A 57,671-nucleotide genomic window follows, 5' to 3' on the forward strand; every position below is an offset into this window, starting at 1 on the left:
TTGAAGCGATGACTCGCTCAATTGAAGGTACTGCTCGTTCCATGGGCCTGGTAGTAGAGGACTAAGAAATGGCTAAGCTGACCAAGCGCATGAGCGTGATCCGCGACAAAGTTGATGCAACTAAACAGTATGACATCAACGAAGCTGTTGCTCTGCTGAAAGAACTGGCTACTGCCAAGTTCGTTGAAAGCGTTGACGTAGCGGTAAACCTGGGCATTGATGCTCGTAAATCTGACCAGAACGTTCGCGGTGCAACTGTACTGCCACACGGTACTGGCCGTTCCGTTCGCGTTGCCGTATTTGCCCAGGGCGCAAACGCTGAAGCTGCTAAAGCAGCCGGCGCTGAGCTGGTAGGTATGGAAGATCTGGCTGACCAGATCAAGAAAGGCGAAATGAACTTCGACGTTGTTATTGCATCTCCAGATGCAATGCGCGTTGTTGGCCAGCTGGGTCAGGTTCTGGGCCCACGCGGTCTGATGCCAAACCCGAAAGTGGGTACTGTAACCCCTAACGTTGCTGAAGCGGTTAAGAACGCTAAAGCGGGTCAGGTTCGTTACCGTAACGACAAAAACGGTATCATCCATACCACCATTGGTAAGGTTGACTTCGATACCGATAAGCTGAAAGAAAACCTGGAATCCCTGCTGGTTGCGCTGAAAAAAGCAAAACCTTCTCAGGCGAAAGGCGTTTTCATCAAGAAAGTTAGCATCTCCACCACTATGGGTGCAGGTGTTGCAGTTGATCAGGCTGGCCTGAACGCTGCTGCTAACTAATCAGCTTTACGCGGGCGAAATTTTCATCTAGAATCTTACGCCCGTTGTTCTGTAAATATACAGAACCCGAATTTTTAGGTTGGAGCCAGGCCTATCCTGGCCTCCGTCCAAGACCGCAGGTGTTTCGTAAGAAACTTAATCTCCTGCGTAGACGGTGACAGAGCCAAAAGAATATTTTTATAGTCTTTGCTGGATTCTGCTCACCGTGTTTTAGCGCCTGTCCGTGGTAACGCGGTTCAGGTGAAGTGAGTTCCGGGGAAATCCATCCCCGGCCAAAAATCCAGGAGCACAAGCTAATGGCCTTAAATCTTCAAGACAAACAAGCGATTGTTGCTGAAGTCAGCGAAGTAGCCAAAGGCGCGCTGTCTGCGGTAGTTGCGGATTCTCGTGGCGTTACCGTAGACAAAATGACCGAACTGCGTAAAGCAGGACGTGCAGCTGGCGTATACATGCGTGTTGTTCGTAACACCCTGCTGCGCCGCGTCGTTGAAGGTACTCAGTTTGAGTGCCTGAAAGACACGTTCACCGGTCCTACCTTGATTGCATACTCTATGGAACACCCGGGCGCTGCTGCTCGTCTGTTCAAAGAGTTCGCGAAAGCGAATGCAAAATTTGAGGTTAAAGCTGCGGCCTTTGAAGGCGAGCTGATCAGTGCGGCTCAGATCGACCGCCTGGCAACTCTGCCAACTTACGATGAAGCAATCGCACGCCTGATGGCAACCATGAAAGAAGCCTCTGCTGGCAAACTGGTTCGCACTCTGGCTGCTGTACGCGATCAGAAAGAAGCAACTGCTGCTTAATAGCTGCACTGCTCTTCTTATCCGTATATTTGCTAACGTACAAAAAATTACTTTCTGAATTTAGGAACACGAAATGTCAATCACTAAAGACCAAATCATTGAAGGCGTTGCAGCTCTGTCTGTAATGGAAATCGTTGAACTGATCTCCGCTATGGAAGAGAAATTCGGCGTGTCAGCTGCTGCTGCTGTTGCAGGTCCTGCTGCTGCTGCTGAAGCTGTAGAAGAAAAAACTGAGTTCGACGTTGTACTGAAAGCTATCGGCGCTAACAAAGTTGCCGTGATCAAAGCAGTACGTGGCGCAACTGGTCTGGGCCTGAAAGAAGCCAAAGACCTGGTTGAGTCTGCACCTGCTGCCCTGAAAGAAGGCATCAGCAAAGACGACGCTGAAGCTCTGAAGAAAGCACTGGAAGAAGCTGGCGCAGAAGTTGAAGTTAAGTAAGCCAACCTTTCAGGTTGCAGCTTGATTAATCCTTCGGGGTGATTCAGGCTGATGGCTGGTGACTTTTTGGTCACCAGCCTTTTTGCGCTCTACAGCGTCAATGACATTTCACACTGTTTAGTCATTGATTAGCTTAATATCTTTCTCTATCGACGACTTAATATACTGCCACCCTGCATGGGCTCCCTGTCCAGAACGGCAATGAAATGATTTGAGCGTGATAGAAAGAGGTATTACAGAAGGCGATCTGCTTTCTGCACAATACAAAACAGCGTTGCATGAACTGTCCCCCCTGGACGGACAGAGAGGTTCTACTTTTCAGCGAGCTGAGGAACCCTATGGTTTACTCCTATACCGAGAAAAAACGCATTCGTAAGGATTTTGGAAAACGTCCACAAGTTCTGGACATTCCATATCTCCTTTCTATCCAGCTTGACTCGTTCCAGAAGTTCATCGAGCAAGATCCGGAAGGTCAATATGGTCTGGAAGCAGCATTCCGTTCCGTATTCCCGATCCAAAGCTATAGCGGTAATTCTGAGCTGCAGTACGTCAGCTACCGTTTAGGCGAACCAGTATTTGATGTTAAAGAGTGTCAGATTCGTGGCGTCACGTACTCTGCACCTCTGCGCGTAAAACTGCGCCTGGTGATCTACGAGCGCGAAGCGCCGGAAGGCACCGTTAAAGACATCAAAGAACAAGAAGTGTACATGGGTGAAATTCCACTCATGACAGATAACGGTACCTTTGTCATCAACGGTACAGAACGCGTTATCGTTTCTCAGCTGCATCGTAGTCCTGGTGTCTTCTTCGACAGCGATAAGGGTAAAACCCACTCGTCGGGTAAAGTGCTGTATAACGCACGTATCATCCCTTACCGTGGTTCATGGCTCGACTTCGAGTTTGACCCGAAAGACAACCTGTTTGTCCGTATTGACCGTCGCCGTAAACTGCCTGCGACCATCATTCTGCGCGCGCTGAATTACACCACTGAGCAGATCCTTGATCTGTTCTTCGAAAAAGTGGTTTATGAAATTCGCGACAACAAGCTGCAGATGGAGCTGGTTCCAGAGCGCCTGCGCGGTGAAACTGCGTCCTTCGACATCGAGTCGAACGGCACTGTTTACGTCGAAAAAGGTCGTCGCATTACTGCGCGTCATATTCGTCAGCTGGAAAAAGATAACATCCAGCACATCGAAGTTCCGGTTGAATACATCGCGGGTAAAGTCGTCGCTAAAGATTACATCGACGAAAGCACCGGCGAGCTGCTGATCGCGGCGAACATGGAGCTGTCGCTGGATCTGCTGGCTAAACTGAGCCAGTCCGGTCACAAGCGCATTGAAACTCTGTTCACCAACGATCTGGATCACGGCGCCTACATGTCTGAGACTGTACGCGTCGACCCAACCAGCGATCGCCTGAGCGCGCTGGTTGAGATCTACCGCATGATGCGTCCTGGTGAGCCACCAACGCGTGAAGCGGCAGAAAACCTGTTCGAGAACCTGTTCTTCTCTGAAGACCGCTACGATCTGTCCGCGGTTGGCCGTATGAAGTTCAACCGTTCTCTGCTGCGTGACGAGATCGAAGGTTCCGGTATCCTGAGCAAAGACGACATCATTCAGGTGATGAAGAAGCTCATCGGTATCCGTAACGGTATTGGCGAAGTGGATGATATCGACCACCTCGGCAACCGTCGTATCCGTTCCGTCGGCGAAATGGCAGAAAACCAGTTCCGTGTTGGCCTCGTGCGCGTAGAGCGTGCAGTGAAAGAGCGTCTGTCCCTGGGCGATCTGGATACCCTGATGCCACAGGACATGATCAACGCCAAGCCAATTTCTGCGGCAGTGAAAGAGTTCTTCGGCTCCAGCCAGCTGTCACAGTTTATGGACCAGAACAACCCGCTGTCTGAGATCACGCACAAGCGTCGTATCTCTGCACTCGGCCCGGGCGGTCTGACGCGTGAGCGTGCAGGCTTCGAAGTTCGAGACGTACACCCGACTCACTACGGTCGCGTATGTCCAATCGAAACGCCGGAAGGTCCAAACATCGGTCTGATCAACTCCCTCTCTGTGTACGCACAGACGAATGAGTACGGTTTCCTTGAAACCCCATATCGTCGCGTGCGCGAAGGTGTGGTGACCGACGAAATTCATTACCTCTCTGCTATTGAAGAGGGTAACTACGTTATCGCTCAGGCTAACACCAACCTCGACGACGAAGGTCACTTCGTGGACGATCTGGTGACTTGCCGTAGCAAAGGCGAATCAAGTCTGTTCAGCCGCGATCAGGTTGACTACATGGACGTTTCCACCCAGCAGGTGGTTTCCGTCGGTGCGTCACTGATCCCGTTCCTGGAACACGATGACGCCAACCGCGCATTGATGGGTGCAAACATGCAACGTCAGGCGGTTCCAACTCTGCGTGCTGATAAGCCGCTGGTTGGTACCGGTATGGAACGCGCGGTAGCGGTTGACTCCGGTGTAACCGCCGTAGCGAAACGTGGTGGTACCGTTCAGTACGTGGATGCATCCCGTATCGTTATCAAAGTTAACGAAGACGAAATGTACCCGGGCGAAGCCGGTATCGACATTTACAACCTGACCAAATACACCCGTTCTAACCAGAACACCTGCATCAACCAGATGCCTTGCGTGAACCTGGGTGAGCCAATTGAACGTGGTGATGTGCTGGCTGATGGTCCTTCAACCGACCTCGGCGAACTGGCACTCGGTCAGAACATGCGCGTCGCGTTCATGCCGTGGAACGGCTACAACTTCGAAGACTCCATCCTGGTCTCCGAGCGCGTGGTACAGGAAGATCGCTTCACAACAATCCACATCCAGGAACTGGCATGTGTGTCTCGTGACACCAAGCTGGGGCCGGAAGAGATCACTGCCGACATTCCTAACGTCGGTGAAGCTGCGCTCTCCAAACTGGATGAATCCGGTATCGTGTATATCGGTGCGGAAGTGACCGGTGGTGACATTCTGGTTGGTAAGGTAACGCCGAAAGGTGAAACCCAGCTGACGCCAGAAGAGAAACTGCTGCGTGCCATCTTCGGTGAGAAAGCGTCTGACGTTAAAGACTCTTCTCTGCGCGTACCAAACGGCGTGTCTGGTACCATTATCGACGTTCAGGTCTTCACCCGCGATGGCGTGGAAAAAGACAAACGTGCGCTGGAAATCGAAGAGATGCAGCTGAAGCAGGCGAAGAAAGACCTGTCTGAAGAGTTGCAGATCCTCGAAGCTGGCCTGTTCAGCCGCATCAAATACCTGCTGGTTGCTGGCGGTATTGAAGTGGACAAACTGGACAAGCTGCCACGCGACCGCTGGCTGGAACTTGGCCTGACCGACGAAGAGAAACAGAACCAGCTGGAACAGCTGGCTGAGCAGTACGATGAGCTGAAGCACGAGTTTGAGAAGAAACTTGAAGCGAAGCGCCGCAAAATCACTCAGGGCGATGACCTGGCACCGGGCGTGCTGAAAATCGTTAAAGTGTATCTGGCCGTTAAACGTCAGATCCAGCCTGGTGACAAGATGGCAGGTCGTCACGGGAACAAAGGTGTTATCTCCAAGATCAACCCGATCGAAGATATGCCATACGATGAGAACGGTACGCCGGTCGATATCGTACTGAACCCGCTGGGCGTACCATCACGTATGAACATCGGTCAGATTCTTGAAACCCACCTGGGTATGGCTGCGAAGGGCATTGGCGAGAAGATCAACGCTATGCTTAAGAAGCAGGAAGAAGTGTCCAAGCTGCGTGAGTTCATTCAGCGTGCTTACGATCTGGGTAGCGATCTGCGCCAGAAAGTTGACCTGAACACCTTCACCGACGACGAAGTGCTGCGTCTGGCAGAGAACCTGAAAAAAGGTATGCCAATCGCAACGCCAGTGTTTGACGGCGCGAAAGAGAGCGAAATCAAAGAGCTGTTACAGCTCGGCGGTCTGCCTTCTTCTGGTCAGATTACCCTGTTCGATGGTCGTACCGGTGAGCAGTTCGAACGTCAGGTTACCGTTGGCTACATGTACATGCTGAAACTCAACCACCTGGTTGATGACAAGATGCATGCGCGTTCTACCGGCTCTTACAGCCTTGTTACTCAGCAGCCGCTGGGTGGTAAAGCTCAGTTCGGTGGTCAGCGCTTCGGTGAGATGGAAGTGTGGGCACTGGAAGCATACGGTGCCGCGTATACCCTGCAGGAAATGCTGACCGTGAAGTCTGATGACGTCAACGGCCGTACCAAGATGTATAAAAACATCGTTGACGGCAATCATCAGATGGAACCGGGCATGCCGGAATCCTTCAACGTACTGTTGAAAGAGATCCGCTCGCTGGGTATCAACATCGAGCTGGAAGACGAGTAAGCACTCGAATTTGTACTGGTTACAGGGCGCCCGGGTCACTCCAGGCGTCCCTGAGAAGTCTCACTCCGACGGGAGCTAATCCGTGAAAGACTTACTTAAGTTTCTGAAAGCGCAAACTAAGACCGAAGAGTTTGATGCGATCAAGATCGCTCTGGCATCGCCAGATATGATCCGTTCATGGTCTTTTGGTGAAGTTAAAAAGCCGGAAACCATTAACTACCGTACGTTCAAGCCTGAACGTGACGGTCTTTTCTGTGCGCGTATTTTCGGGCCAGTAAAAGACTATGAGTGCCTGTGCGGTAAGTACAAGCGCTTGAAACACCGTGGTGTAATCTGTGAGAAGTGTGGCGTTGAAGTTACACAGACCAAGGTTCGCCGTGAGCGCATGGGCCACATTGAGCTGGCTTCACCGACTGCGCACATCTGGTTCCTGAAATCGCTGCCTTCGCGCATCGGTTTGCTGCTGGATATGCCACTGCGTGATATCGAACGTGTTCTGTACTTCGAATCTTATGTGGTTATCGAAGGCGGCATGACCAACCTCGAAAAGCGCCAGATTCTGACTGAAGAGCAGTATCTCGACGCGCTGGAAGAGTTTGGTGACGAATTCGACGCTAAAATGGGTGCGGAAGCGATCCAGGCTCTGTTGAAAAACATGGACCTGGAGCAAGAGTGCGAGCAGCTGCGTGAAGAGCTGAACGAAACTAACTCCGAAACCAAGCGTAAAAAACTGACCAAGCGTATCAAGCTGCTGGAAGCGTTCGTTCAGTCTGGTAACAAGCCAGAGTGGATGATCCTGACCGTGCTGCCTGTACTGCCACCGGACCTGCGTCCGCTGGTGCCGCTGGACGGCGGTCGTTTCGCAACGTCAGATCTGAACGATCTGTATCGTCGCGTAATCAACCGTAACAACCGTCTGAAACGCCTGCTGGATCTGGCTGCGCCAGATATCATCGTACGTAACGAAAAACGTATGCTGCAGGAAGCGGTCGATGCGCTGCTGGATAACGGCCGTCGCGGTCGTGCGATCACCGGTTCTAACAAGCGTCCTCTGAAATCTTTGGCCGATATGATCAAAGGTAAGCAGGGTCGTTTCCGTCAGAACTTGCTGGGTAAACGTGTCGACTACTCTGGTCGTTCGGTTATCACCGTAGGTCCATACCTGCGTCTGCATCAGTGTGGTCTGCCGAAGAAAATGGCACTGGAGCTGTTCAAACCGTTCATCTACGGCAAGCTGGAGCTGCGTGGTCTTGCTACCACCATCAAAGCTGCTAAGAAAATGGTTGAGCGTGAAGAGTCTGTCGTCTGGGATATCCTGGATGAAGTGATCCGCGAACACCCGGTTCTGCTGAACCGTGCACCCACTCTGCACCGTCTGGGCATCCAGGCGTTTGAGCCAGTACTGATCGAAGGTAAAGCTATCCAGCTGCACCCGCTGGTCTGTGCGGCATACAACGCCGACTTCGATGGTGACCAGATGGCAGTACACGTTCCGCTGACGCTGGAAGCTCAGCTGGAAGCGCGTGCGCTGATGATGTCTACCAACAACATCCTGTCACCTGCGAACGGCGAGCCAATCATCGTTCCTTCTCAGGACGTTGTACTGGGTCTGTACTACATGACCCGCGACTGTGTTAACGCCAAAGGCGAAGGCATGGTGCTGACTGGCCCGAAAGAAGCTGAGCGTGTTTACCGCGCCGGCCACGCGTCTCTGCACGCTCGCGTTAAGGTGCGTATCACCGAGCACGAGAAAAACGAGCAGGGTGCATGGGTTGCTAAAACCAGCATCATCGACACCACCATTGGCCGCGCCATCCTGTGGATGATCGTACCTAAAGGTCTACCTTACTCCATCGTCAACCAGGCGCTGGGTAAGAAAGCTATCTCCAAGATGCTGAACACCTGTTACCGCATCCTGGGCCTGAAGCCGACCGTTATCTTTGCTGACCAGACCATGTACACCGGTTTTGCCTATGCGGCACGCTCGGGTGCGTCTGTTGGTATCGACGACATGGTGATCCCAGAGAAGAAAGTGGAAATCATCACCGAAGCGGAAGCCGAAGTGGCAGAGATCCAGCAGCAGTTCCAGTCTGGTCTGGTTACCGCTGGCGAGCGCTACAACAAAGTGATCGATATCTGGGCTGCGGCCAACGAACGCGTTGCGAAAGCGATGATGGAAAACCTCTCTACCGAACTGGTGATCAACCGCGACGGTGTGGAAGAGCGTCAGGTTTCCTTCAACAGCATCTTTATGATGGCCGACTCCGGTGCGCGTGGTTCTGCAGCACAGATTCGTCAGCTGGCCGGTATGCGTGGTCTGATGGCTAAGCCAGATGGCTCCATCATCGAAACGCCAATCACCGCGAACTTCCGTGAAGGTCTGAACGTACTCCAGTACTTCATCTCTACACACGGTGCTCGTAAGGGTCTGGCGGATACCGCACTGAAAACAGCTAACTCCGGTTATCTGACTCGTCGTCTGGTAGACGTCGCGCAGGATCTGGTCGTGACTGAAGATGACTGTGGTACGCACGAAGGCATCATGATGACCCCGGTCATCGAAGGTGGCGACGTGAAAGAGCCGCTGCGTGAGCGCGTTCTGGGTCGTGTGACCGCAGAAGACGTTCTCAAGCCGGGTACTGCTGACATCCTGCTGCCACGCAACACGCTGCTGCACGAACAGCAGTGTGACCTGTTGGAAGAGCACTCTGTTGACAGCCTGAAAGTCCGCTCCGTAGTAAGTTGCGAAACTGACTTCGGCGTGTGTGCACACTGCTACGGTCGCGACCTGGCACGTGGTCACATCATCAACAAAGGTGAGGCCATCGGCGTTATCGCGGCACAGTCCATCGGTGAGCCGGGTACACAGCTGACGATGCGTACGTTCCACATCGGTGGTGCGGCATCTCGTGCGGCTGCTGAATCCAGCATTCAGGTGAAGAACAAAGGTACGTTGAAGCTGATCAACGCCAAGTCGGTTACCAACTCCGCTGGCAAGCTGGTCGTTACCTCGCGTAACACCGAGCTGAAGATGATCGACGAATTTGGTCGTACCAAAGAGAGCTATAAAGTTCCTTACGGTTCTACCATGGCGAAAGGCGACGGCGAGCAGGTTGCAGCGGGCGAAACCGTAGCAAACTGGGATCCGCACACCATGCCGGTAATCACCGAAGTGAGCGGTTTCATTCGCTTCACTGACATGATTGATGGCCAGACCATTACCCGCCAGACGGATGACCTGACCGGTCTCTCCTCTCTGGTTATCCTCGACAGTGCGGAACGTACTGCGGGTGGTAAAGATCTGCGTCCAGCCCTGAAAATCGTTGATGCTAACGGTAACGACGTAATGATCCCAGGCTCCGATATGCCTGCTCAGTACTTCCTGCCGGGTAAAGCGATTGTGCAGCTGGAAGATGGCATCAAGATCAGTTCTGGTGACACCCTGGCGCGTGTACCGCAGGAATCTGGCGGTACCAAGGACATCACCGGTGGTCTGCCACGCGTTGCTGACCTGTTCGAAGCCCGTCGTCCGAAAGAGCCGGCAATCCTGGCTGAGATCAGCGGCATCATCTCCTTCGGTAAAGAGACCAAAGGCAAGCGTCGTCTGGTGATCACACCAATCGACGGTAGCGATCACTACGAAGAGATGATTCCGAAATGGCGTCAGCTGAACGTGTTCGAAGGTGAACGCGTAGAGCGCGGTGATGTTGTTTCCGATGGCCCAGAGTCTCCACATGACATCCTGCGTCTGCGCGGCGTGCATGCGGTGACCCGTTACATCACTAACGAAGTGCAGGAAGTTTACCGTCTGCAGGGCGTTAAGATTAACGATAAGCACATCGAAGTCATCGTGCGTCAGATGCTGCGTAAAGCTACCATCGCCAGCGCTGGAGGTACTGACTTCCTCGACGGTGAGCAGGTTGAGTTCTCACGCGTTAAGATCGCTAACCGCGATCTGGAAGCTAACGGCAAAATCTCTGCAACATTTGCACGAGACCTGCTGGGTATCACCAAAGCTTCCCTGGCTACCGAGTCGTTCATCTCTGCGGCATCGTTCCAGGAAACCACGCGCGTACTGACCGAAGCAGCCGTTGCGGGCAAACGCGACGAACTGCGCGGCCTGAAAGAGAACGTTATCGTTGGCCGTCTGATCCCAGCCGGTACCGGTTACGCTTATCACCAGGACCGTATGCGTCGTAAAGCAGCGGGCGAGGCACCCATCGTGCCAGTCGTCACTGCTGACGAAGCGTCGGCCAGCCTGGCTGAACTGCTTAACGCAGGCAACCTGGGCGGTAACGACGAGTAATCGTCAATCGCTTATGGCATAGTAAAACCCCGCTCCGGCGGGGTTTTTTTTGGCCTAAGGAAAAGTGACAGGGAGAAATGATGCAAAGCAAAAGGGGTTTCGTGGCGCTGGCGCTGCTGGTATTTAGCGCGGGGATTCAGGCACAAGAGTGGGTGAATGCGCCGGTACAAAAGGTGTTTAAAAACTGGCAGGTGACCTGCAACAATCTTAACGACTGCGACGTGCGCAATATGGACGAGGGCCTGCGCATCATTATCACGCGCGAGGCGGGCGTCAACGGTAAAGCCTCTCTGGCTTTCCAGGCTTTTGGCGAGCAAAAACCCGAAGGGATCTGGCTGGACGGCAAGCCCTGGCACTCCGATATTCCCATCACGGCGGCGGGTGAAAACGGCGATTTTGGCGGCGGCGGGACCGACAAACTGAGTGACATTCAGCAGTGGGTGCAGGCCAGTAAAAACGCGCTGGAAGTCTCTGTAACCGCTGATTCTGAACAGGGTGCGGCTTCACTGAGCGGATTAAACGCCGCGCTGCTGCTGGTGGACGACCGCCAGGGCCGGCTCAATAATCAGACCGCCTTACTGAAGGTCGGCAACAATGAGCCGGATTTAGTGCCGGCGCGCCCCGATGGCCCGGCATTGAATTTTTCGCCGCCAGCAGTGATGCCGTTAACCAATGAGGCCGCGCTGATTGATGGTGCTATCGCCGCGAACGGCAAGCTGTTGGCAGACCAGTACTGCGATCAGGATCAAGAGACGCGCGCACGCAGTCATGCGCAGCCGCTTAACGATCGTCAGGCGCTGGTTTTGGTCAACTGCGGCCTGGGCGCCTATCAATCTTCCAGCCTGCTGTTCATCAGCGCGCGCGCTAACCCGCAGGATGCAAAACAGCTGACCCTGCCGTTACCGCTCAAAGATGAGCAGGGTCAAGCGCAGATAGAGAGTATGTTTACTGAAGCAGATTATGACCCTAAAACCGGTGAGCTGTTCTTCTCCGGTCGTGGTCGTGGTATCGCTGACTGTGGTGAAAGTGGCGGCTGGAAATATGACGGCAAAACCTTCCATCTGACCCACTATAATAGCCAGCCCAGCTGTAACGGCGGAGAGCCGGGTGACTGGCCGTCGGTCTGGAGCAGCGCCGCGGCGAAATAAGTGCCCGGCAGTTTGTAGGAAATTTCACATATTTAGCCGCGAATTGGTGAGCTGCTGGCGTGGCTGCTATCTTCAGCGGGAATCTCACTATAAGGAAATCCTATGAAAGTCATGAAAGCTGTTTTGCTGGCAAGCCTTGCCGCCTGTTCATTACCGGCATTAGCCGCAGGTGAAGGCGTAAAGAATCCGCTGAGCGTGCACGTACTGAATTTGCAGACCGGCGTGCCGACGGCTGGCGTCACGGTTGAGCTGGAGCAGCAGCAGCAGCAGGGGTGGGTCAAACTGGCGTCTGGCGTAACCGATAAGAATGGCCGTATTGCTGCGCTTTACCCGGAAGGAAAAAGCATGGCAGAGGGTGATTACAAAGTGGTATTCAAAACCGGTGACTACTATAAGCAGCACAGTCAGCCCACCTTCTTCCCGGAGATCCCGGTGATCTTCCACGTGGAGAAAAGCGGTGAGCACTATCATATCCCGCTGCTGCTCAGTCAGTATGGCTACTCGACTTATCGCGGCAATTAAATAAAAAAAGGGCAACGGAGCCAGGACTGCTCCGTTGCCCGGGGTGCGAACGTTCACCCAAGCCACATCACTATAAACGTCGGACATCCTCGCAGGTCAGCCCGATATCTTTCAGCTGCGCAGCGCTCAGCCTTGATAAAATCTGTCGGGTGCAGGCGCGCAGTCGGCGTGCCTGCCAGCGTCGATAAGGCACAATAAAGATCGCTTTAATCAGTGCCCAGCTAAAAGGTTTCACTGCTCTGTTTGCTTCAAACTCCATTATTGCCTCCTCATCAATCCCGTTGTCTGACTGCTATTTTGTCTGTAATGTGATTCAGGATACAGATGCAAAAAACACATTTAATTGACATACAGAATGGGCGGAACTGGCTCTGAATGGTGATTTTCGCCGCCATCTGTACTGGTTTCTGGCAAAGTGATGGGCGAGGTAGGATACGATGACGCGTTATCAACATCTGGCAGAACTGCTGGCCCAGCGTATTGAGCAGGGGTTGTATCAGTCGGGGGAGAGGCTGCCGTCGGTGCGGGCGCTAAGTGCCGAACACGGCGTCAGTATCAGCACCGTGCAGCAGGCTTACTACCTGCTGGAAGAAAAGCAGCTGATTACCCCGCAGCCGCGTTCCGGCTACTTCGTCACGCCGCGTAAGGCAGCACCGCCGTTGCCACCCATTACCCGTCCGGTACAGCGCCCGGTAGAGATTACCCAGTGGGATACCGTGATGGAGCTGCTTAATGCGCGGCTGGATAATGACGTTCTACAGTTAGGCAGCGGCACGCCAAATATCGACCCGCCAACGCTGAAGCCCCTGTGGAAAATCATCAGCCGCCTTGGGCAGCAGCAGGATCCGCGGCTGCTGAACTATGACAACCTGTATGGCGTGGCCGAGCTGCGTGAACAGATCGCCCGCCTGATGATTGACAGTGGCTGTCAGCTGGTGGCCGATGACGTGATTATCACCACCGGCTGTCATGAAGCACTGTCGGTTTCAATCCGTGCCATCTGTCAGGCTGGCGATATTGTTGCCGTTGAATCTCCGGCGTTTCACGGCACCATGCAAACTCTGCGCGGTTTCGGGATCCGCGCCATTGAGATCCCCACCGATTCCGTCAGCGGTATCAGCCTTGAAGCGCTGGAACTGGCCTTCGAGCAGTGGCCGATCAAAGCGGTAGTGGTGGTACCCAACTGCAATAATCCGCTGGGTTTTGTCATGCCAACCGCGCGTAAACAGGCGCTGCTGTCGCTGGCGCAGCGCTTCGATATCGCGATCATCGAAGATGATGTGTATGGCGAACTGGCGTTTGACTATCCCCGGCCAATGACCATCAAGTCGCTGGATACAGATGGCCGCGTGCTGCTGTGCAGCTCCTTTTCAAAAACGCTGGCACCCGGACTGCGGGTCGGCTGGGTCGTACCGGGGCGCTATTTCGACCGCGTACTGCATATGAAATATATCAGCACCGGCTCGACCGCCACCCAGACGCAGATGGCAGTGGCGGCATTTATTCGTCAGGGCCATTACCAGCCGCATCTGCGGCGGATGCGCAGTTTTTATCAGCGTAACCTGGAGACGTTTACCCGCCGGGTGCGGCACCATTTTCCCTGCGGGATCTGCGTGACGCGCCCGCAGGGCGGTTTTCTTATCTGGGTAGAGCTGCCGGAACCCTTTGATGCCTGGCAACTCAATCAGGATCTGCGCGCTTCCGGCGTTCAGGTCGCGATTGGTTCACTGTTCTCGGCCTCCGGTAAATATCGAAACTGCCTGCGCCTCAGCTATGCCCAGGCTTTCAGTGAACAGATTGAAAAAGCGCTGGAGATACTCGGCGCAGCGGTTGAGCGGGCGATGCTAAGCTGCCTGCCGGCGATGGAGGTGAAGGAAGAGGGCAGGGTCAGCGAGAAGGAACACAGCTGACCCTGGCGGGCGGCGTGAAGGCTGCCCACGCCGCCACTATAGCGTCCATCGCTCGGGTTAAAAGGCCGTGAATTCAAGGTTGCGTAACGTCTTCACGGCTTTTCAACGCGGTTGCAGCGGGCGACATTTTATTGCGTGGCGCGCCCCAAATATCCATCCCAGTCTTTCCAGACCGGCTGTAGCCCGGCACGCACCAGCGCTTCGGCCACCTGCTGCGCAGTGCGCGCATCATGCGGGGCGAACTGCTCCAGCTCCGGTCGGTTATCGGCGTAGCCGCCCGGTTGCGTTTTTGAAAAGGCGCTGACGCTGTTGATCGCCAGCGGCACCACGCTGTCGCGAAACTGCGGGGATTCCCGCGTCGACAGCGAAAGCTCCACCTCCGGTGCGAACAGGCGGAACGCGCAAATCACCTGCACCAGCTGCGCTTCATCCATCATCGACGCCGGTTCAATGCCGCCCGCGCACGGGCGCAGCCGCGGGAAGGAGATAGAGTAGCGCGTCTGCCAGTAGTGCTGCTGTAGCCACAGCAGATGCTCCGCCAGCATAAAGCAGTCGGTGCGCCAGCTGTCCGACAGCCCAATCAGCGCGCCGAGGCCGATCTTGTCGATCCCCGCCCTGCCTAAACGATCCTGAGTCTCCAGCCGGTAGAAAAAGTCCTGTTTGTTACCCTTAAGATGATGCTGACTATAAACCGCCGGGTGGTAGGTTTCCTGATATACCAGTACCCCGTCAAGGCCCAGCGTTTTCAGCTCGGCATAGTCAGGCTCGTCCAGCGGTTGCACCTCCATCATCAGTGAACTGAAGCGCTGACGAATGGCGGGAAAGTGCTGGCGGAAATAGTCCATGCCGACTTTGGTCTGATGCTCGCCGGTGACCAGCAGCAGGTGATCGAAGCCCATGGCGCGGATCGCCTCGCACTCGCGGGCGATCTCTTCCCCGTTCAGCGTCTTGCGCTTGATGCGGTTGCTCATCGAGAAGCCGCAGTAGGTGCAGTCATTGGCGCACAGATTAGAGAGATAGAGCGGAACATAGAAGCTGACGGTGTTGCCAAAACGCTGGCGCGTCAGGCGCTGGGCCTTCTGCGCCATCGGCTCAATATAGGCGGCAGCAGCGGGGGAGAGCAGCGCCATCAGGTCTTCGCGGTTCATTTTGGCCGCGTTCAGAGCGCGTTCGACATCGGCGGCTTTTTTGCCGTTGATGCGCATGCGGATATCGTCCCAGTCGAGGGTTTCCCACTGCGATATAAAACTTTTCATGCGCCTGCTCCGGCTGAGAGAAACGCGGTCAGCGGGCTGCTGGCCACCGCCTGCGCCGCGATGCCGCCCAGGCCACTGCGCCGCGCCAGATCACCGGCTTCTACCGCCAGCTTAAAGGCGCGCGCCATCTGCACCGGATCTTGTGCGACCGCAATGGCGGTATTCACCAGCACGGCATCCGCCCCCAGTTCCAGCGCTTCGCTGGCGTGGCTCGGCGCGCCAATTCCGGCATCAATCACCACTGGCACACTGGCCTGTTCAATGATGATGGCCAGGAAATCACGGCTTTTCAGCCCCATATTGCTACCAATCGGCGCGCCGAGCGGCATCACTGCCGCACAGCCCACCTCTTCGAGCCGCTTGCAGAGTACCGGGTCGGCACCGCAGTAGGGCAGCACCACAAAACCCTCTTTAACCAGCTGTTCCGCGGCCTTTAGCGTTTCAATCGGGTCCGGCAGCAGGTAGCGCACGTCGGGGTGGATCTCGAGCTTCAGCCAGTGTGTGCCCAGCGCCTCACGCGCCAGGCGGGCGGCAAAAATGGCCTCTTCAGCGGTTTTTGCCCCGGAGGTGTTCGGTAAAAGCTGCACACCGAGCTGCTGCAACGGCAGCAGAATGCCGTCATCGCCGCCGCGCAGGTCTATCCGCTTCATTGCCATCGTAACCAGCTGCGAGCCGGAAGCGCGGATCGCTTCCAGCATCAGCGCCGGGCTGGCAAACTTTCCGGTGCCGGTGAACAGGCGTGATGAGAACGTTTTATCTGCGATCTGTAACATATTAACCTCCGGCGATGGCCTGAAAAATAACCAGTTCATCGCCCTCCTGTAAGCGGACGAGCGGCCAGCGTTCGCGTGGCACGATAGCCTGATTCAGCGCCAGCGCGGTGCCGGGCTGGTGGCGCTGCAGCTGTTGCAGCAGGTCGTTCAGCGTTTCATCGCCACCCAGCGTCACGCTTTCATCATTGACAATCACCTTCATGCTGCGACCCCGCATACCGGGCAGCCAGAGCTGCGCGTCAGTGAGAGGGTGCGCCAGGTCTGCTGGCGGCCATCAAACAGGCGCAGCTTGCCGTCGAGCGGTGAGGCTTCCCCGGCCAGCATCTTCAGGGCTTCCAGCGCCTGTAGCGTGCCGATGGTGCCAACCACCGGGCCAAGCACCCCAGCGGTGCGGCAGTTGCGCTGCGGTTCGCTGTCATCCGGCCACAGGCAGCGGTAGCAACCGTGGGCAAACGGCGGCGTCAGGACCAGCAGTTGACCGCCAAAGCCAACCGCGCTGCCGCTGATCAGCGGCGTATTGCTGGCAATACAGGCGGCATTCACCGCATGGCGGGTTGGCATGTTGTCGCTGCAGTCGAGCACCAGATCAACGCTGCTCATTAGCGCCGCCAGCGAGTCGGCATCCAGCCGCTGGCTGAGGGCAATCGCCTCTATCTGCGGATTCAGCGCCAGCAGGTGATTTTTCGCCAGCTCCGCCTTTGGCTGCCCGGTTTCGCTGCTGCGGTAGAGGATCTGGCGCTGCAGGTTACTTATGTGCAGCTGGTCATCATCGGCCAGTAGCAGCTTGCCGACGCCTGCTGCCGCCAGATAGAGTGCGGCGGGAGCACCCAGCCCGCCGAGACCGACAATCAGCACGCTGGCTGCCTGGAGCTTCTCTTGGGCATCCAGCCCAAACTCTTCCAGCAGCAGCTGGCGGCTATAGCGCAAAAAATCCTGGTCGCTAAGCATGAGGCGCCCCCTCAGGTTCCGCGAGGTCGAGCAGCTGGCGCGTGGCGTCACGCCAGTCGGCGGCCTGGGTGATTGCGCTAACGACGGCAATACTGCCGACGCCGGTCGCCAGCACCTGAGGCGCACGCGCCAGGCTGATCCCGCCGATCGCCACCGTGGAAATACCGCGCAGCCGCTGAATATGGCGCGTCAGCTCTTCCAGCCCCTGCGGATTGGACGGCATCTCCTTGGTCTGCGTTGGGAAGACGTGGCCCAGCGCGATATAGGAAGGGCGCTCGGCCAGCGCCCGATCCAGCTCGCTATCATCGTGGGTGGAGAGGCCCAGCCGCAGCCCTGCAGCATGAATGGCATCCAGGTCGGCGACATCAAGATCTTCCTGCCCGAGGTGCACGCCATACGCCTGATATTTGATCGCCAGCCGCCAGTAATCGTTAATAAACAGCCGCGCCTGGTAGCGCTTGCCGAGGGCGATCGCTTCGGCAATCTGCTGTTCTACGGCTTCATCCGCACGGTCTTTAATGCGCAGCTGGATAGTGCGAACGCCCGCCTCCAGCAGGCGCGCAATCCATTCCACGGTATCGACAACCGGGTAAAGGCCCAGGCGGGCTGCGGTTGCGGGAAAGGCTTCACGGCTCATATTTTTTCCTCTGATTTCAGGGCATCGGCGCGGTGGTACAGCTCAGCGCCACGGTGGCGAAACTCTTCTGACATCTGCGCCATACCGACTTCGATCGGCTGCGCTTCAGCCTGCTGGCGTGCGGCGTATTCGCGTACTTCTTGGGTGATTTTCATCGAACAGAATTTTGGCCCGCACATTGAGCAGAAGTGTGCGACCTTACCGGATTCCTGCGGCAGGGTTTCATCGTGGTAGCTGCGTGCGGTATGCGGATCGAGCGCGAGGTTAAACTGATCTTCCCAGCGGAATTCGAAGCGCGCTTTGGACATGGCGTTATCGCGGATCTGCGCGCCGGGATGGCCCTTAGCGAGATCGGCGGCGTGCGCGGCGATTTTGTAGGTGATTAACCCCTGTTTGACATCTTCCTTGTTTGGCAGGCCGAGGTGCTCTTTTGGCGTGACGTAGCAGAGCATCGCGCAGCCAAACCAGCCGATCATCGCGGCACCAATGCCGGAGGTGAAGTGGTCATAACCGGGGGCAATATCGGTGGTCAGCGGGCCGAGCGTGTAGAACGGCGCTTCGTGGCAGTGCTCCAGCTGTTCGATCATATTGACGCGGATCATCTGCATCGGGACATGACCTGGCCCTTCGATCATCACCTGTACGTCATACTCCCAGGCAATTTTGGTCAGTTCCCCGAGCGTGCGCAGCTCTGCAAACTGTGCTTCATCGTTGGCATCCTGAATTGAGCCGGGGCGCAGACCATCCCCGAGCGACAGCGAGACATCGTAGGCCGCGCAGATCTCGCAGATTTCACGAAAATGCTGATACAGAAAACTTTCCTGATGATGTGACAGGCACCACTTCGCCATAATCGAACCGCCGCGTGACACAATGCCGGTCAGGCGTTTGGCGGTCATTGGAACGTAGCGCAGCAGCACGCCAGCATGAATGGTGAAGTAGTCGACGCCCTGTTCCGCCTGCTCCAGCAGGGTATCGCGGAAAATTTCCCAGTTGAGATCTTCCGCCACGCCGTTAACTTTCTCCAGCGCCTGATAGATGGGGACGGTACCAATCGGCAGCGGGCTGTTACGCAGGATCCACTCGCGGGTCTCGTGAATGTAGCGCCCGGTGGAGAGGTCCATCACCGTATCTGCCCCCCAGCGCGCCGACCACACCAGTTTTTCTACCTCCTCTTCGATAGAGGAGCTGAGCGCCGAGTTGCCGATATTGGCGTTAATTTTCACCAGGAAATTGCGCCCGATAATCATCGGCTCCGATTCCGGATGGTTAATATTCGCCGGGATGATTGCCCGACCGCTGGCCACCTCCTGGCGCACAAATTCGGCGCTGATATCCTGCGGCAGCTGCGCGCCAAAGCTGTGACCCGGATGCTGTTGGCGCAGCACCTCGCTACGAATGCGCTCGCGGCCCATGTTTTCACGGATGGCGATAAACTCCATTTCCGGGGTAATGATCCCCCGCCGTGCATAGTGCATCTGCGTGACGCAGCGCCCCTTTAGCGCCCGACGCGGGCGTGGAAGGTGATCAAACCGCAGGTGATCCAGCCCCTCATCGGCCAGGCGCTGCTGGGTCCAGGCGGAGCTAAGCTCTGTGACCTCCTGAGAATCGCCACGCTCGGCAATCCAGTTCAGGCGCAGCTTGCTGAGCCCGGCACGCACATCCACCGTAGCCTGCGGGTCGCCGTATGGCCCGGCGGTGTCGTAGACCGGAATCGGCTCGTTGGCTTCGAGTTCAGGGTTATCCTTACTGCCGCCTGACACTGTCGGGCTGAGCTGGATCGCGCGCATCGGCACGCGGATATCGGCACGGGAGCCGGTCAGATAAATACGTTCAGAGTTAGGGAAAGCAGTGCCCTGCAGCGAGTCAATAAACTGCTGTGCGGCGGCGCGTTGTTCACGACGATGGGTTTTTTTAGTAGCAATAGACATAGCAAGTTCCTGTTTCATCGGGAAGTTTGCTTGCCTGGAGGCGGGAGTAATAAGAACGATACGGAAATACGCATCCGTAGCGTAATAACAGATTTACTCTTGTTCCCTTCGCAGGTACTAACCTGATCAGGTTCCGCGGATCCCGAATTAACGGTCTCAGCCCCGTAGGGCACTCCGACAAGATATCGATTGGTTTTCTGGTTACTACGCCAGAATTACCAATCTCGAATTGACAATACGCAGGGGCGAGGCATGCCTCGCCCTAACCCCTCAAGCATAAAGGGGCTTTTTGCAAACTACAAGAGGATCACATTCTGATAACGTTTCAGGCAGGGCGTGCAAGGGAAGATTGATTGGCAGCAGGTTGAATATCAGAGCCTTTTTCTAAAGCCAGTTTGATGAATTTATCCTCCAGCGTAAATCGCGCCTCCAGGGCTTCACCAACGGTAGAGAGGGCTTGCTGAAATTCCAGGCAGTTATCATGGTCGATAGCCGTTTCCAGATACGAGTCATAAACCTTCATGATCTGTTCGGTATTCGCCTGGAGTGATGGGTAGATCAGCGCGGCTTTTGCCAGCTGCTCGGTCCCATCCATCTCTTGAATAAAACGTTCATAAACGGTGAAATGCCCGGTGGAGAGGTAATCCACAAGGTTCTGGCAAAAGGTATCCAGCGCATTTTCATCAAGCGTAGTCATCGATTCCTTGTTAGGCTTGATGCCAACCATCTGGTAATACGCGACCAGCAACTGCTTACGCGCGTGCAGACAAAAATCGACCAGTTCACTGCAACCGCCGACGCGCGCGGTGAGATTTTCTAACTGGTTAAGCATGTTCAACTCCGTGAGTGTTATTTTTAACGTCTGACCTCAATCCAGTTTAAAACTGAGGATGATGAAAAATTTATGGAACGTGAAATTTTAAGCGTAGACGCTGGCTGGTGGATTGTCAGCCAGGAACACAAAATTTGGTTACCAAAAGGCGAATTACCGTACGGTGGGGCCGTTGAACGGGACCTTGTGGGATCGACAGGATCGATAATTGGTGAGTGGCAGGGTGAACCGGTATGGCTGATCCGTGCCACCCGACCGCAGGAGATGGGATCGTTACGTCAGCTGCTGGAGCAGGAGAGTGGCCTGTTCCAACTCGTCGGGCGCGGTATTCAGCTGGCGGAGTTTTACCGCTCGCACCGCTGGTGCGGCTACTGCGGCCATGAAATGCACCACAGCAAAACAGAGTGGGCCTGCCTGTGCAGCCACTGTCGCCAACGCTACTATCCGCAGATTGCGCCGTGCATCATCGTGGCAATCCGCCGTGGCGAAGAGATCCTGCTGGCGCAACATACCCGCCATCGTAACGGCATCTATACCGTGCTGGCCGGATTTGTCGAAGTGGGGGAAACCCTGGAGCAGACCGTGGCGCGTGAAGTGATGGAAGAGAGCGGGATCAAAGTGAAAAACCTGCGCTATGTCTCCTCCCAGCCCTGGCCGTTCCCGCAGTCGCTGATGATGGCGTTTATGGCCGACTACGACAGCGGGGAGATAGTCATCGACCCGAAAGAGCTGCTCGACGCGGGCTGGTATCGCTTTGATGCGCTGCCACAGCTGCCGCCGGCAGGTACCGTGGCACGCCGCCTGATCGAAGATACCGTCGCCCTGTGCCGGGCAGAAGCAGAATCCTGATCGCCCCGTTGCTTTATTTCTGCAATAAATTCAAATATTATCGGGCTCAAGGATGAGCCTGCAAATAAATAAGAAAAATCTATAATTAAAAGCGGTTAAACAATACCGCCTCACGTTATTGGAGTTTTTTATTTTTGTTGGTTTATTTTTTCCAGAAAGGACGTGAATTGTGACGCGGCGATTATTCCGCTGAAGATTAACACGTGCCGGGAGCATAAGGATGATGTGTGGGAAAACAGACTGTATTATCAGGTCAGACATGAAAAAAAATTGGCCGCTGTGGGGGATTTGGATCTTCTGGGGATGTGCGATCGTCGCCTTTGCGCTGTCTCAGAAAAGAATCATGTACCTCCTGGCTATCGCCGCAGGACTCTGTATTTTATTTTTATTTATCTTATCTTTGCACAAAAAAAGGATGGTTGCTCACGTGCTTAATTTCTCCAAAAAAGACCGCGATGCAGGCGTAGGTAAAAATGCTCCTGCCCTGAATACTGAACCCGCCAAAGCCGCTACTAGTGAACGTCATGACGACCTGATGATTAAAGAAACGACTATTTCACTCGGCTCGGTATTGCGGGGGGAAATAACCAATGAAAATAATATTACGGTTAATGGTACGGTCGAAGGAAACATTACCAGCCAGAAAATCACGCAGATTGGTAAAGAGGGAAGCGTTGTCGGCACGGTGAAATCCGCAAAGCTCGTCATTAACGGTTTACTTAAGGGGAGCTGCCACGCGGGAAGCGTCACTATTATGTCCCGTGGCCGGGTAGAGGGGGAGATCTACACGAACGAGCTGGCTATTGAAAAAGGGGGGGCCTTTATTGGTATGTCTCATCAGGTTGAAGATGAGATGGCACTAGCCAATAAGAGAGAGAAAAGGCCGACTGAGGCCAGCCATAAAGCCCCTGCTGCGCTGGCTGCCGTTGAAGATAATCCTCTGAGCTCCCAGGCGTTAACCCTCACAAAGTAAGCTCGACCCTTTGGCTGCACCAGGATTGCACGACTACAGTAGGGGGGAGGCTCTCTTTGCGGTGCATTTTACTGCGCAGCCTCACGGTCAATTCCAGTAAATGTTACACTACAGGCATGACTGGAGAGAGAGCCTTAAGATGAGCGAATTGAAGAACGATCGTTACCTGCGCGCCCTGCTGCGCCAGCCGGTTGATGTGACCCCGGTGTGGATGATGCGCCAGGCCGGCCGTTATTTGCCGGAATATAAAGCCACGCGTGCCGTGGCCGGTGACTTTATGTCGCTGTGCAAAAATGCCGAACTGGCCTGCGAAGTCACGCTGCAGCCCCTGCGCCGCTACGCGCTGGATGCGGCGATCCTGTTCTCCGATATCCTGACGATCCCCGATGCGATGGGCCTGGGGCTGTATTTCGAAGCGGGCGAAGGTCCACGCTTCTCTAACCCGATTACCTGCCGTGCCGACGTAGAAAAGCTGCCCATTCCCGATCCTGAGCAGGAGCTGGGTTACGTAATGAACGCGGTGCGCACCATTCGTAAAAACCTCAACGGCGAAGTGCCGCTGATCGGTTTCTCCGGTAGCCCGTGGACGCTGGCGACCTATATGGTTGAAGGCGGCAGTAGTAAGGCTTTCACCAAGCTGAAAAAGATGATGTACGCCGAACCCGAAACCCTGCATCTGATGCTGGATAAGCTGGCGGACAGCGTCACCCAGTATCTCAATGCGCAGATCCGTGCCGGTGCACAGTCGGTGATGATTTTTGACACCTGGGGCGGCGTGCTGACCGGGCGCGATTATCTGGAGTTCTCACTTCACTACATGCACAAAATCGTCGATGGTCTGCTGCACGAGAACGAAGGCCGGCGCGTGCCGGTAACGCTGTTCACCAAAGGGGGGGGACAGTGGCTGGAAGCCATGGCAGCGACAGGGTGTGATGCGCTGGGTCTTGACTGGACCACCGACATTGCCGATGCACGTCGCCGCGTAGGCCATAAAGTGGCGCTGCAGGGCAATATGGACCCCTCCATGCTTTACGCATCGCCAGCACGTATCGAACAGGAAGTGGCGGGTATTCTTGAAGGCTTTGGCGAGGGTACCGGCCATGTCTTCAATCTGGGCCACGGCATTCATCAGGATGTTCCACCCGAAAACGCAGGTGTGTTTGTTGAAGCGGTGCATAAGCTTTCGCGCCCTTACCACCTCGGGTAAATCAGCCAGGGGGAGGAACTATGGATATCGCAGCACTACGTGACCAGCAGCAGCAATGCGCCGCTGAGGTGATTGTCCGGGATGATTTTGACGTGATGCCGCCGCGCCTGATTGGCGGGGCAGATGTCGGATTTGAACAGGGCGGTGAAGTGACGCGTGCCGCGCTGACGATCCTCGAATATCCCTCAATGCAGGTCATTGAGCATCGGGTGGCGCGTATTGCCACTACCATGCCCTATATTCCCGGCTTCCTCTCCTTCCGTGAAATGCCCGCACTACAGGCCGCCTGGCAGCTGCTGGAGCACCATCCTGACCTGCTGCTGGTGGACGGTCACGGCATTGCCCATCCGCGCCGCCTCGGCGTTGCCAGCCATTTTGGCCTGCTGGTGGATGTCCCCACCATCGGCGTGGCGAAAAAGCGCCTGTGCGGGAAGTTTACACCGCCCGGTGCTGCGCCAGGCAGCGTGGAACCCCTGATTGATAAAGAGCAGCAGCTTGGCTGGGTGCTGCGCAGTAAGCTGCGCTGTAATCCGCTGTTTATCTCTCCCGCGCATCGCGTCAGTCAGGCCACTGCGCTGCAGTGGGTGCAGAACTGCCTGCGCGGTTATCGCCTGCCGGAACCCACGCGCTGGGCGGACGCTATCGCCTCCCGGCGCCCGGCATTCAGCAAACTCTCCGCAGATTAGCATTCGTGCTGCCCAGTGGCTTTTCAGGTACACTGCGGCAAGCGCATTAATTCTGAGATCCCGATATGTTACGTAACCCGATTCATCTGCGGCTGGAAAAACTCGAAAGCTGGCAGCACGTTACTTTTATGGCCTGCCTGTGCGAACGTATGGCGCCCAACTACCGCGAGTTTTGTCAGCAAACCGGCTTTGGTGATGGCCAGCTCTATCGTCGTATTCTTGATCTGCTGTGGGAAACCCTGGTGGTAAAAGACGCCAAGGTTAACTTCGACAGCCAGCTGGAAAAACTGGAAGAGGCGATCCCCTCTGCCGATGATTACGATCTGTACGGTGTTTACCCGGCAATCGATGCCTGCGTGGCGCTGAGCGAACTGCTGCATTCTCGCCTCAGTGGTGAAACCTTCACCCACGCAGTTGCGGTCAGCGAGACCTCCATCACTACCGTCGCAATGCTGGAAATGACCCAGGCCGGCCGTGAAATGACCGAAGAAGAGCTAAAAGAGAATCCCGCCGTCGAAGAGGAATGGGACATCCAGTGGGAGATATTCCGCCTGCTCGCCGCCTGTGAGGAGCGGGACCTGGAACTGATAAAAGGACTGCGATCTGACCTGCGCGAATCCGGAATCAGTAATATCGGTATAAATTTTCAGCAGTAAGGCGACAAAACGTGACCTCAGGCCCGATTTGTCGCGCCTTTGGGCTTCACATTCGCCCCCAGTCTGGTCTACATTTGGGGGGCTGAAAAATGTGGCTATCGGTGCGTGTATGCAGGAGAGTGCCAGAATCTGGTTTTTCCCTCGCACTCGGTGCTTAGCAAGCGATAAATACACTGTAAGGATAACTTATGAACAAGACTCAACTGATTGATGTAATTGCGGACAAAGCGGACCTGTCTAAGACCCAGGCTAAAGCTGCTCTGGAATCCACCCTGGCTGCGATTACTGAGTCTCTGAAAGAAGGTGATGCTGTACAACTGGTTGGTTTTGGTACCTTTAAAGTTAACCACCGTGCTGAGCGTACTGGCCGCAACCCGCAGACTGGCAAAGAGATCAAAATTGCTGCTGCAAACGTACCGGCATTTGTATCTGGTAAAGCACTGAAAGACGCTGTTAAGTAATCGTCTAACGGTGAAGAGTTTAAACAGGGGGGCGGATTCGCCCCTTTTGTTTATCCTCATTTCAGCCTTCACTGTGTTTTCCCCTGCTGAAGCCTCTTTGCTGGCGCCAGGGTTGTGATACTCTTTTCGTCATGAAACTCTCCCTTTGCAAACGCACCCTCTCTTTCGCCATGCTGCTGCTGTTAGCAGGCTGCAGTTCGCACTCCGATCTTCCCGACTTTACCGCCAGCGGCTATCTTGCCGATCGCGGTGCGGTGCGCATCTGGCGTAAAAATCACGACCAGCAGGTCGCCCATCTGATGACGGTGTATACGCCCTTCAGTGGTGGGGCGGTGGAAACCAGCGACTACCTGTGGCAGCAGGGCAAGCTTGTCTCGGTGGAGCGCCACATCATTGGCGCAGCACCGGATGACGTGATGTTGCGCTTTGATCTTGAAGGCAGGCTGAGCTTTATGCAGCGCCAGCTCTCCGGGCGGCGTGAGGCGCTCTCCGCTGATGCGGTGGCGCTGTATCAGTTTGATGCCCAGCGGATGCTGAAAGTCAGCGATGACCTGCTGGCAGGGCGCGTGCTGCTGCGTCAGGGCAGCTGGCAGCCGGATGGTACGATTAAGACCTGCCAGGGCGCGCAGGCTCGCCCTGAGTTTACCCGTATTGAGCTGGGTTATATCGCCCGCCAGCAGCGTGACAAACCCGGAGCGGTGAGCGTAGCCTGGCTGGAAGCACCGGGCGGCACGCAGCTGTTGCAGGTCGCCAGCGATGACTTCTGCAGCAGTGAGCCGAAGGATGAGAGTTTTTAAGCATGAAAAAGGGGCGGATTAACCCTCCGCCCCTCAGGCTACCTGGCAGCAGGCGACAGCTTATCGCCCGCTGTTACTATTTACGATTAATCGCGCGATAGCCGATATCTTTACGGTAGAAGCTGCCATTCCAGGAGATTGGCTGCGCCAGCTGATAAGCACGCTTCTGTGCAGCGGCCACATCTTCACCCAGGGCGGTCACGCACAGCACGCGCCCACCGTTGGTCACCACCAGGTCGTCCTGCAGCGTTGTCCCGGCGTGGAACACCTTGCCATCCGCTACTTCTTCCAGCGGCAGACCGTGGATCTGCTCACCGTTGACGTAATCGCCTGGATACCCGCCAGCCGCCAGTACCACACCCAGTGAAGGGCGTGGATCCCAGACGGAGTCTTTCTCGTTCAGCTTGCCGTCAACGGCAGCCAGGCAGAGATCGACCAGATCCGACTGCAGGCGCAGCATGATCGGCTGCGTTTCTGGATCGCCAAAGCGGCAGTTAAACTCGATGACCTTCGGCTGGCCGCTCTTGTCGATCATCAGACCGGCGTACAAGAATCCGGTGTAGACGTTGCCTTCGCCCGCCATGCCGCGCACGGTTGGCCAGATCACTTCGTCCATCACCTTCTGGTGGATCTCGTCGGTTACCACCGGAGCCGGGGAGTAAGCTCCCATGCCGCCAGTGTTCGGGCCGGTATCACCATCGCCAACGCGTTTGTGATCCTGGCTGGTGGCCATCGGTAAGACGTTCTCACCATCAACCATTACGATAAAGCTGGCTTCTTCGCCATCGAGGAACTCTTCCACCACGATGCGGTGACCTGCGTCGCCAAAGGCGTTACCAGCCAGCATATCCTGAATGGCGTCTTCCGCTTCCTGCAGCGTCATCGCGACGATCACGCCTTTACCTGCCGCCAGCCCGTCGGCCTTAATGACGATCGGCGCGCCTTTCTCGCGCACGTAAGCCAGTGCAGGCTCAACGTCCGTGAAGTTCTGGTATTCGGCCGTCGGGATCTTGTGGCGTGCGAGGAAGTCTTTGGTGAACGCCTTCGAGCCTTCCAGCTGCGCAGCGGCCTGAGTGGGTCCAAAGATCTTGAGACCCGCAGCGCGGAAAGCATCAACGACGCCAATCACCAGCGGCGCTTCCGGGCCAACGATGGTCAGGTCGATTTTCTCTTTCTGCGCAAAGCTCAGCAGGCCCTGAATATCGGTTGGGCTGATAGCCACGTTCTGCAACGCGGGTTCCAGCGCAGTACCGGCATTGCCCGGCGCTACAAACACGGTCTCAGCCAGCGGGGACTGAGCGGCTTTCCAGGCCAGCGCGTGTTCACGGCCGCCATTACCAATCACTAAAATTTTCATCTGAGGCTCCGTAATTAATGGCGGAAGTGGCGCATGTCGGTGAAGATCATTGCGATGCCGTGCTCATCCGCGGCGGCAATCACTTCATCATCACGGATCGAACCACCCGGCTGGATCACACAGGTAATACCCACGGCCGCAGCGGCATCAATACCGTCGCGGAACGGGAAGAAAGCGTCTGACGCCATCGCAGAACCTTTCACTTCCAGGCCTTCATCGGCGGCTTTAATGCCGGCGATTTTCGCGGAGTAAACGCGGCTCATCTGACCGGCACCAATACCAATTGTCACATTGTCGCGTGCGTAGACGATGGCATTCGACTTCACGAACTTCGCCACTTTCCAGCAGAACAGCGCATCACGCAGCTCCTGCTCGGACGGCTGACGTTTGCTGACCACGCGCAGCTGGCTCTCATTCACCATGCCGAGGTCACGATCCTGCACCAGCAGGCCACCGTTAACGCGTTTGAAATCGAGCGCGCTCTGGCGCTGCTGCCACTGACCACAGGTCAGCACGCGCACGTTCTGTTTGGCAGCGGTCACTTTCAACGCTGCTTCAGTGGCCGCAGGCGCGATGATCACTTCCACGAACTGGCGGCTGATGATCGCCTGCGCGGTGGCTTCGTCCAGCTCGCGGTTAAAGGCAATGATGCCGCCGAAAGCAGAGGTCGGGTCGGTTTTGTACGCGCGCTCGTAAGCATCGAGAATGGAAGCGCCAACGGCGACACCGCACGGGTTAGCGTGCTTGACGATCACGCAGGCTGGCTGGTCGAACTCTTTCACGCACTCCAGCGCCGCATCAGTATCGGCAATGTTGTTGTAAGAGAGCGCTTTGCCCTGCACCTGCTGTGCCGTTGCCACCGAAGCTTCAGCAACATTCTCTTCTATATAGAAGGCAGCATCCTGATGGCTGTTCTCGCCGTAGCGCATATCCTGCTTCTTGATGAAGTTCAGGTTGAGGGTACGTGGGAAGCGGCCGGATGGCGCGGTAGTTTCGCCGTGGTAAGCCGGCACCAGGCTACCGAAGTAGTTGGCAATCATGCTGTCGTAGGCGGCAGTGTGTTCGAAGGCTTTAATCGCCAGGTCGAAGCGGGTTTCAAGCGTCAGCGAGTTGTCGTTGGCATCCAGCTCCGCAATGATGGCCTGGTAGTCACTGCTCTTCACCACGATCGCCACGTCTTTGTGGTTCTTCGCCGCAGAGCGCACCATGGTCGGGCCGCCGATATCAATGTTCTCAACGGCGTCTGCCAGCGAGCAGCCTTCCCGCGCCACGGTCTGGGCAAACGGATAGAGGTTAACGACAACAATATCAATAGGGGAGATGCCGTGCTCAGCCATGATGGCATCATCCTGGTCGCGGCGCCCCAGGATGCCACCATGCACTTTCGGGTGCAGCGTTTTGACGCGTCCATCCATCATTTCCGGGAAACCGGTGTAGTCAGACACTTCAGTGACGGGCAGGCCAGCCTCTGCCAGCAGGCGTGCAGTACCGCCAGTGGACAGCAGCTCGACGCCACGTTGGGAAAGCGCCTGAGCGAATTCGAGGATACCGGCTTTATCAGACACGCTGAGCAGCGCGCGGCGTAGAGGACGACGTTGTTGCATGAGGTTTATCCCTTGGGCTTTGGATCGCATATAAAGAGCGTTATATGAGGCTTAGCGATCTCTTTCTATATATAGAAGAGAAATAAGTCTCAGGTAACGCCCCTGAGGGGGCTTCCGTTTGCGCGGGGCATTGTAGCGAAAACGATTGCGCGATGCTCGTCAAAATTACGCTGTTGCGACGAATGTGGATAAGTTTGTGTATAAGCAGGTATAAAGCAGGCTTTTGCTGGGGATTGCAGCAAACAGTCAAATTATCGCAAATTAGCCCTTGTCACTCGTCAGGATCTCCCTATAATGCGCAACCACTGAGACGGCACAACGGCTTACCGGCCAGCGGCTCAGGAGGTTCAGGAAGTATCTGAACCGCCGGAAAAACTTCTCAAAAAGAAGTTGACTCCGAAGGAGGAAAGCGTAATATACGCCACCTCGCGACAGGAAGCCTCGGCACTGCTCGCAACGCTCTTTAACAATTTATCAGACAATCTGTGTGGGCACTCGCAGGATTGATATCAACGTCTCCGGACGTAAAAAATATCAAGCCTCACGAGTGAACACATAATGAAATTCATTATGACGTTTTACAGATGAGCACCGCTGAACTTGTTTCAGCAAATCGAACTTTTAATTGAAGAGTTTGATCATGGCTCAGATTGAACGCTGGCGGCAGGCCTAACACATGCAAGTCGAACGGTAGCACAGAGAGCTTGCTCTTGGGTGACGAGTGGCGGACGGGTGAGTAATGTCTGGGAAACTGCCCGATGGAGGGGGATAACTACTGGAAACGGTAGCTAATACCGCATAACGTCTTCGGACCAAAGTGGGGGACCTTCGGGCCTCACACCATCGGATGTGCCCAGATGGGATTAGCTAGTAGGTGGGGTAACGGCTCACCTAGGCGACGATCCCTAGCTGGTCTGAGAGGATGACCAGCCACACTGGAACTGAGACACGGTCCAGACTCCTACGGGAGGCAGCAGTGGGGAATATTGCACAATGGGCGCAAGCCTGATGCAGCCATGCCGCGTGTATGAAGAAGGCCTTCGGGTTGTAAAGTACTTTCAGTGGGGAGGAAGGCGATGAAGTTAATAGCTTCGTCGATTGACGTTACCCGCAGAAGAAGCACCGGCTAACTCCGTGCCAGCAGCCGCGGTAATACGGAGGGTGCAAGCGTTAATCGGAATTACTGGGCGTAAAGCGCACGCAGGCGGTCTGTCAAGTCGGATGTGAAATCCCCGGGCTCAACCTGGGAACTGCATTCGAAACTGGCAGGCTAGAGTCTTGTAGAGGGGGGTAGAATTCCAGGTGTAGCGGTGAAATGCGTAGAGATCTGGAGGAATACCGGTGGCGAAGGCGGCCCCCTGGACAAAGACTGACGCTCAGGTGCGAAAGCGTGGGGAGCAAACAGGATTAGATACCCTGGTAGTCCACGCCGTAAACGATGTCGACTTGGAGGTTGTGCCCTTGAGGCGTGGCTTCCGGAGCTAACGCGTTAAGTCGACCGCCTGGGGAGTACGGCCGCAAGGTTAAAACTCAAATGAATTGACGGGGGCCCGCACAAGCGGTGGAGCATGTGGTTTAATTCGATGCAACGCGAAGAACCTTACCTGGCCTTGACATCCACGGAATTTGGCAGAGATGCCTTAGTGCCTTCGGGAACCGTGAGACAGGTGCTGCATGGCTGTCGTCAGCTCGTGTTGTGAAATGTTGGGTTAAGTCCCGCAACGAGCGCAACCCTTATCCTTTGTTGCCAGCGAGTAATGTCGGGAACTCAAAGGAGACTGCCGGTGATAAACCGGAGGAAGGTGGGGATGACGTCAAGTCATCATGGCCCTTACGGCCAGGGCTACACACGTGCTACAATGGCGCATACAAAGAGAAGCGACCTCGCGAGAGCAAGCGGACCTCATAAAGTGCGTCGTAGTCCGGATCGGAGTCTGCAACTCGACTCCGTGAAGTCGGAATCGCTAGTAATCGTAGATCAGAATGCTACGGTGAATACGTTCCCGGGCCTTGTACACACCGCCCGTCACACCATGGGAGTGGGTTGCAAAAGAAGTAGGTAGCTTAACCTTCGGGAGGGCGCTTACCACTTTGTGATTCATGACTGGGGTGAAGTCGTAACAAGGTAACCGTAGGGGAACCTGCGGTTGGATCACCTCCTTACCTGAAGATACCTTCCCGCGTAGTGCTCACACAGATTGTCTGATGAACGTAACGAGCAAAATGTAGTATCAGAGTCCCCATCGTCTAGAGGCCCAGGACACTGCCCTTTCACGGCTGTAACAGGGGTTCGAATCCCCTTGGGGACGCCATACCGGTAACGAAGTGAAAGTCGTTATCACCGTATCTCAAAACTGACTTTTTGGAGTCACGTTTGAGATATTTGCTCTTTAACAATCCGGAACAAGCTGAAAATTGAAACGACGCGTCGTATTCATTCTCCGTAATAAGAATGAAGTTAACGATGCGTTCGAGTCTCTCAAATGCTCACGACAGCATGCTGTCCTTCGGGACGCTTGTGGGTTGTGAGGTTAAGCGACTAAGCGTACACGGTGGATGCCTAGGCAGTCAGAGGCGATGAAGGGCGTGCTAATCTGCGATAAGCGTCGGTAAGGTGATATGAACCGCAACAACCGACGATACCCGAATGGGGAAACCCAGTGTGATACGTCACACTATCATGTCATGAATACATAGTGGCATGAGGCGAACCGGGGGAACTGAAACATCTAAGTACCCCGAGGAAAAGAAATCAACCGAGATTCCCCCAGTAGCGGCGAGCGAACGGGGAACAGCCCAGAACCTGAATCAGCTTGTGCATTAGTGGAAGCGTCTGGAAAGTCGCAGGGTACAGGGTGATACTCCCGTACACAAAAATGCACTTGCTGTGAGTTCGATGAGTAGGGCGGGACACGTGACATCCTGTCTGAATATGGGGGGACCATCCTCCAAGGCTAAATACTCCTGACTGACCGATAGTGAACCAGTACCGTGAGGGAAAGGCGAAAAGAACCCCGGCGAGGGGAGTGAAACAGAACCTGAAACCGTGTACGTACAAGCAGTGGGAGCACCTTCGTGGTGTGACTGCGTACCTTTTGTATAATGGGTCAGCGACTTATATTCTGTAGCAAGGTTAACCGTATAGGGGAGCCGCAGGGAAACCGAGTCTTAACTGGGCGTTAAGTTGCAGGGTATAGACCCGAAACCCGGTGATCTAGCCATGGGCAGGTTGAAGGTTGGGTAACACTAACTGGAGGACCGAACCGACTAATGTTGAAAAATTAGCGGATGACTTGTGGCTGGGGGTGAAAGGCCAATCAAACCGGGAGATAGCTGGTTCTCCCCGAAAGCTATTTAGGTAGCGCCTCGTGAACTCATCTTCGGGGGTAGAGCACTGTTTCGGCTAGGGGGCCATCCCGGCTTACCAACCCGATGCAAACTGCGAATACCGAAGAATGTTATCACGGGAGACACACGGCGGGTGCTAACGTCCGTCGTGAAGAGGGAAACAACCCAGACCGCCAGCTAAGGTCCCAAAGTCATGGTTAAGTGGGAAACGATGTGGGAAGGCACAGACAGCCAGGATGTTGGCTTAGAAGCAGCCATCATTTAAAGAAAGCGTAATAGCTCACTGGTCGAGTCGGCCTGCGCGGAAGATGTAACGGGGCTAAACCATGCACCGAAGCTGCGGCAGCGATACGCAAGTATTGTTGGGTAGGGGAGCGTTCTGTAAGCCGTTGAAGGTGTGCTGTGAGGCATGCTGGAGGTATCAGAAGTGCGAATGCTGACATAAGTAACGATAAAGCGGGTGAAAAGCCCGCTCGCCGGAAGACCAAGGGTTCCTGTCCAACGTTAATCGGGGCAGGGTGAGTCGACCCCTAAGGCGAGGCCGAAAGGCGTAGTCGATGGGAAACGGGTTAATATTCCCGTACTCGGTGTTACTGCGAAGGGGGGACGGAGAAGGCTATGTTAGCCGGGCGACGGTTGTCCCGGTTTAAGCGTGTAGGCTTGAGTTCCAGGCAAATCCGGAACTCTTTAAGGCTGAGGCGTGACGACGAGGCACTACGGTGCTGAAGTAACAAATGCCCTGCTTCCAGGAAAAGCCTCTAAGCATCAGGTAACATCGAATCGTACCCCAAACCGACACAGGTGGTCAGGTAGAGAATACCAAGGCGCTTGAGAGAACTCGGGTGAAGGAACTAGGCAAAATGGTGCCGTAACTTCGGGAGAAGGCACGCTGTCGGTAGGTGAAACCCCTCGCGGGTGGAGCTGAAGGCAGTCGAAGATACCAGCTGGCTGCAACTGTTTATTAAAAACACAGCACTGTGCAAACACGAAAGTGGACGTATACGGTGTGACGCCTGCCCGGTGCCGGAAGGTTAATTGATGGGGTTATCCGTAAGGAGAAGCTCTTGATCGAAGCCCCGGTAAACGGCGGCCGTAACTATAACGGTCCTAAGGTAGCGAAATTCCTTGTCGGGTAAGTTCCGACCTGCACGAATGGCGTAATGATGGCCAGGCTGTCTCCACCCGAGACTCAGTGAAATTGAACTCGCTGTGAAGATGCAGTGTACCCGCGGCAAGACGGAAAGACCCCGTGAACCTTTACTACAGCTTGACACTGAACATTGAGCCTTGATGTGTAGGATAGGTGGGAGGCTTTGAAGCGTGGACGCCAGTCTGCGTGGAGCCAACCTTGAAATACCACCCTTTAACGTTTGATGTTCTAACCTGGCGCCGTGATCCGGCGTGGGGACAGTGTCTGGTGGGTAGTTTGACTGGGGCGGTCTCCTCCTAAAGAGTAACGGAGGAGCACGAAGGTTAGCTAATCACGGTCGGACATCGTGAGGTTAGTGCAATGGCATAAGCTAGCTTGACTGCGAGAGTGACGGCTCGAGCAGGTGCGAAAGCAGGTCATAGTGATCCGGTGGTTCTGAATGGAAGGGCCATCGCTCAACGGATAAAAGGTACTCCGGGGATAACAGGCTGATACCGCCCAAGAGTTCATATCGACGGCGGTGTTTGGCACCTCGATGTCGGCTCATCACATCCTGGGGCTGAAGTAGGTCCCAAGGGTACGGCTGTTCGCCGTTTAAAGTGGTACGCGAGCTGGGTTTAGAACGTCGTGAGACAGTTCGGTCCCTATCTGCCGTGGGCGCTGGAGAATTGAGAGGGGTTGCTCCTAGTACGAGAGGACCGGAGTGAACGCACCACTGGTGTTCGGGTTGTCATGCCAATGGCATTGCCCGGTAGCTAAGTGCGGAAAAGATAAGCGCTGAAAGCATCTAAGCGCGAAACTTGCCTCGAGATGAATTCTCCCTGGGTCCTTGAGACCCCTGAAGGGACGTTGAAGACTACGACGTTGATAGGCCGGGTGTGTAAGCGCAGCGATGCGTTGAGCTAACCGGTACTAATGACCCGTGAGGCTTAACCTTACAACGCCAGAAGCGTTCTGGTGTGCGTTATGAGAGACGCAAAAGAGATTTTCAGCCTGTGACCGGATAACAATTTAGCGGGAACGAAAGATTTTGTGCTGAAGCAAGGCGGCAAGCGAAGGAAAGGAGGGAGCATACTGAAGTATGTGACTGACTTTACGAGCGCGGCCAACGCAGCAGCAGTGCAAAATATTCGTTTCGTGCACCAAGATTTGCCTGGCGGCTTTAGCGCGGTGGTCCCACCTGACCCCATGCCGAACTCAGAAGTGAAACGCCGTAGCGCCGATGGTAGTGTGGGGCCTCCCCATGCGAGAGTAGGGAACTGCCAGGCATCAAATAAAGCAATAACCCCGACCGAAAGGCCGGGGTTTTTTGCGTTTAAAGGGCCGTTAAGCACGCCAGATCCCAAAGGCCAATCGTTGATCGACACGTGCTGCCTACTTACTGCGTAAGATCTTCACCAATCCATACATAATGATCAGATAACCCAGGCTCTGAGTGGGCTCTTCAGCAGTATTTTTCAGTGCTTCGCTATAATGAATATTCGCAATTCCCTTCCAGAGATAGCGGTTGCCAAACAGTCTGGACCACACCAGTACTAAAATAAGACCACAAATCAAGTAGTTATAATCGCCGAATCTGTGCAACTCCACAAGATTTCTCAAAGCCTTCCTGATGCCTTGCTGAGCCGCCTGCCACAGATAACTCACTGATATTGCGATAGCCAGCCACGACCAGTGAAGCGCTCCGTTAAATAAATCGCGAATATTTTCCCGGTTCTCACGGATAAACATCGCAGCAAAAAGCCCTATAATCAGTAAGATCCCACCGGACAGGTCTCTGTTATTATCTTTGATTTTATACAGCAGGATTATATTAATAATCAGAAAGACAGAGTGCGAGATGGCGGTTATTGAATGCTTATTAACCTCATTTTTGAAAATATAATTATCAGCCATTACAATCAGATATGGCACGCACATCACCATCGCCAGCGCGAGGTATTCCTTTATTTTTTGCATATCCGTGAACACATTATCTGTTTAGAAATGTGTAATCTAACAAAGCCAGGCAGCTCCCGACTTCCCTATTTTAGCTATTATTGACGCACACTGCGGGAACAACACTTTTAGTCCCCAAAGCCAGGCGTGATGAAACATTTTCAACTATTCGATGAATACTCGACATTCGCGGCAGAGCGCGTTATCTTTGGCTGTCTGGATGTCTAAACGTATAAACGTATGTAGTGAGGAAGCAGGTTATGCCGATCAGGGTACCCGATGAATTACCAGCCGTGAATTTTCTGCGCAACGAGAACGTCTTTGTCATGACGTCCACGCGTGCCAGCACGCAGATGATCCGCCCGCTAAAAGTGCTGGTACTGAATCTGATGCCGAAGAAGATCGAAACCGAGAACCAGTTTCTGCGCCTGCTCTCCAACTCTCCCCTGCAAATTGATGTGCAGCTGCTGCGCATCGACAGCCGGGAATCACGTAATACCCCTTCGGAGCATCTGAACAATTTCTACTGTAATTTCGAAGATATTCAGCATGATAACTACGATGGATTGATCGTCACCGGCGCGCCGCTGGGACTGGTCGACTTTAATGATGTGGCTTACTGGCCCCAGATCCAGCAGGTGCTGCACTGGGCGAAAGAACACGTCACTTCCACACTGTTCGTCTGTTGGGCGGTACAGGCTGCGTTAAACATTCTGTATGGCATCCCCAAGCAGACGCGGGAAAACAAGCTTTCAGGTGTGTTTGAGCATCAGATCCTGCATCCGCATGCGCTGCTCACGCGGGGCTTTGACGATACCTTCCTTGCGCCGCACTCACGCTATGCTGATTTCCCGGTGCAGCTACTGCGAGACTACACCGATCTGGAGATCTTCGCGGAATCGGAGCAGACCGGAGCCTATCTGTTTGCCAGCAAGGATAAGCGCCTGGCATTTGTCACCGGCCACCCCGAGTACGATGCCCTGACGCTTTCCGGCGAATATCATCGCGACTACGACGCTGGCCTGCAGCCGGAAGTACCTTTCAACTACTTCCCCCATGACAACCCTGAGCTACCGCCGCGTGCCAGCTGGCGTAGCCATGGCAACCTGCTGTTCTCCAACTGGCTCAACTACTACGTTTACCAGATTACGCCATTCGACCTGCGCCATATGAACCCGACACTCGAATAGTCGCGCTGAACGTAGAAAGCAAAGGGTGGATCCTCGATCCACCCTTTGGCATTTCTACAGCTGTAAGCTCCTCCCCATCAAGCTTAATCCTGTCACCCGATCTTCCTCACATTACCGATGAAAACACCTTCCTGTTATTGCGATCTTTAATCTCTCTTTAAATCATCATGTTGAGATGATTTTTTAATTAAAATGGAAATAGTTTTTGATTTTAAATTTTAACTGATTATATTTTGATCCTGTAGCTTAAAGATTGTTCAGCGGCAGCACGCCGGATCTCTCAGCCGCCCACCGGTCGATGACAGGAGAAAAAGATGACACAGCAGGTAATCAGCAGCGAACTGACCTTTCAGCACGCGTTTGGTCAGGCAGAACAACAGATCCTTACCGATTCCGCCGTCGATTTTCTGGCTGAACTGGTGGCACGCTTTACGCCGCGACGTAATGCACTACTGGCCGATCGCCAACGGGTGCAGCGTAAAATCGATGGCGGAGTACTGCCGGGTTTTATTTCGGAAACTAATTCCATTAAAGATAAAGCGTGGAAGATCCGCGGTATCCCAGCCGATTTACAGAACCGCCGGGTAGAGATCACCGGCCCGGTTGAACGCAAGATGGTGATCAATGCGCTCAACGCCAACGTGAATGTCTTTATGGCGGATTTTGAGGATTCGCTGGCGCCCAGCTGGGAGAAGGTGATTGCCGGACAGATCAATCTACGCGATGCGGTAAACGGCACGATCAGCTACCGCAATGAAGCCGGGAAGATCTACCAGCTGAAGCCCGATCCCGCGGTATTGATCTGCCGCGTGCGCGGTCTGCACCTGCCGGAAAAACACGTTACCTGGCGTGATGAGGCGATCCCGGGCAGCCTGTTTGATTTCGCGCTCTACTTCTTCCACAACGTCGACACGCTGCTGGCAAAGGGCAGTGGCCCCTATTTCTACCTGCCAAAAACCCAGTCTTACCACGAAGCGGCCTGGTGGAGTGACGTATTCAGCTACGCCGAAGATCGTTTCGATCTGCCACGCGGTACCATCAAAGCCACGCTGCTTATTGAAACGCTGCCAGCGGTATTCCAGATGGACGAGATCCTCTATCACCTGCGCGATCATATCGTCGGGCTAAACTGCGGCCGCTGGGATTACATCTTCAGCTACATCAAAACGCTGAAGAACTACCCGGATCGCGTCCTGCCGGATCGCCAGTCGCTCACGATGGATCAGGGGTTTCTCGATGCTTACTCACGACTGTTGATCAAAACCTGCCACCGGCGCGGCGCGTTTGCGATGGGTGGCATGGCGGCCTTTATCCCCAGCAAAGATGCCGAACGCAATCAGTGGGTGCTGGATAAAGTTCAGGCTGATAAGCAGCGTGAAGCCACCAATGGGCATGACGGCACCTGGATTGCACATCCAGGCCTGGCCGACGCCGTGATGGAGATTTTCAATCAGGTACTGGGCGACCGCCCAAACCAGCTACAGGTAATGCGCGTGCAGGATGCCCCCGTTACCGCTGAGCAGCTGCTGGCCCCCTGCGACGGAGCGCGCACCGCGGCGGGCATGCGCGCCAATATTCGCGTGGCGGTGCAGTACATCGAAGCCTGGATTAGCGGCAACGGCTGCGTGCCAATTTACGGTCTGATGGAGGATGCTGCCACCGCTGAGATCTCGCGTACCTCTATCTGGCAGTGGATCCACCATCGCAAAACCCTGCAAAGCGGAGAAGTGGTGACCGAAGCGCTGTTCCGCCAGATGCTGACTGAAGAGATGCAGGTTATTCGCCAGGAGCTGGGCGACACGCGCTATGACAACGGGCGCTTCAATGAAGCCGCCGCGCTGATGGAGCGCATTACCACCGAACCCGAACTGGTGGAGTTTCTGACTCTGCCCGGCTACCGCTTACTCCCCTGAACCCTGACAAGGAGCACCACAATGACTTCTCGTATCCAACAGATTCAGCAGATAGAACAAACCTGGCGTGAAGCTCGCTGGGACGGCATTACCCGCCCCTACAGCGCGGCGGAAGTGGTTAAGCTGCGCGGCTCGGTCAACCCGGTCTGTACCCTGGCCGAAAACGGTGCGCACCGGCTCTGGAAACTGCTTAACGGCGGAGCGAAGAAAGGTTACGTCAACAGCCTGGGCGCCCTGACCGGTGGGCAGGCGCTGCAGCAGGCGAAAGCGGGGATTGAGGCTATTTACTTATCCGGCTGGCAGGTCGCGGCCGATGCTAATCTCGCAGCCAGCATGTACCCGGACCAGTCGCTGTACCCGGCCAACTCGGTGCCGTCGGTGGTGGAACGGATCAACAACACGTTCCAGCGTGCCGATCAGATCCAGTGGTCGAGCGAGATTGAGCCGGGCGACCCGCGCCATGTTGACTACTTCCTGCCGATTGTCGCGGATGCCGAAGCCGGATTTGGCGGCGTGCTGAATGCATTTGAACTGATGAAGTCGATGATCCAGGCTGGAGCCGCCGGCGTACATTTTGAGGACCAGCTGGCCTCGGTGAAGAAGTGCGGCCATATGGGTGGCAAAGTGCTGGTGCCAACCCAGGAAGCGATTCAGAAACTGGTGGCGGCGCGGCTGGCGGCGGATGTGATGGGTGTGCCAACGGTGCTGATTGCGCGTACCGATGCCGACGCAGCGGACCTGATCACCTCCGACTGCGACGAATATGACCGCGAATTTATCAGCGGTGAGCGCACCCCGGAGGGTTTTTTCCGCACCCATGCCGGAGTCGAACAGGCGATCAGCCGCGGGCTGGCTTACGCACCTTACGCCGACGTGATCTGGTGTGAAACCTCGAAGCCGGACCTGGAGCAGGCGCGCCGTTTCGCCGACGCGATACACGCCCGCTTCCCCGGCAAGCTGCTGGCATACAACTGTTCACCGTCATTTAACTGGAAAAAGAATCTCGACGACGACACCATCGCCCGCTTCCAGCAGGCACTGTCTGAAATGGGCTACAAATATCAGTTCATCACCCTGGCAGGGATCCACAGCATGTGGTTCAACATGTTCGACCTCGCGCAGGCGTATGCGCAGGGGGAGGGGATGCGCCACTACGTAGAGAAAGTGCAGCAGCCGGAGTTTGCCGCCATCAAGCAGGGTTACACCTTCTCTTCGCATCAGCAGGAGGTCGGCACCGGCTACTTTGACCATGTCACCACCATTATTCAGGGTGGGGTGTCATCCGTCACGGCATTGACCGGATCGACGGAAGAAGATCAGTTTTAACCCCGCAGGATCGGGCATGCCCGACCCCTACACCGAACGCTCGAGCTTAGCATCGTAGGGGACGGGCATGCCCGTCCCTTCCTGAAACCCGCGCCGGAGGCACACCATGGCCACACTCGAAACCCTGATTGCCCGCACCATCCTGCAGGGATTTGACGCGCAGTATGGTCGCTTTCTTGAGGTTACCGCCGGGGCGCAGCAGCGCTTTGAACAGGCCGACTGGCTGGCGGTGCAGCAGGCGATGAAAGCGCGTATTCACCTCTACGACCATCACGTCGGCCTGGTGGTGGAACAGCTGCGCTGCATCACCGCCTCACAGGCCGACGACCGCGATTTTCTCCAGCGGGTGAAAGCGATCTACACCGACCTGCTGCCGGACTATCCGCGCTTTGAGATTGCCGAAAGCTTTTTTAACTCCGTCTACTGTCGGCTGTTCAGCCACCAGGCATTGACGCCGGAGCGGCTATTTATCTTCAGCTCGCAGCCCGAACGGCGCTTTCGTACCATTCCGCGGCCGCTGGCCAGGGAGTTTAGCGCTACGGCCGGCTGGCCGCCGCTGCTGAGCCGTCTGCTGCACGACCTGCCGCTGCGCCTGCCCTGGCAGGATCTGGCGCGCGATATTGGCTTTATCACGGCGCATCTGCACGAACAGTTCAGTGCGGAGGCGCTACAGCAGGCAACGCTACAGGTGGCTAACGAACTGTTTTATCGCAACAAAGCGGCCTGGCTGGTGGCTAAACTGCGCACTCCTTGCGGCATCTGCGCCTTTCTGCTGCCAATCCACCGCAGCGATGAGGGCGAGCTGTTTATCGATACCTGCCTGACCAGCAACCGTGAGGCGAGTATCGTGTTTGGCTTCGCCCGATCCTATTTTATGGTTTATGCCCCACTGCCGGCGGCGCTGGTCGAATGGCTGCGCGAGATCCTACCCGGCAAAACCACCGCCGAGCTGTATATGGCGATTGGCTGCCAGAAGCATGGCAAGACTGAGAGCTATCGCGAATACCTCAGCTATATGACGCAAACCCGCGAACAGTTTGTTATCGCGCCCGGCGTACCGGGCCTGGTGATGCTGGTATTTACCCTGCCGGGCTTCGATCGGGTATTTAAGGTGATCAAAGACCGCTTTGCGCCGCAGAAAGAGGTCACGCCGGAACGGGTGCGCGCGTGCTACCAGCTGGTCAAGGAGCATGACCGCGTGGGCAGAATGGCCGACACCCAGGAGTTTGAAAACTTCGCGATCGAGCAGCAGCGACTTAGCCCACAGCTGCTGGCACTGCTGCAGCGCGAGGTGCCGGAGAAACTTCACTATCAGGGCGAGCAGCTGGTCATCAGCCATCTGTATATGGAGCGCCGCATGACGCCGCTCAATATGTGGCTGGAGCAGGCTAATCCACAGCAGCGGCGCGAGGCAATCGAGGAGTACGGCAACGCGGTAAAGCAGCTGGCGGCGGCCAACATCTTCCCCGGCGATATGCTGTATAAAAATTTCGGTATCACCCGTCACGGGCGCGTGGTGTTCTATGACTACGATGAAATCAGCTACATGACCGAAGTGAATTTTCGCGACATCCCGCCGCCGTGCTACCCGGAGGATGAGCTGAGCCACGAGCCGTGGTACAGCGTGTCGCCGGAAGATGTGTTCCCGGAGGAGTTTCGTCACTATCTGTGTGCCGACCCGGCAATCGGCAGACTGTTCGATGAGATGCACAGTGAACTGTTTCGCGCCGGGTACTGGCGCGAGCTGCAGCAGCGCATCCGCAATGGCCATATCGAAGATGTGTTTGCTTATCGTCGGCGTCAGCGCTTTTGCCAGCGCTATACCCTTCATACTCTTTGATGCCGCTCCCATTATTTTGGCTATAAATGAGGTTAGCGCCCACCGCCATATTCGCGGGTGATCTCTTTGGCGGCTTTGATCGCCAGCGCACCCAGCTCGGTCACGCGGTCATCGGTAATACGCGAGATTGGGCCGGAGATGGAGATTGCCGCAAACGGTTCGTGGTGCTCATCATAAATGCAGGCGGCCACGCAGCGCAGCCCCAGCGCATGCTCCTCATCGTCGAACGAATAGCCGGTTTTGCGCACCAGCGCGAGATTATCCTTCAGGCTCTGCGGCGACATCAAGGTTTTCGGCGTGTAATAGTGCAGCCCCTTGCGATGCAGCAGTTCCGTTACCTGCTTGTCGTTCAGATTGGCCAGAAACGCTTTACCGGCGCCGGAGGCGTGCATCGGTAGCTTGCCGCCGATCGGTGCCGACATACGCATCAGCTGGGTACACTGCACCTGGTCGATAATCACCGCCTGATGATCGCTGAGGTCCAGTACCGCCAGATTCACCGTCTCTCCCGACTCTTCCATCAGCGAACGCAACATCGGATGCACCAGCGCCAGCAGGTTGCGGCTCTGCAGGAAGCTGCTGCCGATGACAAACGCGTGCGCGCCAATGGTCCATAGCCCTAAGTCGCCCACCTGACGCACAAATCCCTGCTGCTGCATGGTCGTCAACAGACGATGGGTGGTGGAGTTGGGTAAGCCGGCCTGCTGCGCCAGTTCGGTCAGCGCCACGCTGCCGTGCGATTCGGCAATGAATTCCAGCAGTTTAAGGCCGCGGGTTAATGACTGGACCTGCCCGGCAGGTGCGGCGGGAGTAGCTGCGGCAGCGCGGGGTTTCTTTCCGCGTTTTGCCGCGACGGGGGTGGCCATACCTGACTCCTTAGTTATCCTGGTTATGGAAATCATTTTCGTTGCATACCCGTCATACTTCAAGCTGCTTCTGCGTTGGCTGCACTCTCTCACCCGAATCACTTACTACAGTAAGCTCATCGGGATTAATGAGCCTCGTCCCTGAGGCTCAGCCTGCGGCCAGCGCGAGCGCTGTTCAAATCAGTTCCCGACTGATTTGTCCCTCGCTTGCCGCCTTGATTCAGCTCGAATTATTTAGGGTAATTACCCGTCATACTTCCAGCTTTTTCTGGCTTTTAGGCTGGCTGAAAATCTCTCACCCTGCATAACTTTTACCCGCGCAAAAGTTGTGCCAGTATGACGTGCTGGCGTTGATGCCTGCGAGTGAAGTGGAAGGGGAAGTGCTGTGAGTAACCGGATTGAAGCGCTGCATCAGCAGCTGAAAAAACGCATCATGCTGCTTGATGGCGGCATGGGCACCATGATCCAGAGCTACAGGCTGGAAGAAGAAGATTATCGCGGTGCGCGTTTTGCCGACTGGCCGAGCGATCTCAAGGGCAACAACGACCTGCTGGTGCTCACCCAGCCTGATATTATCAGCGAGATCCACAACGGCTATCTGGCTGCCGGTGCGGATATTCTCGAAACCAACACCTTCAACTCCACCACCATCGCGATGGCCGACTACCATATGGAGTCGCTATCGGCAGAAATTAACTACGCCGCCGCAAAGCTGGCGCGCGCCTGCGCCGATGAGTGGAGCGCAAAAACGCCGGATCGCCCGCGTTATGTCGCCGGTGTGTTAGGGCCTACCAACCGTACCTGCTCCATTTCCCCTGATGTTAACGATCCAGCCTTCCGTAACGTCACCTTTAATCAGCTGGTGGAAGCCTATCGCGAATCGACGCGCGCGCTGGTGGAAGGCGGTTGCGATATCATCATGATCGAAACGGTGTTCGATACCCTGAACGCCAAAGCGGCGATCTTCGCCGTCAAAGAGGAGTTCGAAGCCCTCGGCATCGCGCTGCCACTGATGATCTCCGGCACCATCACCGATGCCTCCGGCCGCACGCTCTCCGGCCAGACCACCGAAGCCTTCTATCACTCGCTGCGCCACGCCGAGCCGCTCTCGTTTGGCCTTAACTGTGCGCTTGGCCCGGATGAACTGCGCCAGTATGTGGCCGAGCTGTCGCGCATCGCCGAAAGCTATGTTACCGCTCATCCGAATGCCGGATTGCCGAATGCCTTCGGTGAGTACGATCTCGATGCCGACATTATGGCCGAACAGATTGGTGAGTGGGCGCGCTCCGGCTTCCTCAATATCGTCGGCGGCTGCTGCGGCACCACCCCGGAACACATTGCGGCGATGGCAAAAGCTATCGACGGCGTCGCCCCGCGCCAGCTGCCGCAACTGCCTGTTGCCTGCCGCCTCTCCGGGCTGGAGCCGCTGACCATCAGCGCGGAAAGCCTGTTTGTGAACGTCGGCGAGCGTACCAACGTCACCGGGTCGGCGAAGTTTAAGCGCCTGATTAAAGAAGAAAAGTATAACGAAGCGCTGGAAGTGGCGTTGCAGCAGGTGCAGAGCGGCGCACAGATTATCGATATCAATATGGATGAAGGGATGCTCGACGCCGAAGCGGCGATGGTGCGTTTCCTCAACCTGATCGCCGGCGAGCCGGATATCGCCCGCGTGCCGATTATGATCGACTCCTCCAAGTGGGAGGTGATTGAAAAAGGCCTGCAGTGCATTCAGGGCAAAGGGATTGTGAACTCCATCTCGATGAAAGAGGGAGTCGATCAGTTCCTGCGTCATGCCCGCCTGGTGCGGCGCTACGGCGCGGCGATGGTGGTGATGGCCTTCGACGAGGTGGGCCAGGCAGACACCCGCGCGCGTAAAATCGAGATCTGTCGCCGCGCTTATCAGCTGCTGACGGAAGACGTGGGCTTCCCGCCGGAAGATATCATCTTTGACCCAAATATCTTCGCCGTTGCCACCGGGATCGAAGAACATAACAACTACGCGATGGACTTTATCGGCGCCTGTGAAGACATCAAGCGCGAACTGCCGCATGCGATGATCTCCGGCGGCGTCTCCAACGTGTCGTTCTCGTTCCGCGGCAACGACCCGGTGCGCGAGGCGATCCACGCGGTGTTCCTCTATCACGCCATCCGCAACGGCATGGATATGGGCATCGTCAATGCCGGGCAGCTGGCAATCTATGACGATTTGCCAGACGATCTGCGTGAAGCGGTGGAGGACGTTATCCAGAACCGCCGCGACGACGGCACCGAGCGTCTGCTCGACCTCGCCGAGAAATATCGCGGCAGCAAAGCGGAAGATGACAGCACTAAACCGCAGGCGGAGTGGCGCAGTTGGGAAGTGGCGAAGCGCCTCGAATATTCGCTGGTGAAGGGTATTACCGAATTTATTGAGGAAGATACTGAAGCCGCACGTCAGTTGGCCGCTCGCCCGATTGAGGTGATTGAAGGGCCGCTGATGTCCGGCATGAATGTGGTCGGCGACCTGTTCGGCGAGGGCAAAATGTTCCTGCCGCAGGTGGTGAAATCTGCCCGCGTAATGAAGCAGGCGGTGGCCTACCTTGAACCCTATATCGAAGCCAGCAAAGAGAAGGGCAGCACCAACGGCAAAATCGTGCTGGCGACGGTGAAGGGCGACGTGCACGACATCGGCAAGAATATCGTCGGGGTGGTGTTGCAGTGTAATAACTACGAAATTATCGATCTTGGCGTGATGGTGCCGAGCGACAAAATTCTGAAAACCGCCCGCGAGCACAACGCCGATATCATCGGGCTGTCCGGGCTGATTACCCCGTCGCTGGATGAGATGGTCAACGTGGCAAAAGAGATGGAACGCCAGGGCTTTACCCTGCCGCTGTTGATCGGCGGCGCGACCACCTCAAAAGCGCACACGGCGGTGAAAATCGAGCAGAACTACAGCGGGCCAACGGTCTATGTGCAGAATGCTTCGCGCACCGTCGGCGTGGTGTCAGCGCTGCTGTCGGCGACGCAGCGCGATGAGTTTGTGGCGCGCACGCGCAAAGAGTATGACACGGTGCGTATTCAGCATGCGCGTAAGAAGCCGCGCACGCCGCCGGTGACGTTGCAGGCTGCGCGCGACAATGATTTTACCTTCGACTGGCAAAGTTATACACCCCCGCCAGCACACAGGCTGGGTGTAAGCGAAGTAAGCGCTAACATCGAAGTGCTGCGTAACTACATCGACTGGACGCCATTCTTTATGACCTGGTCTCTGGCGGGCAAATATCCGCGCATTCTGGAAGATGAGGTGGTCGGCGAAGAGGCAAAACGCCTGTTCGCCGATGCCAATGCGATGCTCGACCAGCTCAGTCGCGATGGCGCGCTCAATCCGCGCGGCGTAGTGGGGATTTTCCCGGCTAACCGCGTGGGTGACGACATTGAAATCTACACTGATGAATCGCGTTCGCATATTTTGAAAGTGAGTCATCACTTACGCCAACAGACAGAAAAGACGGGGTTTGCTAACTACTGCCTCGCTGATTTCGTCGCACCGAAGTCCAGTGGTAAGGCCGACTACCTCGGCGCCTTTGCCGTGACCGGCGGGCTGGAAGAGGATGCACTGGCGGAAGCCTGGGATGCTCAGCATGACGACTACAATAAGATCATGGTGAAGGCGCTGGCCGACCGCCTGGCGGAAGGCTTTGCCGAATACCTGCATGAGCGGGTGCGTAAGGTCATCTGGGGCTTTGCCGCCACTGAAAACCTCAGCAACGAAGAGCTGATCCGCGAAAACTATCAGGGCATCCGCCCGGCCCCGGGCTACCCCGCCTGCCCGGAGCACACCGAGAAAGCCACCATCTGGCAGCTGCTCGACGTGGAAACTCACACCGGCATGCAGCTCACCGAGTCATTCGCCATGTGGCCAGGTGCGGCGGTCTCCGGCTGGATATTCAGCCACCCGGAGAGTAAATATTTCGCCGTGGCCCAGCTGCAGCGCGACCAGATTGAAGACTACGCCAAACGCAAAGGCATGCCGGTCAGCGAAGTTGAACGCTGGCTGGCCCCGAACCTGGGATATGACGCGGATTGATTTTTGCTGGGGCGAATTATTCGCCACAAATGATCCTTCTGATATTTTCTACTGGCGGGCGAAGTAGATGATGCTGAAGCTTTCGTACGTAATCTGGCGCGGAAAATGCCACTGTATGGGGACCAACTGATGACTATTGCTGAGCAGCTTGAACAGAAAGGCCTTGAGCAAGGTCTTAAAAAAGGTCTTGAGCAAGGTCTTGAGACGGGACGACAGGAAGGAAAGCGTGAGGTCGCACGCAATCTGATCCTGAAAGGCATGGAGATGCAATTAGTCAAAGAGCTGACTGGCCTCTCTGACCACGACCTGGCTCAGATCAGCCACTAAACAGCCTTGACTGATGAACCGTCATTCACGCCGCTGACGGTTCATCGCGCTTTGTCTGTCATGGCAAAGACGCTATTCCACCTCGTTAAAAGCCTGCTCCACCTCCACCGCAATATACAGCGCGTCATACCGCCAGTACTCGCAGTCGCAGTCGATAATCCGGTCGTGCTGGTCGCGGTTAACGCGAGTGATAAACAGCGCCGGGCTGCCGGCGGCGACTTTCAGCGCCGGGGCGGCGAAGGCTGGCAGCGGGGCGGGCAGCATGGTGAAGCCGACGCGGCCATAGCTGATGCCATACTCCTCCTGATAGAGCTGGGTCAGCGAACGCGTCAGGTCAAAGCTCAGCAGCTGAGGAAAATAGCGCGGGTTCAGATAGTGTTCGACATACAGCACCGCCCGGCCATCAATGCGCCGCAGGCGACGAATGCGCACCACCTCCTCCCCCTGCTGCATCTCTAAACGCGTGGCTATCGTCGCGCTGACCGCCACGCTTTGCGCATCCAGCACTTCAGTGGCGGCGACGCGCCCCTGGCGTTCGGCCATCGCATGAAAGTGGCTGCGCAGCAGCGGGTCGTAGGCGAGGCGTGGCGGAGCGATAAACCAGCCGCGCCGCAGCTCGCGATAAATCATCCCCTCGGCTTCCAGCTGCCCCAGCGCCTCACGCAGCGTGATGCGCGTTGTGGCGAACTGCTCGCTCAGCACGCGTTCGGCAGGCAGACGCCGACTGGCGGCATACTCCCCCTGACGAATTCTCGCCGCCAGTGCCCTGCTGATTACATCCACCGTTAATGATTTGGTCATCGTTAAGCCTCAAATTGGTGCGAAACTGCACAATAATCGCACGGCCGGGGGCGCAAACCTGCGGACACAGCCTGGCAGGAGAGGGTGGACTAGTCCACAGCCGACGGGCGCTGTCATAAAACATTCATCCCACCAGGCTAGATTGGCTCGCATCTTGCTGGACTAGTCCAGAAGGCCACCCCCATTATTCGGAGCATCAACCATGAAATCTTTGTTCGCATCCGTATTAGCCAGTGCCATCGTCCTGTCATTACCGGCCAGCAGCTGGGCTGCCGATACCGCCGCGCTGGAAAAAGCCGCACAGGCGGAAGGCCAGGTTAACAGCGTTGGCATGCCTGACAGCTGGGCTAACTGGAAAGGCACCTGGGAAGATATCAGCAGCAAATATGGTATCAAGCACAGTGATACGGATATGTCCTCCGCTCAGGAGATTGCCAAGTTCGCCGCGGAGAAAAATAACGCGAGTGCGGATATCGGCGATGTCGGTGCGGCTTTCGGGCCGGTTGCCGTGCAGAAAGGGGTGACGCAGCCCTACAAACCCACCACCTGGGATCAGATCCCGGACTGGGCGAAAGACAAAGATGGCCACTGGGCGCTGGCCTATACCGGCACCATCGCCTTTATCATCAATAAAGACCAGGTCAAAGATATCCCCCACAGCTGGGCCGACCTGAAGAAAGGCAAATATGTGGTGACCATCGGCGACGTCGGCATTGCGGCACAGGCGGCCAACGGCGTGCTGGCTGCCAGCTACGCGATGGGCGGCAACGAGAAGAACCTGAAACCCGCGCTGGATTTCTTTAGCGAGCTGGCAAAAGAGGGGCGGCTTGGCGTAACCGATCCGGTGATTGCCAACATCGAGAAGGGGGAGATTCAGGTCGCCGTGGTGTGGGACTTCAACGGTCTGAACTACCGCGACCAGATTGACCCGAAACGCTTTGAAGTGGTGATCCCGTCCGATGGCTCTATCACCTCCGGCTACACCACCATCATCAACAAATATGCCAAACACCCGAACGCCGCCAAACTGGCGCGTGAATATATCTTCTCCGACGCCGGGCAGATTAACCTCGCACGCGGCTATGCTCGCCCAATTCGCGCAGAACACCTGAAACTGCCAGCGGACGTGCAGGCCAAAATGCTGCCGGATGCGGAATACAAAAATGCGCATCCTATCGCCGATACCGCCGCGTGGGATAAAGCGGCAAAACAGCTGCCGCGACTGTGGCAGGAAAGCGTCATCATCAACATGAAGCAATAGGGCAACGCGATGAAAACGATTCTGGTGGTGCTGGACGGCCTGAACTTTCAGGTGGCGCAACACGCGATGGGCTATTTGCAGGCGGAGTGCGCTCAGGGCCACGGGCAGCGCTACCGGATGACCTGCGAGCTGCCTTCGCTCTCGCGCCCGCTGTATGAGTGCATCCTCACCGGCATCACGCCGGTGAACAGCGGCATTATTCACAACGGCGTCAGCCGCCTCAGCAATCAGCGCAGCGTGTTTCACTATGCGCGGGCGGCGGGGCTGACCACGGCTGCAGCGGCCTATCACTGGGTCAGCGAGCTGTATAACCGCACGCCGTTTTCTGCGGCGCGCGACCGTCACACTGAAGCGCCCGAGCTGCCGATCCAGTTCGGGCACTTCTACTCTGATGATGGCTACCCGGACTCGCATCTGTTTGAAGATGCCGAGAGCCTGCGGCTGCGCTATCAGCCGGACTTTTTGCTGATCCACCCGATGAATATCGACGATGCCGGGCACCAGCACGGCTTCTCCTCTGCGCAATACCGCAACCGGGCGCGCATGGCCGACGGCTATCTGTCGCACTGGATGCCGGCCTGGCTGCAGCAGGGTTATCAGGTGATTGTCACCGCCGATCACGGTATGAACGACGATCGCAGCCATGGCGGAATATTGCCGGAAGAGACTCACGTCCCGCTGTTTGTCTTCGGCAGCGCGTTTTCGATGAATGCGGACGCCGTGCCGCAGCAAACCGAACTGTGCGGCACAATTTGCCAGATCCTCGGCGTTGAGCACGATAAACCCTACTGCGCCGCCCTGCTGGAACCCACGCTATGAGAGGGAAATGGCTCGCGCTGCTGTGCCTGCTGCCGTTTGCGCTATTCTTTATCGCCTTTCAAATTGCGCCGCTGGTGTGGATCGCCATCAACAGCTTCTACAGCGATATCAACGAGGCCTGGGGATGGGCCAACTACAGCGATATCCTCACCTCGCCGTTTTACCAGCAGGCGATCCGTTTCTCGCTCACTATCTCGTTGTGGTCGAGCGCGTTCGGCCTGGGGATCGCGCTGCTCGGCGGCTACTCGTTGCACCAGCTCGGCGGCGGCAGGCTGCACCGTTTTCTGATGTCATTTACCAATATGACCAGCAACTTTGCCGGCGTGCCGCTGGCGTTTGCCTTCGTGATCCTGCTGGGGCTAAACGGCTGCCTGACGCTACTAATGGGTAAATACGACATCATGCAGGGCTTCAAGCTCTACTCCAGCGACGGGCTGATTGTGGTGTATACCTGGTTCCAGATCCCGCTTGGCATTCTGCTGCTTTACCCGGCGTTCGACAGCCTGAAGAGGGACTGGCAGGAGTCGGCGGCGCTGCTCGGCGCCAGCCGCGCGCGCTACTGGTGGCATATTGGCCTGCCGATCCTGACGCCCGCGCTGATCGGCACCTTTGTTATTCTGCTGGCCAACGCGCTGGGCGCTTACGCCACAATCTACGCGTTGACCACCGGCAACTTTAACGTCATTCCGGTGCGGATTGCCGCGCTGGTTTCCGGCGACATTTCGCTCGACCCCAACCTCGGCAGCGCGCTGGCGATGCTGCTGGTGGTGCTGATGTCGCTGATCACCGTGATCCACCAGTGGCTGGTGCGTAAGAGCTACCAGAACGTCCGGCAGGGGAGCTGACTATGTCGCGCAGTGAATACCTATATCATCGGGTGGTGGTCTGGCTGGTATTTGCCATTCTGGCCCTGCCGCTGCTGGCGACGTTGCTGTATGCGCTGGCAACCCGCTGGGGCGCAACCATTGTGCCTGATGGCTTTACCTTAAAGTGGCTGATCCAGCTGTGGAGCGACCCGCGCTTTCTGACGGCGCTCTGGCATTCGCTACTGATCTGCTTCGGCTCGCTGCTGTTCTCGCTGCTGCTGGTGCTGCCGACGATGTTTGTGATTGCTTACTACTTTCCAAAACTCGATGCGGTGATGAACATCCTGATCCTGCTGCCGTTCGCCATTCCACCGGTGGTCTCTTCGGTCGGGCTGCTGCAGCTCTACTCCGCGCCGCCGCTGATGCTAACCGGTACGCCGTGGATCCTGCTGGGCTGCTACTTCACCATCGCGCTGCCGTTTATCTACCGCGCCATCGCCAACAATATGCAGGCGATCAACCTGCGCGAGCTGATCGACGCCGCACATCTGCTCGGTGCCAGCACCTGGCAGGCGGCGCTGCTGGTGGTACTGCCGAATCTGCGCAAAGGCGCGACCATCGCGGTGCTGCTCTCCTTCTCCTTCCTGATCGGCGAGTTTGTCTTCGCTAATCTGCTGGTCGGCACCCGGTTTGAAACCTTGCAGGTGTATCTCTACAACGTGCGCAACAGCAGCGGCCACTTCAGCAGCGCGCTGGTGATCTCCTACTTCTTTGTTGTCCTGCTGGTGACCTGGCTGGCGAATACCCTGAACCGTGAAAGAGGCTGAGCATGACGTATCTGAGCGTGACCCAACTGAATAAAAGCTACGGTCCAACCCCCATCTTTCAGGATATTGAGTTCAGCGCCAGCGAGGGGGAGTTCGTCACGCTGCTCGGCCCAAGCGGCTGCGGCAAATCGACGCTGCTGCGCTGCCTGGCGGGGCTGACTTCGGTCGACAGCGGGCAGATTATCCTGCAGGGGCAGGACATTGTGCCGCTGGCACCGCAGCAGCGCACCCTTGGCATGGTGTTTCAGAGCTACGCGCTGTTTCCGAATATGACGGTGGAGCGCAACGTGGCGTTTGGCCTGAAAATGCAGAAGCTGGGCGGGGCGGAGATCCAGCGGCGGGTGGCGGAGGTGCTTGAGCTGGTGGAGCTTAATGACTACGCAAAACGCTACCCGCATCAGCTCTCCGGCGGCCAGTGTCAGCGCGTGGCACTGGCGCGATCGCTGGTGACGCGCCCGCGCCTGCTGCTGCTGGATGAGCCGCTGTCGGCACTGGACGCGCGTATCCGCCGCCATCTGCGCGATCAGATCCGCCGTATCCAGAAAGAGCTGAATCTCACCACGCTGTTTGTCACTCACGATCAGGAAGAGGCGCTGACGCTGTCAGACCGCATAGTGCTGATGAACAAAGGCAAAATCGTACAGAACGGCAGCGCCGAGTCGCTGTATACCCAGCCGGTGAATCTGTTTGCCGCCGGGTTTATCGGTAACTACAACCTGCTGACGCCGGAACAGGCAACGCGCCTGACCGGGTTTGGCTTCAACAGCCAGGTGGCGATCCGCCCTGAGTCGCTGCTGTTCTGCGCGCAGCAAGAGGGTATCCCAGCGGAAATCCTCAGCCACAGCCTGCTCGGCAACGTTATCCGCTACCGGGTGAAAGCGCGCGATGTTGAGCTGATGGTGGATGTGCTGAACCGCTCGGTGGACGATCTGCACCCGGCGGGCTCTATCATCGGCCTGCAGCTGGATAAGAAAACCTTGCGCGAAGTGGCATGATATCACGCTGATTAAAAAGATTTTTTTAACAATACCGACTAAACTTATTGCCATCAGGCGCAGCGCACACAGCCGCTGCGTAAGAATCCTATTTCTTATGGTATGAGGTTCTTATCGGTGTTAACCCTGCTTAATCTTCTCTCTGCCGTGGCGCTGCTGGTGTGGGGAACCCATATTGTCCGCACCGGCATTATGCGCGTTTACGGTGCCGATCTGCGCCGGGTTCTGAGCCGCAGCGTGGCGAAAAAACCGATGGCGTTCCTTGCCGGAATTGGCGTCACCGCGCTGGTACAGAGCAGTAATGCCACCACCATGCTGGTTACGTCGTTTGTCGCGCAGGAGCTGGTCGGGCTAACGCCTGCGCTGGTGATTATCCTGGGTGCGGATGTGGGTACGGCGCTGATGGCGCGTATTCTGACCTTTGATCTCTCCTGGCTGTCGCCGCTGTTTATCTTCTTTGGCGTGGTGTTTTTCCTCGGGCGCAAGCAGACCCGCGCCGGTCAGCTGGGGCGAGCCAGCATCGGGCTGGGGCTGATCCTGCTGGCGCTCCAGCTGATTGTTGCCGCCGCCACGCCGATCACCCAGGCGGCTGGCGTGAAGGTGCTGTTTTCCTCACTGACCGGCGACGTGATGCTCGACTCGCTGATTGGCGCGCTGTTCGCCATTATCAGCTACTCCAGCCTGGCTGCGGTGCTGCTGACCGCGACGCTGACCGCCACCGGGGTGATCTCCTTTAAGGTGGCGCTGTGCCTGGTCATCGGGGCGAACCTCGGCAGCGGCCTGCTGGCGATGCTGAATAACAGTGCGTCGAACGCCGCCGGAAAGCGCGTGGCGCTGGGCAGCCTGCTGTTTAAATTTATCGGCTCGCTGCTGGTGCTGCCGTTTATCGATCCGCTGGCGGCGCTGCTGGAAAAGCTGCCGGTCAACGACGAAGAGCTTGTCATCTTCTTCCACGTTTTTTACAACCTAATCCGCTGCATCATTATGGTGCCGTTTGCCGAACCGATGGCCGGGCTGTGCAAGCGGCTGATTGGGGACGATACCGAAACCGACCTGCGCCTGAAGCCGCGCCATCTTGATCCCGGCTCGCTCGATACCCCGGCGCTGGCGCTGGCGAATGCCGCGCGTGAAACCCTGCGCATGGGCGATGTGCTGGAGCAGATGCTCACCACCTTCAGCAAGGTGGTACATGGCGAACTGCGTGAGGATCGCGAAATCCGTAAGCTGGATGACGATGTTGACGTGCTGTACACCGCCATTAAGCTCTACCTGGCGCAGATGCCGAAGGAAGATCTCCCGGAAGAGGATTCACGGCGCTGGGCGGAAACGATTGAGATGGCGCTGAACCTGGAAATGGCGGGCGATATTCTGGAGCGCATGAGCGGTGACGTGGCTGATAAATCGCTGGCAGCGCGCCGGGCGTTTTCGCAGGAGGGCATGAAAGAGCTGGATGCGCAGCTGGAGCTGTTAACTAACAATTTGCGCCTCAGCCTGTCGGTGTTTTTATCGCGTGATATCACCAGTGCCAGGCGCCTGCGCCGCTCGAAGCACCGTTTCCGCATCACCAACCGCCGCTATTCGCACTCGCATGTCGATCGCCTGCATCAGCATAACGTTCAGAGTATCGAAACCAGCTCGCTGCACCTCGGCCTGCTGGGCGACATGAAGCGCCTGAACTCACTGTTCTGCGCGGTGGCCTACAGCGTGCTGGAACAGCCGGATGATGATAAAGATGAGGATTGAGTGAGGTTGACCGCAACGGGTCGGGCATGCCCGACCTCTGCGTCATCTTGCCGGTGTTGGCACGGGTCGGGCATGCCCGACCCCTACGTCATTTTGCCGGTGTTGGCATGGGTCGGGCATGCCCGATCCCTGCGTCATTTTGCCGGTGTTGGTAGGGGTCAGGCATGCCTGACCCGCAGTCATAGCCGCAGCCACACCGGTGCTGGCAGATTACTTTTTCTTAATCGGCTTACCGGACCAGTAACCGGCCAGCAGCGAACCGGACAGGTTGTGCCACACCGAGAACAGCGCACCCGGCAGTGCGGCGAGCGGGGAGAAGTACAGCTTGCCGAGCGTTGCCGCCAGGCCGGAGTTCTGCATCCCCACTTCCAGCGCCAGCGTGCGGCAGGTAGATTCGTCGAAGCCAAACAGCTTGCCGCCCCAGTAACCGCCCAGCAGTCCAATCGCGTTATGCAGGATCACCGCGACAATCACCATCAGGCCAACGGAACCGATAAAGCCCTGGCTGCCTGCCACCACCGCGCTGATGATCAGCAAAATACACACCATCGAAAATGCCGGCAGATACGGCTCGACGCGCTTTACCACGCCGTTCAGGGTGTGATGAATAATCAAGCCAAGGCCGATCGGTACCACCACAATTTTCACAATGCTCAGCAGCATGCCGACGACATCGACCTGAATATGGGTATCAACGTACAGCTTGGTCAGCAGCGGGGTGGCAAATACGCCAACCAGCGCGGAGACGGAAGAGATGGTCACTGACAGCGCGACATCACCCTTCGCCAGATAGATCATCACGTTCGATGCGGTGCCGCTGGCGACGCTGCCGACCAGAATCATGCCGGCGGAGAGGTCCGGCGGCATATTGAACAGCTTAGCCAGGCCCCACGCGGCCAGCGGCATCACCAGATAATGCAGAAATGTCCCGGCAATCACCGGCGCCGGACGGGTCAGCACACGCTTAAAGTCATCGGTGTTCAGCGTCACGCCCATGCCGAACATAATCAGCATCAGCAGGTAGGTGACGTATGGGCCAATCCCGGTAAAGGTGGTGGGGGTGTAATACGCGGCGACAGAGAGCAGGACTGCCCAGAGGGGAAACAGTCGGGTAATGGTGGCGAGCATAGCCGGAAATCCTTATTAGAGTTGTTGATTAAGCAGACATATTTGTCATAACACAGGATATAGATAGCAGGTTTACAGTAAGAAAAAACCGGGCCAGGCCCGGTTTGAGTGTTACTCGAATAAATTTCGGTGCAGCGTCTGAACCACCTTCTCGGCATCGTTGCCCGGTACCAGGAAGCAGAGGTTATAGCTGCTGGCGCCATAGCAGATCATGCGCAGATTGAACGGATCGAGCACGCCAAACACCTCTTTACCCACGCCACACGCCTGCGACAGCTTGTTGCCGATAATCGCGATCAGCGCCAGGTTCTCTTCAACCTCAACGCGGCAAAGTGAGGAAAGCTCGGTGAGCAGCGCCTGTGAAAGCAGGCTGTCGCCGGTAGAGGTCGAGCCGGTGGTGTCCAGCGTCAGCGCCACGCTCACTTCGGAGGTGGTGATCAGGTCGACAGAAATCTGATGGCGCGCCAGGATGCTGAACAGTTCAGCCAGGAAGCCGTGCGTGTGCAGCATGCTCAGGCTGTGCAGCGTCAACAGTGTCTGCTTGCGGCGCAGAGCCAGCGCGCGGAACAGCGGCGGGTTCTCGGTTTTGTTGCAGACGATAGTGCCGCCCGCAGCCGGGTCCTTACTGGAGCCGACAAACACCGGAATATCACGGCGTACCGCAGGCAGCAGGGTCGCCGGGTGCAGCACCTTGGCACCGAAGGTCGCCATTTCGGCGGCTTCTTCGAAGGTAATCACATCAATGCGCTTCGCCGCCGGCACCACGCGGGGATCGGTGGTGTAGATACCCGGCACATCGGTCCAGATATCAATGCGCGCAGCATTCAGCGCTTCGCCCAACAGCGCAGCGGTATAATCGCTGCCGCCGCGGCCCAACGTGGTGGTGCGGCCCTTCGCTTCGCTGCCAATAAAGCCCTGAGTTACAATCAGCGCTTCCGCAATGCGCGGCTGCAGCTGCACGCTAGCCAGCTCGGCGAGCGTTGTCACCTCCGGCGCGGCGCGACCAAAGTGGTCGTCGGTGCGCATCACTTTGCGCACGTCGAACCACTCTGCGGCTGCTTCGCGCTGGCGCAGGATCTCAACAAACAGCAGGGTGGACATCAGCTCACCGTGGCTGACCAGTTCATCGGTCAGTGCGGTCGAATTGGCCAGTGCCGCCGCTTCGGACAGCATGGTGATGTTATCCAGCATGCGGTCGATCTCTTCGCGGATCACCGCTGGCTGGTTAAGCGAATCGATAATGGCGTACTGAATGCGGCGGATCTCATCCAGCAGGTAAGCGCGCTGCTCCTGCGGCTGGCCTTCAGCCAGAGAGACCAACAGATTAGTGACACCCGCAGACGCGGAAAGGACCACCAGACGAACGTCGGGGTTAGACAGCACGACATCGGCGCTGCGGTTCATAGCGTGGAAGTCGGCTACGCTGGTGCCGCCAAATTTCGCTACGATCAGGTTTTGAGACATTACGATGACTACCTTCGTGTCAGGATTTATTCCATCAGCTTGGCACAAGGGAAGGGCAGATGAGGGGAAGCCGAAGCATAAAGCGACGATTTACCCAGAAGCGCCCCACCTCGCCGCCCGACTACCGGACGTTGCTGGTGACAACCCAGAGGATTCAGCCCCTGTGGTCGATACGCCCCACTCCGCGTGGTTGGTACCTCGGCGTCGCTTCCCCCTGATGTGTCTTCACCGGATACGGCTCCTCCAACACACTACCTGGGCGACGCGCCTCTTCTGGCTTACGCACGTGGTGCATAAGTTGCGGACTAGAAATATCGGGTTATGCCTCCCCTGTCAACGCTTGTCGGCTGAGGATTATTCATTTTTGTTATGACCGCGCTGGTATCACTCGTGCTTATCACTTTTGTCAGCTAAATCACCGTTTAGACCATAAGCGTCAATTCTTATAAGCACGCCCCAGGCTATAATTTTTTTCCTTAACAGGGTATGAATAGTCATACTGAAACCCCTGGTGGGCACGATCCTCACCCGCCGAGTGCAAAATCGCGATGGGATGATTGCTGATACCTGTTGCAGGAAAAGGAAAGAGCCTGCTCCTTAACGGGTAACATGTCGTCCGATCTGAATG

43 protein-coding genes, 1 tRNA gene, 3 rRNA genes and 2 riboswitches (1 of these 49 only partly in view) are annotated in these 57,671 nt (G+C 56.3%); of the genes, 32 read left to right on the forward strand and 15 right to left on the reverse strand.

Features of this window, described 5'->3' with window-relative positions:
- The 8 genes from rplK to uraH form a co-directional block, all read left to right on the forward strand.
- Positions 1 to 65, forward strand: partial view of a 50S ribosomal protein L11 gene (gene rplK / locus J2Y91_RS09325; protein WP_012439921.1) — the 3' portion only. It extends 364 nt beyond the left edge of the window; the window shows 65 of its 429 coding nt (coding positions 365-429); its start codon lies off the left edge, out of view; it ends in the stop codon at positions 63 to 65.
- Positions 66 to 68: 3 nt separating this feature from the next.
- The gene (gene rplA, locus J2Y91_RS09330; protein ID WP_048914309.1) at positions 69 to 773 is read left to right on the forward strand and encodes a 50S ribosomal protein L1; all 705 of its coding nucleotides are present in this window, start codon (positions 69 to 71) and stop codon (positions 771 to 773) included.
- Positions 774 to 1,069: 296 nt separating this feature from the next.
- Positions 1,070 to 1,573, forward strand: a complete 504-nt coding sequence (gene rplJ / locus J2Y91_RS09335) for a 50S ribosomal protein L10 (RefSeq protein ID WP_048914310.1) — start codon at positions 1,070 to 1,072, stop codon at positions 1,571 to 1,573.
- A 73-nt stretch (positions 1,574 to 1,646) separates the two neighbouring features.
- Positions 1,647 to 2,012 carry a 50S ribosomal protein L7/L12 gene (gene rplL, locus J2Y91_RS09340; RefSeq protein WP_048914311.1) on the forward strand — a complete coding sequence of 122 codons (366 nt, stop codon included), beginning with the start codon at positions 1,647 to 1,649 and terminating at the stop codon, positions 2,010 to 2,012.
- 338 nt (positions 2,013 to 2,350) lie between these two features.
- Complete coding sequence (rpoB, locus tag J2Y91_RS09345; RefSeq protein ID WP_048914312.1) at positions 2,351 to 6,379, forward strand: DNA-directed RNA polymerase subunit beta; 4,029 nt, start codon at positions 2,351 to 2,353, stop codon at positions 6,377 to 6,379.
- Positions 6,380 to 6,461: 82 nt separating this feature from the next.
- The gene (rpoC, locus tag J2Y91_RS09350) at positions 6,462 to 10,685 is read left to right on the forward strand and encodes a DNA-directed RNA polymerase subunit beta' (RefSeq protein WP_133622230.1); all 4,224 of its coding nucleotides are present in this window, start codon (positions 6,462 to 6,464) and stop codon (positions 10,683 to 10,685) included.
- Between the two features lie 80 nt (positions 10,686 to 10,765).
- Positions 10,766 to 11,833 (forward strand): DUF1176 domain-containing protein, encoded by a 1,068-nt coding sequence (locus J2Y91_RS09355; protein ID WP_133624974.1) that lies wholly within the window; start codon positions 10,766 to 10,768, stop codon positions 11,831 to 11,833.
- Between the two features lie 102 nt (positions 11,834 to 11,935).
- A complete protein-coding gene (gene uraH, locus J2Y91_RS09360; protein ID WP_048914314.1) occupies positions 11,936 to 12,355 on the forward strand; it encodes a hydroxyisourate hydrolase in 420 nt (139 codons plus the stop codon).
- Positions 12,356 to 12,425: 70 nt separating this feature from the next.
- Here the strand turns inward: uraH and J2Y91_RS09365 are convergent, their stop codons facing one another.
- Positions 12,426 to 12,614, reverse strand: coding sequence for a DUF1127 domain-containing protein (locus tag J2Y91_RS09365; protein WP_133622229.1), 189 nt, complete (start codon positions 12,612 to 12,614; stop codon positions 12,426 to 12,428).
- A 178-nt stretch (positions 12,615 to 12,792) separates the two neighbouring features.
- On the opposite strand from J2Y91_RS09365, the gene J2Y91_RS09370 reads away from it, so the two are divergent.
- The gene (locus J2Y91_RS09370; RefSeq protein ID WP_048914316.1) at positions 12,793 to 14,265 is read left to right on the forward strand and encodes an aminotransferase-like domain-containing protein; all 1,473 of its coding nucleotides are present in this window, start codon (positions 12,793 to 12,795) and stop codon (positions 14,263 to 14,265) included.
- A 128-nt stretch (positions 14,266 to 14,393) separates the two neighbouring features.
- Here J2Y91_RS09370 and thiH read toward each other — a convergent pair whose 3' ends face one another.
- From thiH to J2Y91_RS09405, 7 genes are all read right to left on the reverse strand, one after another.
- Positions 14,394 to 15,521, reverse strand: a complete 1,128-nt coding sequence (thiH, locus tag J2Y91_RS09375) for a 2-iminoacetate synthase ThiH (protein ID WP_253537938.1) — start codon at positions 15,519 to 15,521, stop codon at positions 14,394 to 14,396.
- Complete coding sequence (locus J2Y91_RS09380) at positions 15,518 to 16,294, reverse strand: thiazole synthase (RefSeq protein ID WP_133622226.1); 777 nt, start codon at positions 16,292 to 16,294, stop codon at positions 15,518 to 15,520. The genes thiH and J2Y91_RS09380 overlap by 4 nt, the downstream gene beginning before the upstream one ends.
- 1 nt (position 16,295) lies before the next feature.
- Positions 16,296 to 16,496 carry a sulfur carrier protein ThiS gene (gene thiS, locus J2Y91_RS09385; protein WP_253537940.1) on the reverse strand — a complete coding sequence of 67 codons (201 nt, stop codon included), beginning with the start codon at positions 16,494 to 16,496 and terminating at the stop codon, positions 16,296 to 16,298.
- A complete protein-coding gene (locus J2Y91_RS09390; protein WP_253537942.1) occupies positions 16,493 to 17,242 on the reverse strand; it encodes a HesA/MoeB/ThiF family protein in 750 nt (249 codons plus the stop codon). The genes thiS and J2Y91_RS09390 overlap by 4 nt, the downstream gene beginning before the upstream one ends.
- Positions 17,235 to 17,879 (reverse strand): thiamine phosphate synthase, encoded by a 645-nt coding sequence (gene thiE, locus J2Y91_RS09395; RefSeq protein ID WP_253537946.1) that lies wholly within the window; start codon positions 17,877 to 17,879, stop codon positions 17,235 to 17,237. Before thiE ends, J2Y91_RS09390 begins: the two co-directional genes overlap by 8 nt.
- Positions 17,876 to 19,810, reverse strand: coding sequence for a phosphomethylpyrimidine synthase ThiC (gene thiC / locus J2Y91_RS09400; RefSeq protein ID WP_253537949.1), 1,935 nt, complete (start codon positions 19,808 to 19,810; stop codon positions 17,876 to 17,878). The genes thiE and thiC overlap by 4 nt, the downstream gene beginning before the upstream one ends.
- Positions 19,811 to 19,896: 86 nt before the next feature.
- A riboswitch (TPP riboswitch) is annotated at positions 19,897 to 19,997 on the reverse strand.
- Between the two features lie 138 nt (positions 19,998 to 20,135).
- Positions 20,136 to 20,642: an Rsd/AlgQ family anti-sigma factor gene (locus J2Y91_RS09405; protein WP_048914323.1), complete on the reverse strand. Its 507-nt coding sequence runs from the start codon at positions 20,640 to 20,642 to the stop codon at positions 20,136 to 20,138.
- Positions 20,643 to 20,714: 72 nt separating this feature from the next.
- On the opposite strand from J2Y91_RS09405, the gene nudC reads away from it, so the two are divergent.
- The 7 genes from nudC (at position 20,715) to J2Y91_RS09440 (ending at position 26,271) form a co-directional block, all read left to right on the forward strand.
- On the forward strand, positions 20,715 to 21,491 hold the full coding sequence (gene nudC, locus J2Y91_RS09410) for an NAD(+) diphosphatase (RefSeq protein WP_253537952.1): 777 nt from the start codon (positions 20,715 to 20,717) through the stop codon (positions 21,489 to 21,491).
- A 259-nt stretch (positions 21,492 to 21,750) separates the two neighbouring features.
- On the forward strand, positions 21,751 to 22,464 hold the full coding sequence (locus J2Y91_RS09415) for a bactofilin family protein (protein ID WP_253537955.1): 714 nt from the start codon (positions 21,751 to 21,753) through the stop codon (positions 22,462 to 22,464).
- Between the two features lie 139 nt (positions 22,465 to 22,603).
- On the forward strand, positions 22,604 to 23,671 hold the full coding sequence (gene hemE, locus J2Y91_RS09420; RefSeq protein WP_048914326.1) for a uroporphyrinogen decarboxylase: 1,068 nt from the start codon (positions 22,604 to 22,606) through the stop codon (positions 23,669 to 23,671).
- A gap of 20 nt (positions 23,672 to 23,691) precedes the next feature.
- A complete protein-coding gene (nfi, locus tag J2Y91_RS09425) occupies positions 23,692 to 24,357 on the forward strand; it encodes a deoxyribonuclease V (RefSeq protein ID WP_253537959.1) in 666 nt (221 codons plus the stop codon).
- Between the two features lie 65 nt (positions 24,358 to 24,422).
- Complete coding sequence (locus J2Y91_RS09430) at positions 24,423 to 25,013, forward strand: YjaG family protein (RefSeq protein ID WP_048914328.1); 591 nt, start codon at positions 24,423 to 24,425, stop codon at positions 25,011 to 25,013.
- A gap of 188 nt (positions 25,014 to 25,201) precedes the next feature.
- Positions 25,202 to 25,474, forward strand: a complete 273-nt coding sequence (hupA, locus tag J2Y91_RS09435) for a nucleoid-associated protein HU-alpha (RefSeq protein WP_002438605.1) — start codon at positions 25,202 to 25,204, stop codon at positions 25,472 to 25,474.
- Positions 25,475 to 25,605: 131 nt separating this feature from the next.
- On the forward strand, positions 25,606 to 26,271 hold the full coding sequence (locus tag J2Y91_RS09440) for a DUF1481 domain-containing protein (RefSeq protein WP_253537962.1): 666 nt from the start codon (positions 25,606 to 25,608) through the stop codon (positions 26,269 to 26,271).
- Positions 26,272 to 26,347: 76 nt separating this feature from the next.
- Here J2Y91_RS09440 and purD read toward each other — a convergent pair whose 3' ends face one another.
- The gene (gene purD, locus J2Y91_RS09445; RefSeq protein WP_099755108.1) at positions 26,348 to 27,628 is read right to left on the reverse strand and encodes a phosphoribosylamine--glycine ligase; all 1,281 of its coding nucleotides are present in this window, start codon (positions 27,626 to 27,628) and stop codon (positions 26,348 to 26,350) included.
- 14 nt (positions 27,629 to 27,642) lie between these two features.
- Positions 27,643 to 29,232, reverse strand: coding sequence for a bifunctional phosphoribosylaminoimidazolecarboxamide formyltransferase/IMP cyclohydrolase (purH, locus tag J2Y91_RS09450; RefSeq protein WP_048914331.1), 1,590 nt, complete (start codon positions 29,230 to 29,232; stop codon positions 27,643 to 27,645).
- A 622-nt stretch (positions 29,233 to 29,854) separates the two neighbouring features.
- Between purH and J2Y91_RS09455 the strand changes: the two genes are divergently transcribed.
- The 4 genes from J2Y91_RS09455 (at position 29,855) to rrf (ending at position 34,998) form a co-directional block, all read left to right on the forward strand.
- Positions 29,855 to 31,395 (forward strand): 16S ribosomal RNA (locus J2Y91_RS09455).
- Between the two features lie 73 nt (positions 31,396 to 31,468).
- A tRNA-Glu gene (locus J2Y91_RS09460) sits at positions 31,469 to 31,544 on the forward strand.
- 217 nt (positions 31,545 to 31,761) lie between these two features.
- Positions 31,762 to 34,667, forward strand: a 23S ribosomal RNA gene (locus J2Y91_RS09465).
- Positions 34,668 to 34,882: 215 nt separating this feature from the next.
- Positions 34,883 to 34,998 (forward strand): 5S ribosomal RNA (gene rrf, locus J2Y91_RS09470).
- Together the 16S, 23S and 5S rRNA genes with 1 tRNA gene alongside form the textbook arrangement of a ribosomal RNA operon.
- A gap of 106 nt (positions 34,999 to 35,104) precedes the next feature.
- On the opposite strand, the gene J2Y91_RS09475 is transcribed toward rrf, so the two are convergent.
- Complete coding sequence (locus J2Y91_RS09475; RefSeq protein WP_253537965.1) at positions 35,105 to 35,689, reverse strand: hypothetical protein; 585 nt, start codon at positions 35,687 to 35,689, stop codon at positions 35,105 to 35,107.
- 239 nt (positions 35,690 to 35,928) lie between these two features.
- Here J2Y91_RS09475 and metA point away from each other — a divergent pair, with 239 nt between their 5' ends.
- The 4 genes from metA (at position 35,929) to aceK (ending at position 41,937) form a co-directional block, all read left to right on the forward strand.
- Entirely contained in the window at positions 35,929 to 36,858 is a 930-nt protein-coding gene (metA, locus tag J2Y91_RS09480) for a homoserine O-acetyltransferase MetA (protein ID WP_048917609.1), read from the forward strand.
- 314 nt (positions 36,859 to 37,172) lie between these two features.
- The gene (aceB, locus tag J2Y91_RS09485; RefSeq protein ID WP_253537968.1) at positions 37,173 to 38,771 is read left to right on the forward strand and encodes a malate synthase A; all 1,599 of its coding nucleotides are present in this window, start codon (positions 37,173 to 37,175) and stop codon (positions 38,769 to 38,771) included.
- Between the two features lie 21 nt (positions 38,772 to 38,792).
- Positions 38,793 to 40,097 (forward strand): isocitrate lyase, encoded by a 1,305-nt coding sequence (aceA, locus tag J2Y91_RS09490; RefSeq protein WP_133622214.1) that lies wholly within the window; start codon positions 38,793 to 38,795, stop codon positions 40,095 to 40,097.
- A 106-nt stretch (positions 40,098 to 40,203) separates the two neighbouring features.
- Positions 40,204 to 41,937 carry a bifunctional isocitrate dehydrogenase kinase/phosphatase gene (aceK, locus tag J2Y91_RS09495; RefSeq protein ID WP_253537972.1) on the forward strand — a complete coding sequence of 578 codons (1,734 nt, stop codon included), beginning with the start codon at positions 40,204 to 40,206 and terminating at the stop codon, positions 41,935 to 41,937.
- Positions 41,938 to 41,969: 32 nt separating this feature from the next.
- Here the strand turns inward: aceK and iclR are convergent, their stop codons facing one another.
- A complete protein-coding gene (iclR, locus tag J2Y91_RS09500) occupies positions 41,970 to 42,803 on the reverse strand; it encodes a glyoxylate bypass operon transcriptional repressor IclR (RefSeq protein ID WP_253537975.1) in 834 nt (277 codons plus the stop codon).
- A 385-nt stretch (positions 42,804 to 43,188) separates the two neighbouring features.
- Here iclR and metH point away from each other — a divergent pair, with 385 nt between their 5' ends.
- Positions 43,189 to 46,872: a methionine synthase gene (gene metH, locus J2Y91_RS09505; RefSeq protein WP_253537978.1), complete on the forward strand. Its 3,684-nt coding sequence runs from the start codon at positions 43,189 to 43,191 to the stop codon at positions 46,870 to 46,872.
- A gap of 129 nt (positions 46,873 to 47,001) precedes the next feature.
- Positions 47,002 to 47,199, forward strand: a complete 198-nt coding sequence (locus tag J2Y91_RS09510; RefSeq protein WP_253537982.1) for an Rpn/YhgA-type helix-turn-helix domain-containing protein — start codon at positions 47,002 to 47,004, stop codon at positions 47,197 to 47,199.
- A gap of 72 nt (positions 47,200 to 47,271) precedes the next feature.
- Here the strand turns inward: J2Y91_RS09510 and J2Y91_RS09515 are convergent, their stop codons facing one another.
- Entirely contained in the window at positions 47,272 to 48,000 is a 729-nt protein-coding gene (locus J2Y91_RS09515) for a UTRA domain-containing protein (RefSeq protein ID WP_253537985.1), read from the reverse strand.
- Positions 48,001 to 48,202: 202 nt separating this feature from the next.
- Between J2Y91_RS09515 and J2Y91_RS09520 the strand changes: the two genes are divergently transcribed.
- From J2Y91_RS09520 to J2Y91_RS09545, 6 genes are all read left to right on the forward strand, one after another.
- Complete coding sequence (locus tag J2Y91_RS09520) at positions 48,203 to 49,261, forward strand: ABC transporter substrate-binding protein (protein ID WP_048917601.1); 1,059 nt, start codon at positions 48,203 to 48,205, stop codon at positions 49,259 to 49,261.
- 9 nt (positions 49,262 to 49,270) lie between these two features.
- Complete coding sequence (locus J2Y91_RS09525; RefSeq protein ID WP_253537988.1) at positions 49,271 to 50,080, forward strand: alkaline phosphatase family protein; 810 nt, start codon at positions 49,271 to 49,273, stop codon at positions 50,078 to 50,080.
- Positions 50,077 to 50,925 (forward strand): ABC transporter permease, encoded by an 849-nt coding sequence (locus tag J2Y91_RS09530; protein WP_253537990.1) that lies wholly within the window; start codon positions 50,077 to 50,079, stop codon positions 50,923 to 50,925. Before J2Y91_RS09525 ends, J2Y91_RS09530 begins: the two co-directional genes overlap by 4 nt.
- 2 nt (positions 50,926 to 50,927) lie before the next feature.
- On the forward strand, positions 50,928 to 51,713 hold the full coding sequence (locus tag J2Y91_RS09535) for an ABC transporter permease (RefSeq protein WP_133622206.1): 786 nt from the start codon (positions 50,928 to 50,930) through the stop codon (positions 51,711 to 51,713).
- A gap of 2 nt (positions 51,714 to 51,715) precedes the next feature.
- The gene (locus tag J2Y91_RS09540; protein ID WP_253538006.1) at positions 51,716 to 52,708 is read left to right on the forward strand and encodes an ABC transporter ATP-binding protein; all 993 of its coding nucleotides are present in this window, start codon (positions 51,716 to 51,718) and stop codon (positions 52,706 to 52,708) included.
- A 117-nt stretch (positions 52,709 to 52,825) separates the two neighbouring features.
- On the forward strand, positions 52,826 to 54,451 hold the full coding sequence (locus J2Y91_RS09545; RefSeq protein ID WP_048917596.1) for a Na/Pi cotransporter family protein: 1,626 nt from the start codon (positions 52,826 to 52,828) through the stop codon (positions 54,449 to 54,451).
- 210 nt (positions 54,452 to 54,661) lie between these two features.
- Here the strand turns inward: J2Y91_RS09545 and panS are convergent, their stop codons facing one another.
- Together panS and lysC are read right to left on the reverse strand one after the other, a co-directional pair.
- Positions 54,662 to 55,579 carry a ketopantoate/pantoate/pantothenate transporter PanS gene (panS, locus tag J2Y91_RS09550; RefSeq protein ID WP_253538009.1) on the reverse strand — a complete coding sequence of 306 codons (918 nt, stop codon included), beginning with the start codon at positions 55,577 to 55,579 and terminating at the stop codon, positions 54,662 to 54,664.
- A gap of 111 nt (positions 55,580 to 55,690) precedes the next feature.
- The gene (gene lysC / locus J2Y91_RS09555; protein ID WP_253538012.1) at positions 55,691 to 57,043 is read right to left on the reverse strand and encodes a lysine-sensitive aspartokinase 3; all 1,353 of its coding nucleotides are present in this window, start codon (positions 57,041 to 57,043) and stop codon (positions 55,691 to 55,693) included.
- A gap of 90 nt (positions 57,044 to 57,133) precedes the next feature.
- Positions 57,134 to 57,324: riboswitch (Lysine riboswitch) on the reverse strand.
- Positions 57,325 to 57,671: the final 347 nt, after the last annotated feature.

It is taken from the genome of Erwinia aphidicola, from assembly GCF_024169515.1.
Taxonomy (GTDB): Bacteria; Pseudomonadota; Gammaproteobacteria; order Enterobacterales; family Enterobacteriaceae; genus Erwinia; species Erwinia aphidicola.

Excerpts from the sequence above, each read along its gene's own strand:
- J2Y91_RS09440 (WP_253537962.1), top strand. The coding sequence starts at position 25,606 with ATGAAACTCTCCCTTTGCAAACGCACCCTCTCTTTCGCCATGCTGCTG.
- J2Y91_RS09510 (WP_253537982.1), top strand. The coding sequence starts at position 47,002 with ATGACTATTGCTGAGCAGCTTGAACAGAAAGGCCTTGAGCAAGGTCTT.
- J2Y91_RS09430 (WP_048914328.1), top strand. The coding sequence starts at position 24,423 with ATGTTACGTAACCCGATTCATCTGCGGCTGGAAAAACTCGAAAGCTGG.
- aceK (WP_253537972.1), top strand. The coding sequence starts at position 40,204 with ATGGCCACACTCGAAACCCTGATTGCCCGCACCATCCTGCAGGGATTT.
- J2Y91_RS09365 (WP_133622229.1), bottom strand. The coding sequence starts at position 12,614 with ATGGAGTTTGAAGCAAACAGAGCAGTGAAACCTTTTAGCTGGGCACTG.
- aceB (WP_253537968.1), top strand. The coding sequence starts at position 37,173 with ATGACACAGCAGGTAATCAGCAGCGAACTGACCTTTCAGCACGCGTTT.
- purD (WP_099755108.1), bottom strand. The coding sequence starts at position 27,628 with ATGAAAATTTTAGTGATTGGTAATGGCGGCCGTGAACACGCGCTGGCC.
- hemE (WP_048914326.1), top strand. The coding sequence starts at position 22,604 with ATGAGCGAATTGAAGAACGATCGTTACCTGCGCGCCCTGCTGCGCCAG.
- rplJ (WP_048914310.1), top strand. The coding sequence starts at position 1,070 with ATGGCCTTAAATCTTCAAGACAAACAAGCGATTGTTGCTGAAGTCAGC.
- iclR (WP_253537975.1), bottom strand. The coding sequence starts at position 42,803 with ATGGCCACCCCCGTCGCGGCAAAACGCGGAAAGAAACCCCGCGCTGCC.
- J2Y91_RS09515 (WP_253537985.1), bottom strand. The coding sequence starts at position 48,000 with ATGACCAAATCATTAACGGTGGATGTAATCAGCAGGGCACTGGCGGCG.
- rplL (WP_048914311.1), top strand. The coding sequence starts at position 1,647 with ATGTCAATCACTAAAGACCAAATCATTGAAGGCGTTGCAGCTCTGTCT.
- J2Y91_RS09540 (WP_253538006.1), top strand. The coding sequence starts at position 51,716 with ATGACGTATCTGAGCGTGACCCAACTGAATAAAAGCTACGGTCCAACC.
- thiE (WP_253537946.1), bottom strand. The coding sequence starts at position 17,879 with ATGAGCCGTGAAGCCTTTCCCGCAACCGCAGCCCGCCTGGGCCTTTAC.
- J2Y91_RS09390 (WP_253537942.1), bottom strand. The coding sequence starts at position 17,242 with ATGCTTAGCGACCAGGATTTTTTGCGCTATAGCCGCCAGCTGCTGCTG.
- J2Y91_RS09520 (WP_048917601.1), top strand. The coding sequence starts at position 48,203 with ATGAAATCTTTGTTCGCATCCGTATTAGCCAGTGCCATCGTCCTGTCA.
- rplA (WP_048914309.1), top strand. The coding sequence starts at position 69 with ATGGCTAAGCTGACCAAGCGCATGAGCGTGATCCGCGACAAAGTTGAT.
- metA (WP_048917609.1), top strand. The coding sequence starts at position 35,929 with ATGCCGATCAGGGTACCCGATGAATTACCAGCCGTGAATTTTCTGCGC.
- nfi (WP_253537959.1), top strand. The coding sequence starts at position 23,692 with ATGGATATCGCAGCACTACGTGACCAGCAGCAGCAATGCGCCGCTGAG.
- J2Y91_RS09370 (WP_048914316.1), top strand. The coding sequence starts at position 12,793 with ATGACGCGTTATCAACATCTGGCAGAACTGCTGGCCCAGCGTATTGAG.
- thiH (WP_253537938.1), bottom strand. The coding sequence starts at position 15,521 with ATGAAAAGTTTTATATCGCAGTGGGAAACCCTCGACTGGGACGATATC.
- J2Y91_RS09475 (WP_253537965.1), bottom strand. The coding sequence starts at position 35,689 with ATGCAAAAAATAAAGGAATACCTCGCGCTGGCGATGGTGATGTGCGTG.
- J2Y91_RS09535 (WP_133622206.1), top strand. The coding sequence starts at position 50,928 with ATGTCGCGCAGTGAATACCTATATCATCGGGTGGTGGTCTGGCTGGTA.
- J2Y91_RS09530 (WP_253537990.1), top strand. The coding sequence starts at position 50,077 with ATGAGAGGGAAATGGCTCGCGCTGCTGTGCCTGCTGCCGTTTGCGCTA.
- purH (WP_048914331.1), bottom strand. The coding sequence starts at position 29,232 with ATGCAACAACGTCGTCCTCTACGCCGCGCGCTGCTCAGCGTGTCTGAT.
- nudC (WP_253537952.1), top strand. The coding sequence starts at position 20,715 with ATGGAACGTGAAATTTTAAGCGTAGACGCTGGCTGGTGGATTGTCAGC.
- lysC (WP_253538012.1), bottom strand. The coding sequence starts at position 57,043 with ATGTCTCAAAACCTGATCGTAGCGAAATTTGGCGGCACCAGCGTAGCC.
- panS (WP_253538009.1), bottom strand. The coding sequence starts at position 55,579 with ATGCTCGCCACCATTACCCGACTGTTTCCCCTCTGGGCAGTCCTGCTC.
- rpoB (WP_048914312.1), top strand. The coding sequence starts at position 2,351 with ATGGTTTACTCCTATACCGAGAAAAAACGCATTCGTAAGGATTTTGGA.
- uraH (WP_048914314.1), top strand. The coding sequence starts at position 11,936 with ATGAAAGTCATGAAAGCTGTTTTGCTGGCAAGCCTTGCCGCCTGTTCA.
- thiC (WP_253537949.1), bottom strand. The coding sequence starts at position 19,810 with ATGTCTATTGCTACTAAAAAAACCCATCGTCGTGAACAACGCGCCGCC.
- J2Y91_RS09405 (WP_048914323.1), bottom strand. The coding sequence starts at position 20,642 with ATGCTTAACCAGTTAGAAAATCTCACCGCGCGCGTCGGCGGTTGCAGT.
- aceA (WP_133622214.1), top strand. The coding sequence starts at position 38,793 with ATGACTTCTCGTATCCAACAGATTCAGCAGATAGAACAAACCTGGCGT.
- J2Y91_RS09380 (WP_133622226.1), bottom strand. The coding sequence starts at position 16,294 with ATGTTACAGATCGCAGATAAAACGTTCTCATCACGCCTGTTCACCGGC.
- thiS (WP_253537940.1), bottom strand. The coding sequence starts at position 16,496 with ATGAAGGTGATTGTCAATGATGAAAGCGTGACGCTGGGTGGCGATGAA.
- J2Y91_RS09415 (WP_253537955.1), top strand. The coding sequence starts at position 21,751 with ATGAAAAAAAATTGGCCGCTGTGGGGGATTTGGATCTTCTGGGGATGT.
- hupA (WP_002438605.1), top strand. The coding sequence starts at position 25,202 with ATGAACAAGACTCAACTGATTGATGTAATTGCGGACAAAGCGGACCTG.
- J2Y91_RS09525 (WP_253537988.1), top strand. The coding sequence starts at position 49,271 with ATGAAAACGATTCTGGTGGTGCTGGACGGCCTGAACTTTCAGGTGGCG.
- J2Y91_RS09355 (WP_133624974.1), top strand. The coding sequence starts at position 10,766 with ATGCAAAGCAAAAGGGGTTTCGTGGCGCTGGCGCTGCTGGTATTTAGC.